Consider the following 57671-nt stretch of genomic DNA (forward strand, 5'->3'; position numbering starts at 1 on the left):
TGACTTTCTCTGTGAGTGATAATACACTCAAAATCAGGTGGCCAGAACCACTATGCCACTACAAAGAGTCGGTTTTCTCCATCCTCATGGGCCATTTGCACCGATGTCAGTTACCATCTAGCGAAACATTATCTGATTGACCAAACTAACGAGAAAACGTGAACAATGTACGTCCCCCAACACTTTAAGGAAGACGACAAGCCGAAGCTCCAGCAGTATATCCGTGACTATGGGTTTGGAATGCTGGTCGTTTCCGATGAGACTGGCATTGAGGTGAACCACCTTCCTTTTTATCTAAGCGGTACGGGACCGAAGTCCCTTGGTATTTTGCAATGTCATGTGACGCGTAAGAACCCGGTATGGCAACGGTTGGCCCAAGGTGTGCGGGTGCTGGCAGTGTTCCAAGGGCCTAGCGCTTATGTATCTCCCTCCTGGTATCCCACGAAGACGGAAGACGGCCGCGTTGTGCCTACCTGGAACTATCTGGCCGTTCACGCCGAGGGCCACGCCCGGGTCGTTGAAGATCCAGCTTGGTTACGCCAGCATCTGGGGCGACTGACCGATCAGCACGAGTCAGGGAGAGTTGAACCCTGGGCGGTGGAGGATGCTCCCACCGACTTCACCGAGCGTTTGGCGCAAGCTATTGTAGGCATAGAGATCGAAGTCGAGACTCTGACCGGCAAGCTGAAAGCGAGCCAGAACTTGTCTGAGAGAAACCGTGCCGGGGTGAAGGCTGGCCTTGAGGCGGAGGGCGACACGCATAGCCACGCCATGTCCCGGTTTATTCGCTAACCGACCAGTTATTATGCTGCAATTTTAGCACAAAAACCATTAAAATATTGGTTTTTGCTGCATTTTTGCAGCACAGTTGTCGTCGGGATGTGGCGTTTTGGGTATCGTTGGTGTATTATTGCAACAATAACCCTATTTGTTCCTGGTAAGGGTGTATTTTTACTGCATTAATGTGAGCTTGAGATGACTAAAATCCGCTACTCACTCACCGATGATGCCATTGCTGGCGAGCTTGGGCGCAGGCTGGCGCGCCTGCGACTAAACGCCAATATCTCTCAGGACCAGCTCGCCGACTCTATTGGCATTGATCGCGGCCGCATCGGGCGACTGGAACACTCTGGAACCGGAAAGCTTTCGACCTTGATTGCGGTACTTCGCCATCTGGACAAGCTGGAGCTGCTGGAGGAATTTCTGCCTGAGGCGGACATTGTCAGCCCGCTCGAGGTGGCCGAGTCTCAATTAAAGTCATACAAAGGTGTGCGGCAACGGGCACGAACCACCCCTAGCCGCAAGCGCAACGCCAAGGAGAGCAAGGAGGACCTGGGGTGGTAGCTCAGTCGGCTTTCGTATCACTGTGGGGCAATACCGTAGGGGCCCTGGCCGTGCAACCAGACGGCTCTATTGCGTTTGAGTACGCGCCGGACTGGTTGGCCACCGGTGTAGAGATCGCCCCTATTAAGATGCCATTGCAGGCGGGGTACTTTCAGTTCTCTCGCCTGAACGACGACACCTTCAAAGGCTTGCCCGGGGCCTTTGCCGATACGCTGCCCGATGATTTCGGCAACGCCGTGATCGATGCCTGGCTGGCTCGTGAAAGCATTCCTAAAGAAGACTTCGGGCCAATTGATCGGCTGCTCTACACCGGTACCCGGGGCGTGGGCGCCCTGGAGTATTGGCCGGCGAAGGATCTGCCGAATGGAGCCGACAGCCCGATCGAGCTTGAATCCCTTTTGGAGGTCGCACAACAGGTCCTTGACCAACGGGGGAACCTGGATGTGGACCTGAGCGAGGGTCACGCAATGAAAAGCCTTCTCCAAGTGAGCACTTCCGCCGGCGGCGCTCGCCCAAAGGCTCTGCTCGCGGTGAATGAGGCTCGCACAGAGATTCGGTCCGGCCAAGTCGACGCTCCGGAGGGGTTTACTCACTACCTGTTGAAGTTTGATGGGGTGGCGGAACATCACTCGAGCAAGGAAACCTTTGGCGACCCTCGGGGTTTCGGGCGAATGGAATATGCCTACTACAAAATGGCAACCGCCGCCGGGGTTATTATGGAGCCTTGTGAGCTTCTGGAAGAGAAGGGGCGTGCGCACTTTATGACCCGCCGTTTTGACCGGGACGGTAACCACAAGCGCCATTACCAGTCCTTGTGCGCGATGGACCACGCCGACTACAAAAGACCGGGCCACTACAGTTATGAAGAGCTGTTTACGACGGCCAGGCGGCTACGGCTGACGCGTAAGGAGGCCATACAGCTCTACCGGCGGATGGTGTTCAATGTCGTGGCGAGAAACCATGACGACCATACCAAGAACTTCGGCTTTCTCTTGGACGGCCCCGAAGCCAAGTGGCGCTTGGCGCCCGCCTTCGATATCGCTTACAGCTACAAACCCGGCTCCGAATGGGTGAACCGCCACCAGATGTCGCTCAATGGAAAGCGGGATGATTTCACGCAGGAGGACCTGTTGGCGGTGGCGAGCCAAATTGGCGAGTTTACCCGCGAGGCCAAAAGAATCATTGAAGAGGTTTGCGATATCGTGGCCGACTGGCCCCGATATGCAGCCGAGGTCGACGTGCCCACGCCTCTTGCAAAGGAAATCCAGGGAAACCTTCGCTTGTTCCTGAACTAATAGCGCCGGGTAGGGCCGTGGGGCTTCCGAGGCATGACCGGTGATGAGGCACGCGACCTCAAGTACGAGGTCAACGTTTAATCAGCGATATCAATAGCCGCGGATTGCCCCGTTCGGCCGTGGAGTTAACTTATCTGAAGCGGGTCCGGCATCTGTTGAATGGGACATCGGCGCAAAGGCCCGGCACAATGACTGTGCCGGGCCGTCCCATCAAGGACCTTTACGCACTCTTCTCCATCAAAGCATTGTCCAGGCTATCGGCGCGTCTGGCTGCCTCTCTCTTCTCACAGCGTTCCACGTATCGGGCAAACACCGGGTTTGGCTCCAGTACTTTCATCATCGTGTGCCAGCCGATATAGCTCGACATCAGAAGGTCGGCGGTTGTGAATTGATCGCCGCACAGGTAGGGCTGTTTGGCCAGGGTTTGTTCGACGGTATTCAAAGTGTCTTGGATATGGCCGCATCCGATTGCTTCAGCGCTTTCATCCGTAATTTCCCAGCTATAGGCTTTGGCCGTTAAAGCCATTTCGTAGGGGCCCGCCACAAAAAACAGCCAGCGGTGATAACTTCCACGCTCCGGGCTATCCAACGCCGGCGCCAGCCCCGCCTCGGGGAATTGCTCCGCCAGGTAGGCGCATATGGCCGCCACCTCGGTAATGACGGTACCGTTGTGAGTCAGTGTTGGCACCTTGCCCATGGGGTTGAGTTTGAGGTACTCCGGGGATTTGATGTCGCCACCGAAGGTCATGACTTTCACATCGTAAGGCTGGCCGATTTCTTCCAGCATCCAGCGAACGACCCGGCCTCGGGATTGTGGGTTGGTGTACAGAGTCATCGTGTTCATGGGGTTTGCTCCTTGGCTTGGATTAGTCATACATTACATTCAGGTTGAATTATGGGCCGCTGCAGCGCCAACAGAGCCATCTTATTGGCTTAATAGGCTAGATCCCGTCCTATTAATGCGAGATCATTGGTTTTTATTGTATGGAGCAACCCTATGGCTGGGCCGACGACTCGGGTGCTGGCATTGCTGGAGTTACTTCAGGCCCGAGGCCAGCTCTCGGGTGCGGAAATCGCGGAGCGCTTGGGCGTCGACCGGCGTACGGTCAGGCGCTATATCTCTGTGCTGGAGGACCTGGGTATTCCGGTCACCACCGAGCAGGGGCGCTATGGCGGTTATAGGTTGGTGCCGGGCTTTAAGCTTCCGCCGTTGATGTTTACTGAACCGGAAGTGCGGGTGATCACGCTCGCGCTATTGGCGGTACGCGAGCATAACCTTCTGGAAGATGACGTGGCGCTGGCGAGCGTTCAGGCAAAGCTGGAGCGCGTAATGCCTGACCACCTTAAAACCCAGGTACAGGCGATGGACAGTACCATTCAGTTGATTCCTTCGCGCCGTTCATCCGGCCATCAGCAGTTGCTGGAGCTAACTCAGGCGGCCCAGGCCTGTCAGGTTGTCAGCATGTCTTACCATCCGCCGCAGGGGGAGACCATGCAGCGCCGGTTTGACCCCTACGGGTTGGTGTTTCGGGCGGGCTATTGGTATGTAGGCGGCTTTTGCCACCTGCGCCAAGCCTTGCGCTCCTTTCGCCTGGATCGGCTGTCCGACATCACTCGGGAGAGCGAACACTTTGTGCGACCGGCCAATTTTGACGCCGCTCGTCACCTGCAAGACAGTTTGTATAACGCTGAGCGTCGTTATCCTGTGAGTGTCTTATTTCACACCGATATGAAGTCGGTGACGACTTATCTTTGTACAGAGACTGTCTGCACGAACGATATGGAGGGCATGTTTGAGCAGCAGGAAAACGGCGTACTGCTAACCACCAGTACGGACAATCATTACTGGTTCGCTTGGTGGCTGGCACAGCTGCCTTTTGGGTTTGTGATTCTATCTCCGGATGAGTTGAAGTCGGCACTCAACGAGCGTATTCAGCGGTTGCTTGCGGCGGTTTAGCGCTGTGTATCTCTTTTTCGTAACGAGAGCGGTCATGGACAGGCCGGCCGATGGCGATAGGCTGGCGGAAAATGAAAGCGAGAAGTGGCGTTAGAAAATACATGCAGGCAAATATTGGCGCCATTTGTCTCAATTTTCGTCAAAAGGGGTTGATTCTGGTTCCACAACTGAATAATCTCAGCGTCGTGTAAACGGTTTCATTGCGTTCTACACACCGCCAACAACCAAAAAGTGAGCGAAGGCGGCGCTCTGTAGTGTGTCGGCATAGCTTCGGTATTCGGTCGCGTATAAAAAGCCAATAATGGCGAATTTCAGCTGTACCGGTAGCTATTGTTCGGGGGTGGTTTACCTGGGCAGATAGCTCATCGCCAAAACATTGTGCAAGCGGCTGGGAAGCCTTGTCGGAATATTAATAAGTAAAAAGTGTGGTTTTCAATGGTTCCGCCTGAGGGTGAGCTTCAAGAAAACCCATTCTGACTAATATGGAGAGTTCAGCATGACCCAAACACATTCTGCGTTTCATAAACGTATTCTCTCGTCAGTGGTTGCCTCGCTTGTCGCCGGTGGTATCGGTGCGCCGGCAATTGCTCAACAACCCACTAATGGCCCGATCGAAGAGGTCGTTGTGCGGGGTATCAAGAGCTCGCTGGAGCAGTCCATTGACCTCAAGCGGGAATCCAATCAGATGATGGAGGCGGTGACGGCGGATGACATCGGTAAGATGCCCGACCAGAATATCGCCGAATCACTCCAGCGCCTACCCGGCGTGCAAATCGATCGTCGCGGGGGCGAGGGCACCAAGGTCCGTATTCGCGGGCTGGACCAGAACATTACCCTTCTTAATGGCGAAAACTTTGTTTCCGGCATGGAGTATTACCAGCTCGGCGAGTGGCGGCAGAACTATGATGGTTCGCTGGAGGGTATTCCCTCCGAATTGCTCGGCGGTGTGGAGGTGTACAAAACGCCCGTTGCCTCAATGGTTGAGGGCGGCATGGGCGGCGTGGTCAACTTGAAGACTCGCAGCGCACTGGACCTTTCCGAACCTTTGCTGGCGGCCAATTTAAAGATGGACCAGGGCTTGGATGCGGAGGAGGCCAAACCCTCAGCGTTTATTGTGGCCGGCAATAACTGGGGTGATTTTGGGGCGATTGTCTCACTGACCATGAACCAGAAAACCGTTCATAACGACATGATTCAGAACTTCTCTCGGGAGAATACCGGCGTGCTGTGTACCGAGGGGGGCGAATTCGACAGCGATTCGCTGACGTGTTCGGACGGCCGATCTTACTTGGCGCCGGGGATGTTTTATGTCATGGACACCGAACAAGAACGCGAGCGGCTAGGGGCCTCGGTCAATCTGAGCTGGCAGGCGACCGATGCGCTAGAGTTTGGGTTCGACTGGTTTCACTCGACGCTGGATATCGAAACTCGCTCTTATACTGTTAAGCACCCTATGGCGACCGACGACGCCACCGGGGTCAACGAAGACTTTGATTACGGCATTAATAGTGCCAATGACGTGGGTATTCTGACCTACGGAACTGTGGATGTGCCCGGTGGTGAGACCAATACCTCTGGGGAAGTGATGGAAGGTGATGCCAACAACTTGGCGCTTCGGGCCGATTTTGACAACGGTGGAGCGTTCCGTGTGAGTTCCGCTCTGACCTATGCCGAAGCCTCCCATGAGCGCCGTGCCGGGATGGTCGACAGTCGGTTTACGCCCTATACCTTCCGCGGTTACGTCGGTACTGATGAGTCACCCAACGGCTGGGGAGACGTGGTTCCGAACCCCCGCGACAGCGAGACACGGTACGAGTATCGGGCCGGGTCCCAGCCCTCCCTGGCCTACACCGATCCGAGCATTCTGACCAACCCGGATTACCACACCTATAAGTCTCATTGGGCCTTGGGCTCGGATGTGGATCAGGAGTCCTACAGTGTTCGGCTCGATACCGAGTACGATGTTGAGCTTGGGGACTTGAAGACACTGAGTTTTGGCGTGCGTCGCGCTGAAGAAGAAGTGGACTTCAGAGAGCTGCGCTGGATGACCGACTTCAGCCAGACCGAGGGCGCGATGACGCCCAACCTCTATGATGAAGACGGAAATATCTCAACCCCCACCGACTTTGATCCGAGCACAGAGCCGGGGCCGTTGAACGATGGCGTTCGCGAGGCGATGTATTATGATCTTTGTGGTAACGGAGGCATCCCCGCCAAAAAGACTTGTGACATCGACGGTGATGGCCTGGACGATAATCGTCCCTTCGGCCCTTGGGGTTACTTTATTGATGCGGCGATTGGTTTGAAAGCCTTCGAACTGGAAACCTCCAGTGGTATGAACATGGCCGAAGCGCTTTACGGGCCGGACGTTATGCTGGGCGATGCGGGCCGCTGGAGCGGTGGACCGGGCTACTTGCCCTGGGAAAGCTTTACCGATAATCCCGACCGTTACATCGAACTCAACAACTTCTTTCCCTCCGGTGGCTACCAGTCCAACGTGCTGATGCACGGTGCGGCACCCATTGTGGACGACGTTGAGGGTTGGATTGACGGTGTGGCCCCCAACTCGCCCGGGCGTTGGTTTGAAGTACCGCTGAATTCCTGGGTGGTAACCGAAACGAGCACCGCCCTGTATGGTGAAGCCGACTTCTCCGGCGACCGGGTGCCTTACACCCTGAATGTGGGTGTGCGAGTCGTTAATACCGAGGTGGATATTCAGTACGCCACCCGTGAACCCCAGGCTGTTGGCGAAGGCTGGACTCAAGCGACTGACGGCTGGAACAGCCAGGGCGTACTGCTGGTGTGGGAGAACGAAACGGCGACGGAAGATTACTGGGACGTGTTGCCCAGCTTGAACTTCGTTCTGGATACAACGGATGCCACCAAGCTGCGCTTCTCCGCCGCCAAGGTGATTGCCCGTCCTAACCTGCAGGATCTGGGCCGTGGGCAACAGTACAATTATACCCGGGTTAACGAACCGGGCTTCGGAGACTACTTCCAGTTTACCGGTGGTAGCTCGGGTAACCCGTCTCTGGAGCCGTACCGTGCAACCCAGGCCGATGTGGCGTTTGAGTGGTACTTTGATGACCTCGGGTTGGTTTCGGCCGGTGCCTTTACCAAAGCGGTGGAATCGTTTATTGCCAGTGAAACGCGACTGGAGTTTGGGTCCGATGAGGGGCCCGACGGCGGTAGCTGGGGCGGTGTTAACCGTCCGCAAAACGGCTCGGGTGGTAGCGTTTCAGGCGTAGAGCTTGCTTTTCAGCAGTCTTTTGACAACGGGCTCGGCCTCAGTGCCAACTACACGTTCTCCGACAGTAAAACCGACACGGACTCCACGTTGAACAGCAACCTGGGCTTGCCCGGCGTGTCCGAACATGCCTTTAACGTGATGGGCTTCTACGAAAACGAGCACCTGAGTACTCGCCTGGCCTACACGTGGCGTGACGAGTACCTGTCGCCGCACCGGTCGGTGTTTGATGTGGGTGGTTTGGAGAATGGCGCCTCGGAGTTCTACGACGCCTACGGCCAGTGGGATGCCAACCTGACCTGGGATATTAGCGATAACTTCTCGTTCACCGCGGAAGCGATCAATATCACCGGTGAAGAGCAGACCAGTTACCTGGGCTATTCCTCTCACCCGATGACGTACACCTCTCAAGAGCCGCGCCTGGTTCTGGGGGTTAGCTACCGGATGTAGCGTATTGAGTACTTTGTGAGACCAACGCTTGGCGCCCCTCGGGGCGCCATTTTTTTGGTTTTCAGTCAGTCTTCACCGGTGCCTGCTCCCAAACCCGCAGCCGCTCCGCCGTTGCCTCATCCACCACTTCCAGGGCGATGCGCTGGCGCTCTTTGTCCACGCCCTGTATCACCACATGAACGGTCTGGTCCAGTTGGTACTGCTGCGCCTCGAGGGAAATTTTGAGCCGGCGGGAATCGAACGCTGGCTTGGTGTCGCCATCCGCAAGGCGGACAAAGCCCTCAATGCCCCAGTCATCTAGGCGCACGCCGAAGCCCATGGAGTTCACCAGGGTCACCTTGCCGGTATGAATGCTGCCAATTTTATCGCTGACAAAGTCGCAGGCCAGCCATTGCTCCAACTGTCGGCAGGCCTGACGGGAGCGCTGCAGTCGGCCTTGCAGGTGTTCCAGCAGCGCTTTGCTCGGAGGGGTGGCGGGCTCTTCGCGCAATATGCTTTTTACTGCCCGGTGGTTGTAAAAGTCATGGTAGCGGCGAATGGGCGAGGTCACCGTGGCGTAGTGAGGGAAGCCCAGGCCGAAGTGCTCGCTGGCATCGCCCGAGAGCGAGGCGGCCTGCAACATGCGCTGAATCAGGGGCAGGAGCGTTTCAAACGCGGGCGCCTGCTCTGGGTTTTGCCGCAGGTCGCGCAGCAGTTTTTGGAAGTGGGGCAGCTCCCGCAGGTCTCCCACTTCGTATTCCGGTGCGTCTTCTTTCAGCAGGCTGAGGGCATCCTCCAACCGCTCGGGGCGAAAACCGACGTGGTGGGAGAAAATGCCGTGGCCCGGATGACGGGTGAACAACTCGCCGGCGCAAATATTGGTGGCGAGCATGGCCTCTTCGACGATTCGGTGCGCCTTGGTTCGCTCGCGCTTTTCGATACGCTCGATTTTCTTCTGGTCGTTCAGCACAAAGTAGTAGTCGGGCCGGGCTTCCATCAGCAGGGCGTGCTCTTGGCGATGCTCGCTGCGGGCGGTGGCGCACTCGTACAGTTGGCGCAGCAGCTCCAGTCGCTCGGCGGGCAGCTCGGTGCTTTCGAGGTTGCCGTCGAGAACCTCGCTCACGCCGTTGTAGCTCAGCTTGTGGTGTGAGCGAATCAAGGCTTCGCTAAAGCGGTAATCCGTAATGCTTCCATCGCGCTGGATATGCATGCGGCAGACCAGGGCCGGGCGGCGCTGCTCGGGTACCAGGGAGAAAGTGTCGTGAGACAGTTCCGAGGGCAGCATGGTGATGCTTTGGCCCAGCAGGTAGACCGTGCTCGCTCGGTCGCTGGCGGCTTTGTCCAGGGGGGTGTCGGGGGCAATAAAGCGGCTCGGGTCCGCGATGGCGACCCAGAGCTCCCAGCCCTCTTCACGGCTTTCCACATAGACGGCATCGTCCATATCCCGAGTGGCTTCGGCGTCGATGGTCACAAAGGGCAGGGCAGTCAGGTCTTCCTGCTCGGGGTCAGCGGTGATTGGGGTCAGGTTAATCGCCTGCGCCTGATCCTGAGCCTTGTCGGACCACTCATTGGGCAGTTGAAATTTCGCGCTCACGTAGCGCGCTTCCACGCCCGGCTCGCCGGGCTTGCCCAGGCTCGCGGTAATCGTGATCTGGGCCTTGCCTTCGTGGTGAAAGGGGTGCCGGCTGAGGCGGCACTCAATCAGGTCCCCTTCTTCAAACCCCTTGCGTTGATTTGGCGGAACAAACAACCAGCGGGTAAACTGTGGGACGTCTGGTTCCACAAAATGCGCTTTTCCCTTGATTCGGTAACGGCCCACAAAGCTTGAAAACTCACTGTCGATCAGGCGCTCCAGCTGCGCTTCCAACTGGCCCTTGCGGTTGGTGGTAAGGGCCACTTCCACTCGGTCTCCGGGAACCACGCGCATGGTTTCCTCCGGGGGCAGGAAGGCCTCTCGGCCGTCGTCAAGATTGACGAACGCAAAGCGGCGAGTCGTGGTTCGGACCACCCCCGGAGCGAGGTCTTTTTGTGAGCGCAGGTTGGACTTGAGTGTGGATAGCTGTTGCAGCGCGTTCGGATCAAACATGAATGACAACTTTATGTGTGGCGTAACGGGTTCGGGTAAGGCGCGATCATAACAGGAAACCGCCCCTGGCGTTACCGGTAGGGGCGCTAAACAGGGGCGTCAAACAAAGCACCGTGGTTTCTCTGAGGGCGGGGGTAGCCCGCGCCATTAATGTAGTACTATTGGTTCCTTATGGATACGTTGAATCAACTGATTTTCTTTGGGGGGATGCTGTTTGTCATCAGCATCCTCGCCAGTACCCTCTCGCCCCGCATGGGGATGCCGTTGTTGCTGGTGTTTCTCATTATCGGAATGCTGGCCGGAGAAGATGGGCTAGGGGGCGTTCAGTACGACGACGTTGAATCCGCCTATTTTATGGCGACGTTGGCGTTGGCGGTCATTCTGTTTGACGGTGGCCTGCGTACCGACCGCAATAACTTCCGGGTTGGGTTGCGCCCGGCGCTGTTGCTGGCCACCGTGGGCGTGGTGGTCACGGCCGCCCTGACCGGGGCCTTCGCGGCCTGGATTCTGGGCGTGGGCTGGGTTGAAGGCTTTCTGATCGGCGCGATTGTCGGCTCCACCGATGCCGCCGCGGTCTTCTCCGTGCTCAATATGCAAGGGTTGGCGCTTAAAACACGGGTTGGTGCCACCCTGGAGATTGAGTCCGGCTTGAACGACCCCATGGCCATCTTCCTGACGCTTCTTCTGGTGGAGTTCATGCTGCGGGGCGATGGCGGTTTCAGCATGATGATGCTCGGCCAGTTCCTCTGGCAAATGGGGCTGGGCGCGGCCATTGGGCTGCTTGGGGGGCGTGTTCTTGCCTGGGGCGTGGCCAAGCTGGCTCTGAGTCCGGGCCTCTATCCATTGCTTGCGCTGTTTGGAGGCATTTCCACCTTCGGGCTGGCCGCTTCGTTGCAGGCCAGTGGTTTCCTGGCGGTGTACCTGGCGGGGTTGGTGGTCGGCAACCGTCTCTCCCGAGGGCTCTACAATATTCAGCGCTTTCACGATGGTATCGCCTGGCTGGCGCAAATCAGTTTGTTCCTGATGCTGGGGCTGCTGGTCTCTCCCAAAGAGCTGTTGGTCTATGCGCCCAGCGCCGTTCTGGTGGGCTTGTTTCTGATATTGCTCGGCCGGCCTCTGGCCGTGTGGTTGTGCCTGATTCCATTTCAGTTTGATTGGCGTGAAAAGTTGTTTATCAGCTGGGTCGGCCTTCGCGGGGCGGTGCCGATTGTATTAGCCATGTTCCCTTGGCTGGCGGGGTTCGATAATTGGCCCTTCTTTTTCAATGTGGCCTTTTTCATTGTGCTGGTATCCCTGGTGCTTCAGGGGTGGACCGTGGCGCCGCTTGCACGCAAACTCAACCTGGAAGTGCCCACCAGCTCCACGCGAGTACAACGGGTGGAGCTGGGCGTGCCCGGCCAGGTGGGCTATGAGTTCGTGGGCTATAAGTTGGCCGAGGGTAGCCCGGCTTTGCGCTCGCCCACGGATAAGCTGCCACTGCCTCAGGGGGCCAGCCTGCTATGTGTTCTGAGGGCGGACCAGCCGCTATCGTTGAAGCAAAGCCACCGCCTGGAGCCGGGGGACCATGTGTACCTTCTCGCATCCGCTACGGACTTGCCCGCCTTGGATAAGTTGCTGGTGGGGGTCGACGAGCCGGACCGGCTGTCGGTTCAGGCGTTTTTCGGGGAGTTTGTGGTCACCCCCCGGGCGAAGCTGGCGGACCTTGGCATGCTTTACGGTTTTGAGGTGCCTGAGGATAAAGCCAACTGGAGCATCGCCCGCTACATTTACAGCCAGTACCGCCACCCGGTTGTGGGTGATCGCGTGCGCTTGGGTGAAGTGGAATTTGTGGTGCTTGATATGCGCGATTCACGCCTGACGCAGGTAAGCTTGAAGCTCCATCAATAAGCGCGTTTACTTCCCTCGTTTTCTAAAACTCTGCCGCCGTTATCGATAACACGATAGCGGGCGTGACGTTTGTGTTTGAACTACACTTTTTAAGTCTATGTTGGCGGAGGCGCCTCGCTCAGTGATGTGTTGACTTGACCTTTCAAGTGCAGGCTGCCAGGGAACACTACGTCTTTCGTCTCAGAGGGCTTGCTATGTTTAGCTGGTACAACAACATGGGTTTCCGCTGGAAACTGACACTTCCTTTAATGTTACTGGTTATTATTTTTATCGGGGTCAGCGTTTATGCCGTCCGCGCGACTACAGCGTTAGGTGAGAACTCTAACACGATCGCCACTGTTAACTTGCCGGAAATACAGTTGCTGTTGGAAGCTGACCGGGACTTGTATCAGGCCTTGACGGCCGAGCGAGCCATGTTGGTGGCTGGCTCCGTGGACCGCGAGGCACTGTTGCGGGAACACCAGGAAAACGCCCAGCAAACCTATGATCGTGCCATGCAGTCGTTTGACCTCTCCCAGATCGTCACCCAGCAAGAGCGACAACGGTTTGAAAGCCTCTATGATCGCTGGTTTGAGTCCAGTACCGCTGTAATAGAGGAAGCTCGCACGGCGGGCCCCTTGGCGCTGGAGCCCCTGGCCTCGCGCTCTTTCGGGGAGGTTTCCGAGGCCTTTAGTGAGCTCCGTAATCATCTTGATGTGGTCTCCGAACGTCGCCTGCAACAGGTGGATTCCCTGAATCAGCAAATTAATGAGGATAAGCGATACATGATTTCGGCGCTCAGCCTGTCCGGCATTCTGGGAACGCTGATTTCACTTGGCGCCGCCGCCTTCCTGCCTATGTTGGTCACGCGGCCCTTAAACCAGATCAGTGCCCGAATCCAGGACATTGCGGAAGGGGACGGGGATCTGACCTTGCGGGTCAATCTGGACCGGACAGATGAACTGGGGCAGTTAGCGGAACAGGTCAACCGGTTTATGGCGCGGCTACAGCGGCTGATTGGCGATGTTCGAAACACGACGGAAGAGGTTTCGACTTCCACAGAGCAGGTATTGCAGGCTTCCACCAGCAGCCAGAAGGCGGCGGACGAACAGGGGCAGGCCATCAACATGGTGGTGGCCGCCGTGAATGAATTGACTGCGGCCATCGGTGAGGTCGCACAGAACACGAATGAGACCGCCGAGAGCGCCAAAAATGCCAACCAAACCACCGAGGACGGCCGTAACCGCCTGGAGCGCGCCGTCAGGCGGGTAGACAGCTTGGCCTCCCACATTGGTGAGACCGCCGAAAGTATGCGCCGGCTGGAGGAGGAGGCGCAGAACGTTACCTCGGTGATTGATGTAATTCGCGGTGTAGCGGAGCAGACCAATCTGCTGGCTCTTAACGCGGCCATTGAAGCGGCGCGGGCCGGAGAACAGGGCCGGGGCTTTGCGGTTGTGGCGGATGAAGTTCGCACCCTGGCCAGTCGAACGCAGCAGTCCACCGAGGATATCCGCAATATGCTGACCCGCTTGCAAGGGGGCGTGCAGGAAGCCGTGGAAGCGATGTCGTCCAGCCGTGAATTGACTGATGAAGCCGTCTCGGCCGCCGGCGAGGCGGGGGAGTCTCTGGTGGACATCGCCGAGGCCGTCCAGCGCATTACCAACATGGCCATTCAGATAGCCAGCGCCGCTGAGGAACAGAGCACGGTGACGGGGGATATCGACAAGAATATGGTGGAAATTAATGAGTTGGCGTCGCGAACGTCCGATGACGCAGCCACCACGGCGGTGGCTAGTGAGCGTTTGATGCAGTTGGCTTCCAGCCTCAGGGAACTGGTGGTAAGGTTTAAGGTGTAACGTTCATTCCCTTGGGCCAACAAGTGAGGAGTTTTCTGTGGTTGAACCAGTTGGTAATAGTCTCGTTCTTGTGGGAATGCCCGGAGCGGGCAAAAGTACAGTCGGCTTGCTGTTGGCAAAGGAATTGGTGAAAGCCTTTGTCGATACGGACATTCTCATTCAGACGCGCGAAGGCAAGACCCTGCAGGATATCGTTCACGACCACGGCTTTCAGCACCTTCGGGAGCGTGAAGAAGAAGTGCTGCTGGAGTGCCAGTACCTGAACCATGTGATCGCCACTGGTGGCAGCGTGGTGTATAGCGAACGCGGTATGAACCACCTGAAACGATCAGGGCGGGTGGTATTTTTGGATGTACCGTTGGAGGAGCTTGAGCGCCGGGTTCAAAACTTTTCAAGCCGTGGCATTGCCTGCCCGCCGGGGCAAAGCCTGGCGGATGTGTTTGAAGAGCGCCGGGCGCTCTATCAGCGCTATGCGGATATCGTCGTGGACTGTGGCCGGAAAAATCAGGACCAGGTCGTTTCCGAGATCATTTACAGCGAAGGCGAGCAGTTCGCCGATGTTGACGCTTGAGAGCGGCTTTGTGGTTACAGAGGTAGCTCCGTGGTGTATTTCACCTGTTTCAACGCAAAGTTCGAGCGAATAGAGGCTACATGCGGCAGGGCTCTCAGCTGTTCATTGAGGAGGCGCTCGTAGTGCCCAATGCTGTTGACCACCATCTTTAGCAGGTAGTCGCAGTCGCCCGTGCTGGCATAGCACTCCAATACCTCGGGAATTTGCTGTACGCCCTCTTCAAAGGCCAGAAGGGTCTCGACTTGGTGGCCGGTCAGCCGAACCGCGCCGTGCACGACCACATTCATGCCAACCTTTGACGCGTCAAGCAGCGTCACCTTACCCCGAATAATGCCCTCGGACTCCAGCCGTTTGAGGCGGCGCCAACAGGGGGTGTGGGAGAGCCCAATCAAATTACCCAGGTCGGCCATGGAGTAATCGGCACTGGCCTGGAGCGCACGGAGGATTTTTCGATCGTAGTCATCCAGATCGATAGATCTCAGGGGGGAGGTTGATGCTGACATAGTTGTTATCCTGATTATGAGTTTCTCTCACTAACCATTTTAGGGGCCGTTGGCGGTGCAATCAATTCTGTCATCGCGGGAGGGCCCCATTCCCGCCGGCGCTTGGGGGAACGGGATAGGGGACGATTGCTTGAACAGGGCGTAAGGACCGGCTTAGCGGGCCCCGGGACCTCGGCCGCGCCGGCCCGCCGAAATTGGGGTGGCGGGCTCGCTCTCGGTTGCCGGAAGGTCCGGCTCCTCCGCGAAAAGGGGTGGTTCTGGCGCGGGGGTGGGTGCGGGAGAGGGGGCCGAGGAGGGGCGGGCATGTTCGAACCGTTCTTTGATACGGGTTAGTTCCTCCAGGGTCTGAGCCCGCTCGGCCAACTCCGTCTGTTTTTTGTCGATTTGTTTCTGCAGGTTCTGAATGTCTTGTTCAATCCCCTGATGTTCCCGCTGTATGCGTTGCTCTTTCTGGCGGGCGTCCTGCAAGACATCTTCCAGTCGTATGTGAGCGGATTCGAGGGTTTTGCAAATGACCGCCATCAGCTCATCGCTCGGTGGTTCGGACAGGTCGCGCATCAAGCCGATGGCGTCGTCGAAGCTGTAACGGCCAGCGGGGCGGGTTTTGGCGTCGTCCACCAGGGGTTGGTGGAAATCGTCCCGAGTGGGAAGCTCTAAGCTCTCATCCTCGGGGTGAGTGTCGTTGTCGTGCTTGCTGAACAGTCCCATCGTCGTGTCCTCCAGTCAAAGACCCAAAGGGAAGGCCCGCCCTCCGCTACTCGGTGGGAAGGAGGCGGGCAGTGCCACTACCTGAGTGTTCAGCTTAGTTCATTTTTGCGCGGTCGGCCGAATCACGCCGGCTCGCCCTTGAGTTTATGCAGGTGTTTCTGGCTGAGGGAAAGAAAACGGGGGGTGGGCCCCTCGTCCCCGTAAATCGGGTCACCTTCCTCATCTTCCGCCACAACGGTGGAGCCCTTAATGTAGGGCATGCCGGACTCAAGCTCTCCCAATGCGGCCGAGAGCAGGTCGGTAATCAGCCGCTCCGGGGTCGTTTTGGGGTACATTTCGCGCAGCGCCTCAAGGCGAGCGGCGTCTTCCAGCGGCAGGTGGACTTCGTAGGTTTGCTCGGTGATCCGGCCGCTGGCGGTTTTTTCCCAGTGCCTCATGAGTTCGCTTACTTTCATCGATAAAACCTCATCTCTGGTCGGGGTGGGCGGGCCCCAGCGGGCCGCGCCCTTCATTCTCAGTATAGAATAGCCTCTGGCTTACAGCTATTCGACGACAAACTTCGCACGTCGTTCAGCTCTTTATGGTTATGCGGGCGAAGCGCGTCCAAATCAAGGTGGGGCTTGGGGGTAGGGGAAGGTTGGACCACCGCTCTTGACGCCGCTATGCCCCTATATTGTGCTCTGGGGGCGGGCCGTGTATCGTATGCGGTTTTTCATTGGCCGTCAGTCCGCCAACCCTTACTGCACTGCTTTTAAGGAGCAACCCCATGAATATAATCCTGCTCGGTGCCCCGGGAGCCGGTAAAGGTACCCAGGCACAATTGATCATGGATAAGTTTGGTATTCCCCAGATTTCAACGGGGGATATGCTACGTGCCGCTGTTAAGGCGGGAACTCCACTCGGTATGAAAGCGAAAGACATTATGGCTTCGGGCGGGCTGGTGCCGGATGATTTGATCATCGCGCTGGTTAAAGAGCGCATCAAGGCCCCCGATTGCGCCAACGGCTTTCTCTTTGATGGCTTCCCCCGCACCATTCCCCAGGCTCAGGCATTGTTGGACGAGGACATCAAGATTGACCACGTCATCGAAATTGATGTGGATGATGAGGAAATCGTCTCTCGTTTGGCCGGTCGTCGTGTCCATGAACCCTCGGGCCGGGTTTACCACATCGACCATCAGCCGCCCAAAGAAGAGGGTGTGGATGATATTACCGGCGAGCCCTTGATACAGCGGGAAGATGACCGGGAAGAAACCGTCCGTAAGCGTCTGTCGGTTTACCACGAGCAGACCAAGCCGCTGGTTAACTTCTATCGTGACCTTGAAGCCACCGGAAAGCCCGAAGCTCCAAAGTACACTCGGGTTTCCGGTGTGGGTAGCATTGACGACATTCGTCAGCAGCTTGAGGAGGTGCTGAAATAACGGGTTATTCATTCACTGAGTACAAAGTGTTTTTCGATGGGGCTCGCATTTGCGGGCCCCATTTTATTCCAGTCAGAGAAAATGGTTGGGCGTTGCTTTTAGGCAACAAATAAGCAATAAAAAACGTGTTTACCCTTCGAATCCGTGAATTTTTCAAAAAAAGCGCAAAAAAAACCCAAAATATTTGCTAAAAACTCGCAATGTGACTAATTTTTACATAGTATTTGTGGTGGATTGGATGCACATAGACTGTGCTCTATTTTGTTAATCAACTGATGTGTAGACAACGATACAAAGTTGAGGAGAAACGTTTATGGCCAGAGTAGCTAAAAAGCGCAAGGCAACTGCCAAACGCGCTACAGCAAAGCGTACCGCCACACCGGTAACAGCGGCTGATCCGGCGGTAGTAAAAGCGGAAGCCAAAATCGAAAAACTGCAGAAAGACGTCGACGCCCACGCCAAGAAAGTAGAAGCGGCGCGGAAGAAGGCGGCGGCGGCTAAAGCCAAAGCGGCGGGTTCGACCCGGGCGACCGACAAGCGCGCTGCCAAAAACGCGAGTGCAGCGGTCAGCAAGGCGAATGAGCGGGTGAAGGCCGCACGGGCCAAAGTGTCTGAAGCGCGTGTGGAATTGACCAAAGCCAAAGCAATGGCGGCCGCCAAGGCGGCAGCTGATGCGGCGGATGCAAAAATTGCCGAATTGCGTGAGCGCCTGGCCGATAAAGCGGAAAGTGATCTCGAAAAAGCGAGAGAAGCGTTTGAAGAGCGTTGGCGCAAATCTCGCGCCAGGGCTGACGAGCGCAAGGTAAAGGCCGCTAAGAAGAAAGCCGCCGCCAAAGCCAAAGCTGCCGAGAAGAAGGCCAAAACCAAAATTGTCCAGGTGGACCGCAAGGCGGCCGCCAAGGCAAAGGCCAAAACTCGCAAGAAAACCAGCAAAAAACGCGCGACCACCAAGCGTTCAACCACTGCGGCTCCCGGTAAAACCCGTGCCCGCAAGGCGAGCGCCAAGCGTCGTGGCCGTCCGGCCAAGAAAGCGTAAGAACGTTTAGCCGGGCACCGGCCCTGAAGCGTTCAAACCCGAAGGGTGTCGGCTGCGGCCGCCGCCCCTCGGGTTTTTTGCTTTTATGGCTCCTGTCATGCACTCGCGGAGGAAATCTGGCAAAATGCGGGCCCTCAGAGTTCGAGAGTCTGGTGATATGCCCCGAATACTAGCCCTGGATACCTCCTCCGATGCCTGCTCTGTTGCCTTGCAGGAGGCAGAGCGCACGGTGGGCCGCTTTGAAATGGCGGCTAAAAGTCATACCCAACGATTGTTGCCCATGGTGGATGAGGTTCTGGCCGAAGCGGGCTGGAGCTTGTCGAGCTTGGACGCCGTGGCGTTTGGCCGTGGGCCGGGCTCTTTCACCGGCCTTCGAATCGGTCTGGGTGTAGTGCAGGGGTTGGCCTTTGCCCGGGACTTGCCCGTTGTCGGCGTGTCCACGCTCGACGCTATGGCACTGGGTTACTATAAGACGCACCCCTCTTTTGAAGGGCAACCCGTCCTGGCGGCGATGGATGCCCGTATGCAAGAAGTCTACTGGACGCTTGTTTCGTGGACGGGTGAGCCCGACTGGCTTCATCGGCTGGAGAATGAAGCGGTGTCCCCCCCGGAGGAGGTGGCGGGGCACGGCGCTGTGCAAGCACTGGGTTCCGAGTTCGTAGCCATCGGCCCCGGCTGGCATTACCCCGAGCTCAACGCCCTTACGCCGGCGCACCGGGACCTTGATGTTTACCCTAACGCCTTGCACATGCTGCCCTTGGCTGAGCGCGCCCTGGCCAATGGTGAAGCGGTAGCCGCCGAACAGGCGCAGCCGGTGTACCTCAGAGATACAATCAGCTGGAAGAAACGCCAGCGCATTCGCTCCTGAATAAGCGTTTCGGCGTGTGATTGACGGAATGAACCATGGAAACCTTGCACATCGTTTTGCTCGCCCTGATTCAGGGGATTACCGAATTTCTTCCTATCTCCAGCTCGGGCCATTTGTTGTTGCCCAAAGCGCTGTTGGGCTGGCCCGATCAGGGGCTGGCTTTTGATGTGGCGGTTCACGTCGGCACCTTGACGGCGGTCGTGCTCTATTTTCGATCCAGCCTCTGGCAGATGGCCCGTGACTGGAGCCTTCAGCTAGTGGCCCGAGCACCCGCCACCGAGGACAGTCGACTGGCTTGGCTGTTAATACTGGCAACCCTGCCCGCTGCGGTGTGCGGATTGCTCTTTGATGCCGTAATAGAAGCCCACTTGAGAACCACGCTGGTCATTGCATTGACTACGTTGATCTTTGGTGTGGCCCTGGGGTGGGCCGATTGGCGGGGCGGCCGTGTTCGTACTCTCGCGGATATTACCTGGAAGGCCGCTCTGCTGATTGGTCTGGCCCAGGCCCTGGCGCTGATTCCCGGTACCTCGCGTTCGGGAATTACCATTACCGCCGCGTTGCTGTTGGGCTTTACCCGGACCGACTCGGCGCGCTTTTCTTTTTTAATGTCTGTTCCCGTAATTGCCTTAAGCGGAGGGTATAAAGCGCTGCAGTTGGTGGTGCAGCAAGAGCCGGCCCCATGGCTGGAGCTGTTGCTCGGCGCGGCGTTGGCGGGGGGCAGTGCATTTGTTTGCGTGCATTATTTCATGCAATATATCAACCGCCTGGGAATGTTGCCGTTTGTGGTTTATCGGCTGTTGTTGGGCAGTGTTCTGTTGTTGGTCGCGTTTTGAGCTCGCGCTACCCGCCAAGGGCTGATGTTATCGGCTCGGGGCGTTACCCTACGAGTCCACACTGAAATTCTGTGAGTGTTTATGACTTCCATGTCGTCTCAAACGTTTAATGAAGGCCTGCTGGATTTTCTGCAGGCCTCCCCCACGCCGTTTCACGCGGCCTCCAATATTGCCGCTGAGCTGACCCGCGCCGGTTTCCAGCCCCTGGCCGAAGGTGAGCCCTGGAAGCTGGAACCGGGTGGCAAATACTGGGTGATGCGCAACGGCTCTTCCGTTATCGGTTTTGTCTATGGAAAAGAGTCCCTTCCGGCCAGCGGTATTCGCATGGTGGGGGCTCATACCGATAGCCCCTGCCTGAAGGTTAAGCCTACCCCGGAGTTGTCCCGTCAGGGGTACGCCCAAGTGGGCGTTGAAGTGTACGGTGGCGCTCTGTTGGCGCCCTGGTTTGACCGGGACCTCTCCATGGCCGGTCGGGTCAGCTACCGGGACACCCACGGTCGGATCCGCAGTGCCCTGGTGGACTTCAAGGCGCCGGTGGCGGTGGTGCCCAGCCTCGCTATTCACCTGGACCGCGAGGCCAACCGTCAGCGCAGCATTAACCCTCAGAAGGAAATGGCGCCGCTGCTGTTGAGTGAAACTCCGGGGGCGGACCAGCCCGAATTCCGCGAGCGTTTGAAAACCCAACTGCTCAGCCAACATTCGGGGCTTGAGGTAGACCAGGTGTTGGATTTCGAAATCAGCCTATACGATACCCAGCCCCCGGCCATGATCGGCATGGCTCAGGACTTTTTGGCCAGTGCCCGGCTGGACAATCTGCTGAGCTGTTATGTGGGGCTGCAGAGCCTGATCGATGCGGATGATCGGTACAGCAGCCTGTTGGTGTGTAATGACCACGAGGAAGTGGGCAGCGCCTCGGCGTGCGGTGCCAAGGGGCCGATGCTACAACAGTTTTTGGAGCGGTTGCTGCCCGAGGTGGAAACCCGGATGCAAACCATCGACGCTTCCCTGATGGTTTCCGCCGACAACGCGCACGGGGTTCACCCGAATTTTTCGGACCGCCATGACGACAACCACGGCCCGCGGCTGAACTTCGGCCCGGTCATTAAAATAAACGCCAATCAGCGCTACGCCACCACCAGTGAAAGCAGTGCACTGTTTCGGGACTTGGCCGAGCGGGCGCAAGTGCCGGTTCAGACCTTTGTGTCGCGCACGGATATGGAGTGCGGCAGCACCATCGGCCCCATTACCTCCTCAGAAGTCGGCGTGAAGACGTTGGACGTGGGCGTGCCTACCTTTGCGATGCACTCGATTCGCGAGCTCGCTGGCCGGGAGGACGCTTGTTACCTCTACCGGGTACTGAACGAGTACTACCGCTACCCGCATCCCCCGGGACGGTCCTGAAATATGAGAGGAAGTGTCATGAGTCGAACAGCCGTCAGTGCTCTGTTTGTCGCGGGTCTGTCCATTTTCGCCGGTTACGCCGGTGCGAATGACGGCCACTTCATGGTGGACGATGCGAGTATCACCCCCCCGCAAAACTGTAAGTTTGAAACCTGGTACACCCATACGGACCCCGTCAGCCGAGCGGTGGCCTCACCCGCCTGTAACTTCACTGGGGGCTCGGACTGGACGCTGCCGGTCACCTATAACAACGAGACCAATGAGGTCTCGGATATCGGCTTGGAATACAAAACAGTGGTGTGGACTTCCCGTAGCGGCCCTGCCTTGGCCCTTTCCGGGGGTGCCAACTATCACCGCTCCGGCAGCGAGCTGGACCGCTACTTTGTCAATGTGCCACTGAGTTTTCAGCCGATGGACAGCCTGACGTTGCATCTGAACGGTGGGGTGGAGCACGATCGGCGCATCGACGAGACCTACGGCACCTGGGGGTTGGCGGCAACGTTCAAGCCGGTGGTGGGCCCTATCTGGATTCTGGAAATGGCCGACAATGATTGGCGCCGGGCCCCCATCTACGCTGCGGGCGCTCGGACCACCATCGGCAGCACTCGCTGGACCCTGGATGTGGGGTTGGCACACGATACTCAACTGGAAGAGACGGCCTACACAGTGGGGATTAACATTCCACACTTATTCTAAAAGCGAAGCCCGCTGGTTTTAATGAATGCTCGCTTGTTTCAATTAATGGTAGCCACGTAATGACTCTCCAGAGAGATAAGCTCCGCGCTTTTGCCCCTTTTGACCGCCTGTCGGACGAGTACCTGGACAAAGTTCTGGATAGAGCCGAGTACGCCGAGATGGCTCGGGGGACGTTGATTTTCAAGCGCGGTAAAACGCTTGAATCCCAATACTACTTGCTCTCCGGGCGGGTGGATCTAATCGACGCTCAGTTTGAGAAACGCCCACTGGAAGCCGACAGCGAGGAGGCCCGCTTCCCCTTGGCGGACCAGTCGCCCACGCAGGTCTCCGCCGTGGCCATGTCCGAGGTAGCGCTTATTGTGCTCGAACGGGACTTTCTGGATCTCGTCATGGCTTGGAGCCAGAGTGGCGACCACCCCGATAGCGAAGCCGGCGAGGGCGAACATGACTGGATGTCTCACCTGCTTGAATCGCCACTGTTCACCCGCATACCCCCCAGCCACATTCAACAGCTGTTCGTGCGCTTTGAGGAAGTGGAAGTGGAGGAGGGCGAACGAGTGGTTCGTGAAGGGGAGCAGGGGGATTTCTTTTACGTGTTGGAATCCGGCCGCGCTAAAGTCACCAACAAGGCCGGCAAGGTGCTGGCGGAATTGGGGGCCGGCTCATACTTTGGGGAAGAGGCGCTGGCAGGGGATACCACGCGAAACGCCAACGTCGAAATGCTTTCGGCCGGCCGGCTTATGCGGCTGGAAAAGGCCGATTTTAAAACCTTGCTGCAAGAGCCGGTCATCCAGACCATTTCGGCGGCCGAGTGGCCGCAGCGCCGCACCCAATTGAATGATCCGCAAGTGTTGGATGTGCGCCTCGCCGTGGAGCGCCGTTTTGGCAAACTCGAAGGCAGCCGCAACCTGCCACTGGCCCAACTGAGGGAGAGCCTCGAGCAGCTCGACAGCGACAAAACGTATGTGGTGACCGATGATGCCGGCCGGCGCAGCCACGTGGCGGTGCAACTGCTGGCCCAGACCGGGCTTGATGTGTATTTGCTGGAGGGGGCGGCCGAGCAGTACGGAACCGGCGGTTAATGCGAGTCCTGCTCCTCTCCGGTTACGACGCTCCCAGCCACCGGCGCTGGCGCGAGCAACTGGCCGCGCGTTTTCCCGACTGGCAGTGGACCCAGTTGGCCCTGCCGCCCCGGCACTTTAAATGGCGAATGCGTGGCAGCGGCTTTCTCTGGGCACACCAGGAGCGCGAGTGCTTGCTTGAGCCCTATGACCTGCTGATCGCCACCTCCATGGTGGATCTATCCTGTCTGCGCGGCTTTGTACCCCAGCTGTGCCGTATTCCCACCCTGGTCTATTTCCACGAGAACCAGTTTGCCTACCCCCAGAGCAAGCAGCAGCGGGCCAATGTGGAGCCGCAGTTGATCAACCTGTATACGGCCCTGTGTGCCGACCAGGTGGCGTTTAACTCGGAGTATAATCGTACCTCGTTTCTCGCCGGGGCGACCCGGTTGCTCAAGCGCCTGCCCGACGCCGTGCCCGAGACGGTGATGAGTGACTTGGAGGCGCGTTGTCGGCTCCTGCCCGTGCCCATTGAAGCCCCGTGCTTTGTAGCCAACGATGCCGAGCCCGATGGGCCGTTAACGCTCGTTTGGAACCACCGATGGGAGTACGACAAGGGGCCGGACCGGTTGCTCTTGGGGCTTCAGCGTTTTTTTGAACAACGGCCCGAGGCCCGGATACGGCTCCACGTGGTCGGCCAGCAGTTCCGGCAGCAGCCTCCCGCCTTTGCCGAGTTGAAGGCTCTGCTGGAGGCTCACAACGCTTTGGGCCACTGGGGCTATGAACCGAGCCGAGAGCGTTACCGGGCCCTGCTCGCCCAGAGCCACTGCGTGCTTTCCAATGCCCTCCATGACTTTCAGGGCTTGTCGGTGCTGGAGGCGGTCGCCGCTGGCTGTCGGCCGCTGCTGCCCGATCGGGAGGCCTATCCGGAATGGTTCCCGCGGGAGTGCCTATACAGCAGTGAGCGGGATAACCCGCTGAGCGAGGCGCACGCCTTCGCCGCGTTGCTGCACAGGGAGTACGCGGCCTTCACCGCCGGGCAGATGCCACGGGCGCCCTCGGTGGAGTTTTTACATGAAGGGCGCTGGCAACAACCCTACACCGAACTTCTGACCCGGGTTGCCCACACCGCCAAATTGTGAGCTCGAAGGTGCAAAAGCCAGTGGCCAACCTGTATCATTAGCGGCTTTTCACCTTCCAACCTTTTGGCAGCGACACGATAACGATATGAGCAAACAACGGGTTTTAACGGGCATTACCACCACCGGCACTCCTCACCTGGGCAACTACGTGGGCGCGATTCGCCCGGCGATTCGCTCAAGCGAGCGCGAGGACGCCGAGTCGTTCTACTTTCTGGCGGACTACCACGCGCTGATCAAGTGCCAGGACCCGGAGCAGGTGCATCAGTCCACCCGCGAGATCGCCGCCACTTGGTTGGCGCTGGGGCTTAATACCGACAAAGCCATTTTTTATCGTCAATCCGACGTGCCCGAAATTCCCGAACTGTGCTGGCTGCTCACCTGCATGGCCGCCAAAGGCCTGATGAACCGTGCTCACGCCTACAAAGCGGCGGTGGCTGCCAACCAGGAAGCCGGGGAAGATCCGGATTATGGCGTGACCATGGGGCTGTACAGTTATCCGGTGCTGATGGCGGCGGACATTCTGATGTTCAACGCCCACGAAGTGCCGGTGGGCAAAGACCAGATTCAGCACGTGGAAATGGCCCGGGACATCGCCGCCCGTTTTAACCACCATTATGGGGAACACTTTGTGCTGCCCGAGGCAAAGGTGGACGAGCACGTATCGGTGCTGCAGGGGCTGGATGGCCGTAAAATGAGCAAAAGCTACGGCAACACCATTCCGCTGTTTTTGCCTGAAAAGAAACTGAAGAAACACATCAATAAAATTAAGACCAACCTGCTTGAGCCCGGCGACCCGAAAGACACGGACGATTCCACCGTATTCCAAATTTGGCAGGCGTTCGCGACTCCGGAGCAGACCGAGGAAATGCGCAAGGCGTTTGCCGAAGGCATCGCTTGGGGCGAAGCCAAGAAGCAGTTGTTTGAATTGGTCAACGAACAGCTGGGCGAAGCGCGCGAGCGCTATGAAGCGCTGTTGGCGAACCCGAAACACATCGAAGAAGTCTTGCACGCCGGCGCCGAGAAAGCGCGCGAGCGCAGCCGGCCTTTGTTGCAGAAGTTGCGCGAGGCGGTGGGTATTCGGCCGCTTGGGTAGAGAGAAAATGTTATAGGGGGAATTGTGGCACGGAGGCCGGGGGTGGGGTGAACCCTTCCAAGACCGTGGAGCGGGGGACCCGCGATTCGAGCCCCCAGGGGCCGCTCCATGGCATCCATGCCATCGCGGCATTAGTGAATCCCTTCACGTCATGGGTTCACGGCGTGTCTTGGAAGGGTTTACCCCACCCCCGGCCGGACCACATGGGCCATCCATTACCCCAACTCGGAAACCACCTTGTAAATCCCCCCGGTCAACGTCCGCAACTCCTCCTCGGAGGTCACAAACGGCGGCATAATATAAATGAGCTTGCCAAAGGGCCGCACCCAAATACCTTCCTCCACAAACCGTGGCTGCACCGTCGCCATATCCACCGGCTCATGCAGCTCCACCACACCAATGGCCCCCAGCACGCGAACATCCGCCACGGCGCCCAGGGCTCGGCAGGGTTCCAGCTCGCGCTGGAGCTGCGTTTCAAGCGCTCCCACCGTTTGCTGCCAATCACTATCCAGCAGCAGGTCAATGCTGGCGCTGGCCACCGAACAGGCCAGTGGGTTACCCATAAAGGTCGGGCCATGCATAAACACTCCCGCCTCTCCGCGACAAATACCATCGCTCACCCGGTCGTTGCACAGCGTCGCCGCCAGCGTCATATAGCCGCCGGTCAAGCCTTTGCCCAGACTCAGAATATCCGGGCTGATACCAGCGTGCTCGCAAGCGAACAGCTTGCCGGTCCGGCCGAAGCCGGTGGCGATTTCATCGGCAATTAACAATACATCGTGCTCGTCGCACAGCTCCCGTACCCGCTTGAGATAATGCGGAGAGTAGAAGCGCATGCCGCCGGCGCCCTGGACAATGGGCTCCAGAATAACGGCGGCCAGCTCGTCTTTGTGATCGACCAAAAGCTGCTTGAACTCTTCGATGTAGTGCTCGTCCCACTCGGCGTCAAATTCGCACTCGGGCTGAGGAGCAAATACTTGTTGCGCCAGGGTGTGGCTGAACAGCTGGTGCATGCCGGTGACCGGATCGCAAACGGACATGGCGCCGAAGGTATCTCCGTGGTAGCCGCGCCGCAGGGCCAGAAAGCGGTGTTTTTCGGGCTTGCCCTGGGACTGCCAGAACTGCATGGCCATTTTCAGGGCCACCTCGATGGAAACCGAGCCCGAATCGGCCAGGAACACTTTGTTCAGCCCGGGCGGGGTCAGCTCGACCAGCTGTTGGGCGAGCCGAACCCCCGGCTCGTGGGTCAGGCCGCCAAACATAACGTGGGCCATTTTCCCCAGCTGCTCTTCAATGGCCTGATTGAGCGTGGGGTGGTTGTATCCGTGCAGTTGGCACCACCAGGAGGCCATGCCATCAATCAGCTTCCGGCCGTCGGCCAGGTGCAAGTACACCCCCTGTGCCCGCTCAACGGGGAATACCGGAGTCGGGTTCAGAAACGAGGAGTAGGGGTGCCATACGTGCTGACGGTCAATATCCAGGATCTGATCGGCGCTGAGGGGCTGAGAATGGGACATAACGGTTCTCTAACGGTTGGGACGGGTTGGCGGTGAATGCTCGGTTGACGGCTCGGGGGTTGGAGCTACCCTTTATTGAGGACGACAGATACAATTTGTTGGTAAAAGCGCCGAGCCTTAAAGGAGGGCCAAATTACCAGAAAAGCCTTTAAAAATCAGCCGCTTCGGCCTACCGTCCGGGATCGAGTTGTTTTGGCGCCTGAAATTTTATTTGTTTAGGTCTTGACCGGACCTTTCGGGTATCGTAACTTGTAGTCCTTCTGACCAAAAGCGAGTGGTCTGATCTGCCGGAAGACTGCCTGCGTAACTACGATCTATACCAGTCGCGGTCAATTGGCTATACTTCGGTAATCTCTATCGGAGTCAATTGTGTGACAACAATAACGGGGTTTTAATTATGAAGTTTTCAAAGCGTTGTCTGGCCAGCCTGACGTTGGCGCTGCCCTTGGCGATGGGCGCCACCGCACAAGACGAGGGCCCGCTGGCCGCCGGCCAGGATAAGTTTCTGGGGGGCGTATACTCTCCCAGTCAGCTCCCCGAATTTGAGCAGTATTTTAACCAGGTGGTTTCCGAGAACGCCGGCAAATGGGGCGTGATCACCAATAGCGAGACCCGGCCCGCCGCGTATGAAGATGAATGGTTTACCGCCGAAGGCGATAACAGCTGGGCCGGTGGGTTGGATGAGTCCGTGGCCTTTGCCGAAGAGAATGGCTTCCCGTACCGCTTTCACGTCATGCTGTGGGGCAACCAGCAGCCGCAGTGGATTGCGGACCTTGATGAAGCCGCGCAGATTGACGCCATTGGAGAATGGTTTACCGTGGTTTCTCAGCGGTATACAGACGCGGAAGGCAATACCCAGCTTGACTTCGTTGAAGTGATTAACGAGCCGGTTAACGATGCGCCCGATGCTCCGGATGATAACGGCCAGGGTGGTAACTACATCAATGCCCTGGGCGGCGACGGCGACACCGGCTGGGACTGGGTTATCGACGGCTTTACAATGGCGCGTGAACATTTCCCTAATTCCAAGCTGATGATCAACGAATACAACGTGCTGAGCAGCACTGAGGTTCGCTCTTCCTACATTGAAATCATCGAGTTGCTAAAAGAGCGGCAGTTGATCGACGCCGTGGGTATTCAGGCGCACGCTTTCTCGACCACGGGTACGGCGGGTGAGATTTCAGACGCGCTTGAAGAAGTGGCCGCTCTGGAATTGCCCATCTACATCACCGAGATGGAGCTGGATGGTCTGACCGACCAACAGCAATTGAACGACTACCGCCGTGTTTTCCCGATTTTCTGGGAGCATGAGATGGTTAAGGGTGTGACCCTCTGGGGTTTCCGTCCGGGTCTGTGGCGTGACGAGGAACGCGCTTACTTGGTGGATGAAGACGGTAATGAGCGTCCGGCCATGACCTGGTTGAAGTGCTACATGGACACCATGGCCTCCGGTGAGCCGGCCGTGCTGCCGAACCAGTCCATTCAGGTGGATGTTGAGCCTCGTTCGGGTCACTCTTTGGGGCAGGCGTTGGATTGTTACGGCGCCAACTCCAGCCAGACCGAATCCTGGAGCATTGCGGGTGGGTCCGGTGAAAACGTCCTGACCATTGACGATAACGGCGCAATCTTCCTGGCGGACGGTCAGAGCCTGAATGCTGGTGAAGAGCTGACGCTCGACCTGGTGGCTGCCAACGCTGAAGCGGACAGCGAGCCCACAACTGTTACCATTTCCGTCAGTGACAGCCTGGTAGTGCCGCCTTCGGCTGAGCTGCCCAAGGGTGCTGACCACGGTGGTTCCACCAACAGCCTGTTCCTGATGGTGCTGGCCCTGTTGGGCGGTGTGCGGGTTCTGCGCCGTCGCGCTTAATCAGCCACTGCGAGTCAAAAAAAAGAGCGGCCATTGGCCGCTCTTTTTTTATGTCTCGCATTTGAAGTGGGCTGTTAATAAGCCCCACGAATATGCTGTTGCACCTGGTGCTGGTAAAAGTCATACAGCTCTTCGTGGAGCTCGTCGGGAAGCGGTTTCAACCCACTGACAGCGGCGTTCTCGCGTACTTGTTGAGCAGAGCTGGCGCCCGGGATAATGCTAGTGACCGCCGGCTGGTCCAGCAACCAACGCATGGCCATTTGAGCCATGGTGTAGCCTTCCGGAACCTTCTTTTCCAGCTCGCGAACCAGCTTTACCCCGGTTTCGAACGGAATGCCCGCAAAGGTCTCTCCCACGTTAAAGGCATCGCCATCGCGGTTGAAATTGCGGTGGTCGCTTTCCGCGAACTGGGTTTTTTCGGTGAACTTGCCGCTAAGCATGCCGCTGGCCAGGGGCAGGCGGACGATCACGCCAATGTTCTTATCCTCGGCGCGAGGAAGCAGTTCATCCAGAAGCTTTTGGCGGAAGATATTGAAAATAACCTGTAGTGAGGTCAGGTCATCATGCTCGGCGCAAATCAGGCCTTCTTCCACGGTTTCCACGCTGGCGCCAAAGTAGCGTATGTGGCCTTCCTGCTGAATGGTCCGCAGCCAATCAAAGATTTCACCGCGACGCACCACTTCGGTGGGCACACAGTGCAGTTGAAGCAAGTCTAAAGCGTCGGTTTTCAAGCGGTCCTGAGCCCGCTTAACCGAATCCCGCATGTGGGTCAGGGAGTAGCCGTCCGGGTAGCTGCCATCACCGCGCCCATATTTGGTGGCGATGACCGGCTTCGGATCTCGATTGCCCAGATGCTCTCCCAAGTAGCGCTCGCTTTCCCCACCACCGTAAACATCGGCGGTATCGAAAAAGGTAATGCCTTCGGCCAGAGCCGTATCGACAATCTCGGCAACGGTGTCGGCGCTAATGGGACCGAAATCGCCGCCCAATTGCCAGCAGCCGAGGCCGACTTCGCTCAATGTTAAATCGCTTTTACCCAGTGGTTTGGTCTGCATAGGGGCTCCTGTTCGCTTGGTTTTGGTCAGTTTGACTATTTAACAGTCTAGCATTCTTTCCGGCCGCTGAGGCTCTCGCGCCAGTGCCTTTGTTAGTCCGTTAGGCAAGCGGGGTCAAAGGCATAGTGATGATCGAGCCAGTCCAATAACTCTTGGGCCAGATGGCTCTCGGCGCTGCGAGGCGCTCGAGTGGCGAAGGGCTCGTAGCGTGCTTTTAGGCTCGCCTTCTCGGCTTCGCTCAAGGCCGTCAGTCCGCGTTCCTGAAACAGTGGCAAGTCTTCCTCCAGGCACTCTCGCAACCCCGAGGGGCACCAGCACTGCAAGGCTTGTTGGAAGGCCTCGGCGGGGCGGTAATCGGGGCCCCGGGCGTAAGCCGTTGGCAAAGTCGCCAGTGGCAGGCGGGAGAGGTAGGCCTGGTTCATCGGGTTGACCGCATGGCCGGCGACCGAGCCGGCCAGTTGGGCGTGGCTTGTCGGGTAGGGCGCCAGGCGTAGAAAGTCGCAGAGTTTGGCGCTGTCGTTCACCGGGTAGTTATCCCACAGAAACGGGCGCCGCCCGAGCCACTGGGTGACCTCGGTCAGGTGTTCCCGAGGGTACTGGCCGGAGCAGACCTCCGGGCCGGTCCAGAAAATATCAATCGCGGAGTCAAGGCCGCGGCCCAGCTCCGGCCAATAGTGTTCAGGCCGGGCGCCAAAGACCTTTTCCAGAATCGGGTCCGGGCTGTAATAGGTGGGGCACAGGATTACCGAGCGTGCGGTGCTCACTTCGGCGGCGGTGTGGGCCAGCTCGATTTGCCGAGCCGCCAGCTCTGGCAGATCCCCGCGCATATCGTCAAACAGCAGGCACAGAATGTCGGGGTTCAATTGGTTCAGTCGGCGGATTTTGGCGCACAGGGCGGCTCGGCTCTCGGCCGGGGGTTCTCGGTAAAGCTCCAGCGGGCTCAGGCCCACTCCGAACCGGATGCCCTTATCCTGGCTGTGCTGGCGCAGCCGCTCAAGGTGCTGCCACTCGGCGTCTGGCCAGTGCCGGGTCCAGTGGCGACGCAAATAGGCGTCGGCCTTGGGGGCGTAAAGGTAAAAGTCATAACCCGCGGCGGCCATAAAATCGAGCGCCTCGGCCCGTGCGGGCCAGGACCAAGGGCGGCCGAAAAAGCCCTCAATCACGCCTAGGGGCGTCGCGGCGGAGGGGCCTGAGCGCTGGGGCTGGTGCAAAGCTGGGTGCCGGGGCATGGGTGTAAACTCGCGACAAGGCAAAGCGGTCAGCTTACCGCCTGACTGGCCGTCTGGAAAGCCCGTGAAATTGACTTTTGCGCCCTAAGTGCTTATTATGCCTGCCCTTTTAAAGCACGCTCAATCTCTCGCCAAGCCAGAGGTGGCGGGGTGCCGGGCCCAATAGCCGGTCTGTGAGGACGGCTTGAGCGGCACCCAAACGCAACCGCGCTACCTTCGCTTTATACCTACGCTGACCTGCGCGTCGGTCAACCGAAGCGACGGTTGGGCCAACGGCTGGCTGGTGTTGAGCCGGGCGACGGGTCTCGCCAGTGACGAGACGCTTCCAACCCAAGTGACCCGCTCTGCGGAAATATGAGGTCGATACATGGCAAGTCCTACCCAGTTACCGAGTTGGCAATCCTTGACCCGGCATGCCGAGAGCCTGCGTCAGCGGGAGCTCAAATCCCTGTTCGCCGAAGACCAGACCCGGTTTGATAGCTTCTCCATCAAAGCGCCTCACCTTCTGCTCGATTACTCCAAAAACCTGATTACCGAAGAGACTCGCAAAGGCCTGCTGGCCCTGGCGGAAGAGTCCAAGGTGGCCGACTGGCGCGACCGCATGTTCGCGGGCGAGCACATCAACCGCACCGAAGACCGTGCCGTTATGCACGTGGCGCTGCGGGACAAATCCGGTGAGCCGATCATGGTCGACGGCAAGGACGTTCGCCCACAGGTGGAGCGCGAGCTGAACCATATGCGGGAGCTGACCGAGAGCGTGCGCTCCGGTGAGTGGACCGGCTTCTCCGGCAAGCGCATTACCGACGTGGTCGGCATTGGCATCGGTGGCTCCAACCTCGGTCCGTTGATGGTAACCGAAGCGCTGGACGCCTACAGCGATGACACGCTGAGCATGCACTATGTTTCCAACGTGGATGGCTTCCAGATCGCGCAGGTGCTCAAGCGCGTCAACCCCGAAACCACGTTGTTTATTGTCGCCTCCAAGACGTTTACCACGCTGGAGACCATTACCAACGCCAACACGGCGCGGGACTGGTTTCTCAAAGGGGGCGGCTCGGAAGAGACTACCCGCCAGCACTTTGTCGCCGTGTCCTCCAATGTGGAAAAGGCCGTTGAGTTCGGCGTGGCTGAAGAAAATATTTTTGAAATGTGGGACTGGGTGGGCGGTCGCTTCTCCCTTTGGTCCACCATCGGTTTGCCCATCGCGTTGCAGCTGGGTTTCGATCAGTTTGAAGAGCTGCTTCAGGGCGCCTTTGAAATGGATCGTCACTTTAAGGAAGCGCCTCTTGCCGAGAATGCGCCGGTCATGCTGGCCTTGGTCGGTGTTTGGAACCGCAACTTCCTCGGCTATCCCGCCCATGCGCTTCTGCCTTACGACCAGTGCTTGCACCGTTTCCCGGCCTACATGCAGCAGGCGGAAATGGAAAGTAACGGCAAGTCCGTCAATTGGGAAGGGGAGACCCTGACCTATGGCAGCGTGCCGCTAATCTGGGGTGAGGTTGGCATTAACGGCCAACACGCCTTCTATCAGTTTCTGCACCAGGGCACCGATATTATTCCCGCCGACTTCATTGGCTCGGTGAAGCCGACCATCGAGGTGGAAGGGCACCACGATGCGTTGATGGCGAATATGTTTGCCCAGACTGAAGCGATGATGAAGGGCATCGATATCGATGAGGTGCGGGCGGATTTGAAAGCCAAAGGCATGGACGATGCTCGCATTGAGGAAATTGCCGCCCATAAGGTCCATCGCGGTAATCGCCCCACCAACACTTTGCTAATGGAAAAAGTCACGGCCCGCTCACTGGGCGCGCTGATTGCCCTCTACGAGCACAAAATCTTCACTCAGGGCATCATTTGGCAAATCCACTCTTTTGATCAGTGGGGTGTGGAGCTGGGCAAAGTTCTGGCCAAGGGTATTCAGCCGGAATTGGCCCCCGGGGCGCCGGTAAGCGACAAACATGATGCCTCCACCCGCAGTCTGATAAACTACTACAAAGAATCAAAGTAACAGCGGACGACCATAAGCCGCCAGTGGTGTACACCTCTGGCGGCAAAATCATTTTAAAGCCGCTGTACGAACACATATGCACGGGGACATGTGAGAGAACCGAACGGTACTGGGTGACAATGAATCACCCGGACCTGCAGGAGCATTAGACCGTGAATGAGTCAGCCAGGCAGGGTGGTACAACCGTGGAAGCGCGGCTGATTAGAGCCCCCCGGGAGCGAGCGCCCAGGTGCTCCATCGGTGCGCTGCACCGGCTCAACCCACCCGCACGCGGGTGTGAGGTTGCCCGTGGCCAGCTCTGAGGCGCGCGTCCCCTTGGCTAGAGCGAACGTCACTGGCTGGAAGTCTGGCTGGAAGTAAAGTTATCAATGGTGCTGAAATGACTCACAAAAGACTCTCCGAAATTACCCAGCGGATTATTGACCGCAGTCGCGACACCCGAGCCGCCTATTTGGAGCGGGTGGACCGGATGAGGTCCGATGGCCCGCACCGTCAGCGCCTGTCCTGCGGCAACCTGGCCCATGGCTTTGCTTCCGCAGGGGGAGAAGACAAACAAATGCTGGCCCACGGGGATACGCCTAACCTGGGGATTGTAAACGCCTTCAACGACATGTTGTCGGCCCATCAGCCCTACGGCGAGTACCCGGACAAAATTAAAGCTGCCGCCCACGCCAACGGCGTTACCGCCCAGGTGGCCGGCGGTGTGCCCGCCATGTGCGACGGCGTGACCCAAGGGCGCGACGGCATGGATCTGTCCCTGTTCAGCCGCGATGTGATTGCCATGTCCACCGCCGTGGCGTTGTCTCACGATATGTTCGATGGCGCCTTGTGCCTGGGCATTTGCGACAAAATCGTGCCGGGGTTGATGATTGGCTCCCTCTCATTCGGTCAGTTGCCCATCGTGTTTGTTCCCGCCGGGCCCATGACGCCGGGGTTGCCTAACTCGGAAAAAGTGAAGGTTCGCCAGTTGTTTGCCGAAGGCAAAGTGGGCCGCGACGAGTTGCTCAAGGCCGAGAGCGAGTCCTACCACAGCCCGGGCACCTGCACCTTCTACGGCACGGCCAACAGCAACCAGATGCTCATGGAAATGATGGGCATGCAACTGCCTGGTAGCTCCTTTGTGAACCCCGGTACCGGCATGCGCGACGCGCTGACCACCGAAGCGGTGAATCAATTGGTCAAACTGACCCGTCGCGGCGATCAGTATATGCCCATGGCCGATATCGTTGATGAGAAGGCCGTTATCAACGGCATTATCGGCCTGCTGGCCACCGGCGGCTCCACTAACCATGCCATTCACCTGGTGGCCATTGCTCGTGCCGCAGGCGTAATTATCAACTGGCAGGATATGGCGGATTTATCCGAGATTATCCCCCTAATGTGTCGCATCTACCCCAATGGCCTCGCGGATGTAAACCGCTTTCAGGCCGTGGGTGGCATGGGCTTTTTGATTCGCAGTCTCCGCGCCGAAGGCCTGATGCACGATGACGTCAAAACTATCATGGGTGAGGGCGGCATGGCCCCCTACGCCAAAGAACCCTTTATGGAAAACGGCAAAATCGAGTGGTGCGATGCCCCCGAGAAGAGCCTGGATGAGGATGTTCTGCGCCCGGCCGGTAGCGCTTTCAGCCCCACCGGTGGCATGGCGCTGCTCAAGGGAAACCTGGGCCGTTGCGTAATCAAAGTGTCCGCTGTTAAGCCGGAGAATCGCAAGGTTAAAGCCCCGGCGCGCGTGTTCTATCGCCAGGAAGACCTGCAAGCGGCCTTTAAGGCCGGCGAGCTGGACCAGGATTTTATCGCCGTGGTCCGCTTCCAGGGGCCCAAGGCCAACGGTATGCCGGAACTGCACAAACTCACTCCGCCCCTGGGCGTGCTCCAGGACCGGGGATACAAGGTGGCCCTGGTCACCGATGGCAGGATGTCCGGTGCCTCTGGTAAAATCCCCGCCGCCATTCACCTGACCCCCGAGGCCCTGGATGGTGGCCCCATTGCGCAGGTACGCGATGGCGACATTATCGAGCTGGATGCCGACGCGGGCAAATTGGAGTTATTGGTGTCCGAGGAAGAGCTCAACAGCCGCACTCCGGACCAGACGGATATCTCCGCGAGCCACTATGGAATGGGCCGAGAGCTGTTCGCTCCCCTGCGTGCCGAAGTCGGCCTCGCCGAAGAGGGTGCCACCGTCTTCCGCTGGTAGCGAGCGCGCTTGAGTCCGGCGCTGGCCGGGCTCCACACAAACCGCCAATACAGAACACAAGGTTTTAAATCCATGCTGAAAGCATTTGATTTCGTTATTTTCGGTGGTGCTGGTGATCTGGCACTGCGCAAATTGATCCCCGGGCTGTATCGCGCCTATTGCAACGGCGAGCTGCCCGAAGGCACCCGCATTTTCGGCACCTGTCGTCGTCAGGAGGCCGTGGATGAGTATCAGGACAAAGTGCGCGGTGCGGCTGAAAAGCATTTGCGTCAAGGCGAGTTCGTGGCGGAGACGTGGGATCGCTTTGCCAAAATGATTCACCCCTTGTTTCTGGATATCAGCTCCCTGGATGAACACTGGGAGAAGATGGCGGAGATTCTCAAGTCGGGTAACGATCAGCGGGTGTTTTATCTTTCCACCCCGCCCAGTGTATTCGGCACCTGCTGTAAGCACATCTCTGAAAGCGGCTTGATCAGCGACACCACGCGCGTGGTGGTGGAAAAGCCCCTGGGCTATGACGCCAAGTCCGCGGACGATATCAACACCGAGATCGGCGAGTACTTTGAAGAGAAAGCGATCTACCGCATCGACCACTACCTGGGTAAGGAAACCGTTCAAAACCTGCTGACCTTGCGCTTCGCCAACGCCATTTTCGAGCACCTGTGGGATGCCAAAACCATTGACCATGTGCAGATCAGCATCGCCGAGGAAGTGGGCCTTGAGGGTCGGGCCAGCTTCTACGATGACGCCGGCGCGCTGCGCGATATGGTCCAAAACCACTTGCTGCAACTGCTTTGCCTGGTGGCTATGGAATCCCCCAACAAGTTGACCGCCGACAGTATCCGCTCCGAAAAAATCAAAGTGCTGGAGTGTCTGCGCCCGCTCACCGGGGATGCCGTCAAGTGGCACACCGTGCGCGGCCAATACGTGGCCGGCGAAATGGATGGGGAAAAGGTTCCGGGGTACCTGGATGAGCTGGGCAAGGACAGTAATACCGAGACCTTCGTCGCCATTCGTGCACACATTGATAACTGGCGCTGGGCCAAGGTGCCGTTTTATCTGCGCACCGGCAAGCGGATGACCGACCGCTTTGCGGAAATTGTCATTCAGTACAAAGATGTTTCGCACGAGGTTTACCCGGAAAGTGCCGGCCGTGCCATTCCCAACCGGTTGGTGATTCGCCTGCAACCGGAAGAGAGCATCCAAATGGTGCTTATGTCCAAGAACTTGGAAAAGCATGAAACCGAGCTGGCGCCGGTGGTGCTCAACTTGAATCTGGCCGAAAAGTACAAGCACTTTGTCAGTGATGCCTACAAGCGTCTGATGCTCGATGCCGCCGCCGGCGATCCGAGCCTGTTTATTCACCGCGCCGAAGTGGACGCCGCCTGGGCCTGGATTGATCCGATTGTCGAGGCCTGGAAACGCCCCGAGAACAAACCCATGGCTTACCAGGCGGGAAGCTGGGGGCCCGACGCCTCCGAAGAGCTGCTCAGCGGTGATGGCCGCAGCTGGTTCAACATTGATGAATTTTTAGGAGAAGGGCAGGACTGATGCTGCAGGAAAAGATGTTTGACAGCCGCGAAGCGTTGCTCGCGGCCCTTCAGGAAGACTGTGTTGATGCGCTTGAGTCCGCGTTGAAAGAGCGGGACCAGGCGAGCTTTTTGGTCTCAGGGGGCAGTTCTCCGGCGCCGCTGTATCAGCGCCTGAGCCAAATTGCTCTGGACTGGAAGCGTATTCAGGTGGCCTTGGTGGACGAGCGCTGGGTCGAGCCCGGCCATGCCAAGAGCAACGAGAGTTTTGTACAGAAGAACCTGCTCCAGCACGCCGCCGGCCAGGCGCCGTTCCTGGGCATGAAAAACTCAGCCGCTTCTGCCGCCGAAGGCCTCTCTGCTTGTGAGCAGGCCTATCAAAAGCTGCCGCAACCGTTTGATCTCACCATCCTGGGCATGGGCCCGGACGGTCACACCGCCTCTTTGTTTCCGAACGCCGAAGGGCTGGAAGAGGCCCTGACCACCGACAACGTCTGCTCGGCGATTACCGCGCACCAGAGCGAGGTAACGGGGGAGTATACCGAACGTATGACTCTGAGCCTGACCGGCATCTTGAATTCCCGCCGGTTGGTATTGCTGATCACGGGCGAAGATAAGCTGCAGGCACTGAGAGCGGCCCAGGCGGGGGACACCCTCAGCGACATGCCGGTGCGTGCGGTGCTGCAACAAGACAAAGTGCCCGTGACCCTATATTGGGCACCCTGATTAGGGCGGTCCAACCGAACCAACTGATCCATCGAATAGCGAGGAAAGCATAGTGGCGTTAAGTATCGAGAAAATTGTTCAGGTCGCTCCCGTTGTCCCGGTCATGGTGGTAGAGCGCCTGGAAGACGCCGTTCCCCTGGCGAAGGCCCTGTACAATGGTGGCCTTAAAGTGCTCGAAATTACCCTCCGCACCCCCGTGGCGCTCGATGCCATTCGCGCCATGGTCGATGCGCTCCCGGACGACGCCGTGATCGGCGCCGGCACCATCGTGACCCCGGACGACCTGAAAAAGGCGGTGGAGGCCGGCTCCACTTTCTTGGTCAGCCCCGGCACCACGCCGGAACTGATTGAAGCGGCCAAGGCGAGCGATGTGCCGCTGTTGCCGGGTATCGCGACACCCAGCGAAGCGATGAACCTGCTGGCGCACGGCTTTACCCATATGAAGTTTTTCCCGGCCGAAGCCGCCGGCGGCGTGCCCATGATGAAATCCATCGGCGGGCCCTTGCCGCAGATCACCTTTTGCCCCACCGGTGGTATCAACCTGGCTAAGGCGCCGGAGTATCTAAGCCTGCCCAATGTTGCCTGCGTGGGCGGCACTTGGATGGCTCCGAAAAACCTGATCGCTGAGAAGCGTTGGGATGAAATTGAAACGCTGGCTCGCGAAGCGGCCCAGTTGGAGCGCTAAGACGCGCCTCGCTTTGTTCTCATAGAGTTTGACCGAATTGTAACCAGGAGATGAGTAATGACCATTAAAGTAGCAATTAACGGCTATGGCCGTATTGGACGCAACGTGCTGCGTGCCCTGTATGAATCCAACTATCGTGATCGCATCCAGGTGGTCGGTATTAACGACCTGGGCGACGCCAACATGAACGCGCATCTGACCAAGTACGATTCGGTCCACGGCCGCTTCCCCGGTGAAGTATCCGTTGACGGGGAAAACATGATCGTCAATGGCGACTCCATTCGCATCACCTCCGAGCGTGACCCGAGCAAGTTGCCCTGGGGCGAGCTGGGTGTAGATGTGGTCTACGAGTGTACCGGTATTTTCACCAGCGGTGACAAGGCCAAGGCCCACCTGGAAGCCGGCGCCAAGAAAGTGATCATCTCCGCTCCGGGCACCGACATTGACGGTACCGCCGTGTATGGCGTGAACCACAAAACCCTGAAGGCGAGCGACCAGATCATTTCCAACGCTTCCTGCACCACCAACTGCTTGGCGCCGGTCGCCAAGGTACTGAACGACAAGTTCGGTATCGAGCAGGGTTCCATGACCACGATTCACGCCTACACCAACGACCAGAACCTGAGCGATGTGTACCACAAAGACATCTATCGCGCCCGTTCGGCCACCCAGTCCATGATCCCCACCAAGACCGGCGCTGCCCGTGCCGTGGCCCTGGTGCTGCCGGAGCTGGAAGGCAAGATCGATGGCATGGCCGTTCGCGTTCCGACCATTAACGTGTCCTTGGTTGATTTGAACGTGCTGGTTTCCCGCGATGTGACGGTGGAAGAAGTGAATGCCGCGATGAAAGAGGCGTCCGAAGGTGAGATGGCGGGCGTACTTGAGTATTGCGATGAGCCGTTGGTCTCCATCGACTTCAACCACCACCCGGCCTCTTCCAACTTTGACTCCATTCAGACTAAGGTGTTTAACGGTCGGTGGATCAAGGTCATGTCCTGGTATGACAACGAGTGGGGCTTCTCCAACCGTATGCTGGATAACACCCTGGCGCTGATGCAAGCCAAGTAACCGTCGTGCAGGCCAAGTAAGCAAATAGAACCGAGAGAGAGTTATGTTGAGACGTACCAAAATCGTCAGCACGCTGGGGCCCGCTTCCGAGTCGCCGGAGATGCTGGAGAAACTCATTCTGGCGGGTGTGAATGTGTTCCGCCTGAATTTTTCCCACGGCTCTCCGGAAGAGCACAAACAGCGCGCGGAGAACGTGCGCTCGCTGGCGGCCAAGCATGACCGCTTCGTGGCTGTGCTGGGCGACCTGCAGGGGCCCAAGATCCGGATCTCCCGCTTCAAAAACGGCAAAATCCAACTCAAGTTGGGTGACAAGTTCGTTTTGGACGCTGAGCTTGGTCGTGATGAAGGTGATCAAGATCAGGTCGGCATCGATTACAAGGAACTGCCGGACGACTGTAAGCCGGGCGACAACCTGTTGCTCGACGACGGTCGTGTTGTGTTGGAAGTGGAAAAGGTCGAAGGCCGGCGTGTTCACTGCGTGACTCGCATTGCCGGACCCTTGTCCAACAACAAGGGTATCAATCGCCAGGGCGGTGGTCTGTCCGCCCCGGCGTTGACCGAAAAAGACCTGGCGGATATTAAAACCGCGGCTGAAATCGACGTGGATTACCTGGCCGTGTCCTTTCCCCGCAGTGCCGACGATATGAATCGCGCTCGACAACTGTTGAACGAGGCGGGTAACAACCGTGCTGGCCTGGTCTCCAAGATCGAGCGTGCCGAGGCAGTGGCCGACGACGAAACGCTGGATTCGATCATCGTAGCCAGTGACGCCGTGATGGTCGCCCGTGGCGATCTGGGTGTGGAGATTGGTGATGAATCCCTGATCGGTGTTCAGAAACGCATTATTGAACGCTCCCGCGCGTTGAACAAGGTGGTGATCACTGCGACTCAAATGATGGAGTCCATGATCAGTAGCCCCATGCCCACGCGCGCCGAAGTGTTCGACGTGGCCAACGCCGTACTGGATGGCACCGATGCGGTGATGCTCTCGGCCGAAACGGCGGCGGGGGACTTTCCGGAGGAAACCGTCAAGGCCATGGTGCGGGTAATTCTGGGTGCTGAAAAGCACCCCAGCGCCAGCCAGAGCACCTACCGGGTAGACCAAGAGTTCTCAACGATCGACGAGTCCATCGCCATGGCGGCCATGTACACGGCCAACCACTTGAGTGGCGTGAAGGCGATCATCTCGCTGACTCAGTCCGGGGCGACGCCGCGGCTGATGTCCCGTATTGGGTCTCAACTGCCAATTTTCGCGTTTTCCGGTCGCATCGACACCCAGCGTCGTGTGGCGTTGTATCGCGGTGTACAGCCCGTGCCGTTCGATACGGACCGGATCCCGGGCCCCGAGGAGCACACCCGTGCCCTGGATATCCTTAAGGGCAAGGGCATACTGAGCGACGGTGACCTCGTGATCGTCACCAACGGCGACACCAACGAGCTCGGTGGCACCAATACCCTGAAGGTGCTGTGCGTGGGTGGTTAACATCATCGCACACTGTCTTGAGGGATAGCCTCAAGGGCGTACAAAAACGGCAGCCTAGGGCTGCCGTTTTTGTAGGCGCGCCGGAACGGCCCGGTTCGTGCTAACCTTGCCCTTTCAGGTTTAAACGATGCTCAACGAGGAATTTATGACGCTTCGGTTTCCCTACATCGCACTGCTGCTGGCTCTGTTGGCCGGCTCCGTCCAGGCTCTGGAGATTCACAGCGGCGACTGGCGGCAAGGTGCCATTATCCGGGGCTCTGTCCCGCCCGGCTCCGAGCTGACCGTGGACGACAAACCCGTTCAAGTCTCGGATAAAGGGCTATTCGTATTCGGGCTCGACCGGGATGCCGCCCCCTCGTTGACCTTGACCGTGAACCCGCCCGAGGCCGAGCCCGAGGTGAAGCAGTTCGAGGTTAAAGCCAGGGATTACCGCATTCAGCGAATCGAGGGGGTACCCCAGAGCACCGTGACACCCAACCCCGAACAGGTCGCCCGAGCCCGAAAAGAGGCGGCCATGGCCTGGAAGGCTCGACAGAAAGTGCTCGAGCGCACCGACTTCATGACGGATTTTCAATGGCCGCTCACCGGCATCATTACCGGTGTTTACGGCAGTCAGCGCTACTACAACGGCGAGCCTCGCCGGCCGCATTATGGCGTCGACATCGCCGCCCCGAAGGGCTCGGAGGTAGTGGCACCGGCGCCGGGGGTGGTGACCCTGGTTCATGACGATATGTTCTTCTCCGGCGGCACTCTGATTGTGGACCACGGGCAGGGCCTGTCCTCGACGTTTATCCACCTTCACAAGATTCTGGTGGAGGAGGGCGACGAAGTCGCTCAGGGGCAGACCATCGCCCAGGTGGGCGCCACTGGCCGGGCGACCGGTCCGCACCTGGACTGGCGGATGAACTGGTTTGACCGCCGTGTGGACCCGACCACGCTGGTAGGGCCGATGCCAGAAACGGATGCCGGCACCGAAGACGGCGAAGGGAAGGCGCCCAAGGGCTCCTAAACGGCCCGTCAGGGCACCCCCGCTACACTCAAGCCGCGCCCCGGTGTAAGATAGCGGCTTTTACCTCATCCCCAGAGGGCATTATGATCGACAAGAAATTGCTCAGCCTGCTGGTCTGCCCGGTCAGCAAAGCGCCGCTTGAGTACGACGCCGACAGACAGGAACTGGTGTGCCGGGCGAGCGGTCTGGTGTACCCGGTACGAGACGGCATACCGGTTATGCTTGAGAGCGAAGCGCGTCAGTTGACCCTGGAAGAGCGCGAGCGGCTCGACCGTGACTAACGGTCCCGCTTCTTCGATCCCCATACTTGTTTCTATCAGTTTCTCAACCACGGATACAGCATGAAAAGCGCAGACATTCGCGACGCCTTTTTACAATATTTCGAGCGTCAGGGGCACACCATCGTCCCCAGCAGCTCCCTGATTCCCGGCAATGACCCGACTCTACTGTTTACCAATGCCGGGATGAACCAATTCAAGGACGTGTTTCTCGGCGAAGAGAAGCGCGACTACTCCCGTGCGACCAGCTCCCAGCGTTGCGTGCGCGCCGGCGGCAAACACAATGACCTGGAAAACGTCGGTTACACCGCTCGCCACCACACCTTTTTTGAAATGCTGGGTAATTTCAGCTTTGGCGACTACTTTAAGCGTGACGCCATCCGCTTCGCGTGGGAATTCCTGACCCAGGTATTGGAGCTGCCTCCCGAACGCCTGTGGATTACCGTACACATCAGCGACGACGAAGCCGCCGATATCTGGCAGAAGGAAATCGGCGTGAGCCCCGAGCGCTTTTCCCGGCTGGATGAGGACAACTTCTGGCAAATGGGCGACACCGGCCCCTGCGGCCCCAGCTCGGAAATTTTCTACGATCACGGCTCGGATATTCCCGGCGGTCCGCCGGGTAGCGAAGGCGACGATCTGGATCGGTATATCGAAATCTGGAACCTGGTGTTCATGCAGTACGAACGCCAAAGCAACGGCGAGCTAAAACCGCTGCCGAACCCCTCCATCGACACCGGCATGGGGTTGGAGCGTATCGCCGCCGTGATGCAAGGGGTGCACAACAACTACGACATCGATCTGTTCCAACATCTGCTGAAGGCCGCCGCCAAGGCGACCGAAACCGATGATCTGGAGAACAAATCCCTGCGCGTGATCGCCGACCACATTCGCTCCTGTTCCTTCCTGATCGGCGATGGCGTGCTGCCTTCCAACGAAGGCCGTGGCTATGTACTGCGCCGGATTATTCGCCGCGCTGTACGCCACGGTCATCAACTGGGCCAGACACAAGCATTCTTCCATACCCTGGTAGCGGCGCTCGCTGAAGTGATGGGCGATGCCTATCCCGAGTTGCGGCAACAGCAGGCGCAAATCGAGAAAGTCCTGTTGCTCGAAGAAGAGCAGTTCGCCAAAACCCTGGACAAGGGCATGGCCGTGCTTGAGGACGCGTTGGAGGATCTCGAGGGGCGGGAGCTTCCGGGAGATTTGGTCTTTACCCTTTACGATACCTATGGCTTCCCCGTGGACCTGACCGCCGATATCGCGCGCGAGCGCGACCTGAGCGTGGACATGGCCGGCTACCAGCAGGCCATGGAGGCCCAGCGCGCCCGCGCCCGCGCCGCCGGCAGTTTCAAGGTGGATTACACCGCGGCCGGGCTCGACTTGCCCGCCACCGAATTTCTGGGTTACACGCAACTCGCCGAATCCGGTACGGTCCAGGCGCTGCTCAAAGACGGCCAACTGGTGGATCACCTGGAAGAGGGTGATGAGGGCGCCGTGGTTCTTGATCGCACGCCGTTTTACGCCGAATCCGGTGGTCAGGTGGGCGATACCGGCTACCTGGAAGCCGATTCGGGTATGCGCTTTGAAGTGCGCGACTGCGCCAAAGAAGGCAGTAGCCATGTGCACGTCGGACGGCTGCTCCACGGTGGCCTCGCCGTAGGGGATGAACTGTCCGCCCGGGTCGATGGCACGGTCCGTCAGGCCACGGCGCTGAACCACTCCGCTACCCACCTGATGCATGCCGCTTTGCGCCACGTACTGGGCGAGCACGTCAGTCAGAAAGGGTCGCTGGTGGACTCCGAGCGCCTGCGCTTTGACTTCTCTCATTTTGAACCCGTCAAGCCCGAGGAACTTAAAGCCATTGAAACGATGGTGAACGAGCAGGTTCGCGCGAACACCGAAGTGCAAACCGAGCACATGGATATTGAGAGCGCCAAAACCAAGGGTGCCATGATGTTGTTCGGAGAAAAGTACGGTGATGAAGTGCGAGTGCTCACCATGGGCGATGGTTTTTCCGTGGAGCTTTGCGGTGGCACCCATGTGCGCCGCACCGGGGACATCGGCCTGTTTCGCATTACTTCCGAATCCGGCGTGGCCGCGGGTGTGCGCCGAATTGAAGCGGTCACCGGCGCCGGGGCCCTTGCCCTGTTTGACGAGTTGGAAGACCTCGCCGACGGTGCGGCTCAGGCCCTGAAAACTCGCCGGGCCCAGGTGCCGGAGAAAGTCCAGCAACTGCTCAGCCAGAACCGCAAGCTGGAAAAAGAAGTGACGGCCCTTAAAGCCAAGCTGGCCACGGCCGGCGGCGGCAACCTGTTGGACCAAGCGAAAGAAGTGGCCGGTGTTAAAGTACTGGCCGTTAAGCTCGAAGGTGCCGACAGCAAATCCCTGCGCGACAGTGCGGACCAGCTTAAAAACAAACTCGGAAGCGGGGTGGTATTGCTGGCTGCGGTGGAAGGTGAAAAGGTGTCGTTGGTTGCGGGTGTGACCAAAGACCTTACCGGCAAGCTCAAAGCCGGAGACCTCATGCGAGAGGTTGCGGCCAAAGTTGGTGGCAAGGGTGGTGGCCGCCCCGATATGGCGCAGGGCGGTGGTACCGACCCGGCCGGGGTCTCCGCGGCGCTGGCGTCTGTTCCATCCTGGGTTGAGCAACAGCTTGGTTAATGGGTAATAGCGCACATTTGAGTGCTACGGTCTATAAAACTATTTCGCATTCTTGTGAATTAGGCTTTAATAGCGGGCCGCGCCTTGTGCGATAATTGACAGCTAAATCACGTGGTCCCTTATTCAGGGCCTGTGCCGGTATGGGTTTGAAACCGGCACCGCTTTGGGGCAACCCGTGATTTGGAAAGAGTTCGGAGGAAGAGCTCGAGAATGAGTTTGTTGGTTCAGAAATACGGCGGCACTTCGGTGGGAACCGTCGAACGGATTGAGGCGGTCGCCGACAAAGTGGCGGCCTGCCGCGCCGAAGGCCATGACATGGTCGTTGTACTCTCCGCCATGAGTGGCGAGACCAACCGCTTGATTGCCTTGGCCCAGAGCATTCAGGATAGCCCCGAGCCGCGCGAGCTGGATGTTTTGGTGTCCACCGGTGAACAGGTTACGATTGCGCTGCTGTGCATGGCACTGAAGAAGCGTGGGTGTGATGCCCGCTCCTACACCGGCGGCCAAGCCGGCATTCTGACCGACAGTGCGCACACGAAAGCTCGAATTCAGGCGATTGATGAAACCCGGATGCGAGCCGACCTCAAGGCCGGCCGCGTAGTGGTGGTGGCGGGCTTCCAGGGCCTCGACGACAGTGGCAACATTACCACGCTCGGGCGCGGTGGGTCGGACACCACGGGCGTGGCCTTGGCGGCCGCGCTAAAGGCAGACGAATGCCAGATCTATACCGACGTGGACGGCGTATACACCACTGACCCGCGTGTGGTCGAAAGGGCGCGCCGGCTGGATAAGATCACCTTTGAAGAAATGCTGGAAATGGCCAGCCAGGGTTCCAAGGTGCTGCAAATCCGGTCGGTCGAATTTGCCGGTAAATATAAGGTTCCCCTGCGGGTGCTCTCCAGCTTTAAAGACGGGCCGGGCACCCTGATCACACTCGACGAGGAAGACGATACTATGGAACAACCGGTTGTCTCGGGCATTGCTTTCAATCGCGATGAAGCCAAGGTAACGCTGGCTGGCATTCCGGACACACCAGGGGTGGCGGCCCGAATCCTGGGCCCGGTGGGCGCCGCCAACATTGAAGTGGACGTCATTGTGCAAAACGTCGGGGCGGATAACACCACCGACCTGACCTTTACCGTCAACAAAGGCGACCTCAAGAAGACTCTGGGAATTTTGGAGGGGGTGGCCAAGAGCATTGATGCTCGCGAAGTGCGTGGGGATGACCGCGTCGCCAAAATCTCCATCGTCGGGGTCGGTATGCGTTCGCATGCGGGCGTTGCGTCCACCATGTTTAATGCCCTGGCGGAGGAAAACATCAATATTCAGATGATCACCACCTCTGAAATCAAGATATCGGTGATCATTGAAGAGCGCTATCTGGAGCTGGCAGTACGTTGCTTGCACAGTGCTTTTGGGCTTGATAGTGAGCCCGAAGAAAACCGCAATCGCGGTTGAGATTGGAGACAGCTCACAGGGAGGCGTTTCAAGTGGCATAAAAATCGTTGTTTGGTTGAATAGCGGCCGCTGTACAAATCTGTTACAGTTAGCGCCGTGTAGTGTAATCAAGGATAAAAAAGCAACAATAGGATGAAAAATGTTTGTCCAATTCGCCGGCTTTGGTCGATAATTGCAAGGGGGTTTGCAATATGACTTCCTTTCGGCAATTGGGGTTAGCCGAGAAGCGGCAGAGGACGATGGAGTCTACAAGCCGTTTTCTTACAGGATGAGTGAAGGAGATTTATTATGTTGATTTTGACCCGCCGTATTGGCGAAACTCTGATGGTAGGTGACGAAGTTACCGTTACCGTTCTGGGCGTAAAAGGCAACCAAGTCCGTATCGGCGTAAATGCGCCCAAGGATATTGCTGTCCACCGCGAAGAAATCTATCAGCGTATCCAGCGTGAGAAGCAGAGTCAGGACGAACAACCGGAGTAAACCCCGGTTAAGTCCAGTGGTCTCGGGAGGGTGTTGATCCACCTCCCGAGTCGCTTCCTGGGGGAGCGTTGGTCGCCCTGCAGGTGCGTCCTGCCCAGACGCTTCTTGATAGAACCTGAAACACACTTTTTTGCATTCATTCCATCTCAACCCTTTGATTTTCCGTGAGATATGGTATGATGCGCCGCACTTGTCGAGAGGCACTCCCGGCAGGTCGGAAACGCCAAGCCAGGCGCCGAGCGTTTCCAGAACAATTTGAATACGGAGAGGTGGCCGAGTGGCTGAAGGCGCTCCCCTGCTAAGGGAGTATACCCTAATCCGGTATCGAGGGTTCGAATCCCTCCCTCTCCGCCATACACAAAAAAGCCCGGCCTAACCGCCGGGCTTTTTTGTGTATGGCGGAGAGGGAGGGTAGGAACCCTCGCCGGGTTCGACCAATTTGACGGGATCAAATTGGGACGGCGAAGCCGCCCGCAGGGAAAGCCTCAGGAAGAGGCGAATCACAAAACGGCAGGACAGCCGTTTTGCACGGCCGAAGGCCGCCCGAAGGGCGAGGGGCATGGATGGCCCGAGTGACCAATCGTCAGGAACGATCGGTACCGCCGCTAGGCGCCCCGAAGGGGCAGAGCACAAGGAAGTGCTCTGGTATATCCCTCCCCGGCCAGGTCACCATCAACCCCCTCTCCCCCAAAACTCCCCTAAAATCTCCTCAACCTCCTCATCCGACACCTGATCAAACGACACATACCATTGCCCTATGCCCCGAAAGTTCGAGGGTGTCTCCAGGCACACCACCTCATCGGCACGCTTGCGAAGCTCAATCAAAGGCTCCTCTGGCGCTACCGGAACTGCCACCACTGTTTCCCTTGGCTTATACGGTTTTAATCCCTTAAGCGCGGCCCGCATGGTGGCGCCGGTGGCAAGCCCGTCATCCACCAGTATCACCGTGGCTCCGGCCAAGTCCGGCCAGGGGTGAGACCCCCGATAGACCTGCTCGCGCCGCTCTAGCTCACGCTGCTCGGCTTCGGTGACCTCCTCCAAGGCTTTTTCCGTTATGAGGTCGGAGCCAAGCATTTGTTCGTTAAGGACCCTGGCGCCGCCACTGGCAATGGCGCCCATGGCGACCTCCTTCTGACCGGGCATGCCCAGCTTTCTTACGGTCATCAAATCCAGCTCACCTCCGAGCTCTCGGGCAATTTCCGCAGCCACGGGCAGCCCGCCGCGTGGGAGGGCGAGCACCACAAGCTTTTCGCGTTCACGGTAAGCCGCCAGGGCCTTGGCAAGCTCACGCCCGGCGGTTTCTCGGTCGGGGATTGGTAGTTGCATCGCACACCTCCTCTGAGGGGAAACTATCTCCAGTCTAGCCAACGATGACTCTAGGGGAAAATCGCGGTGGTAGGGCCGGGAATTTGACCCCGGTCGCAATAATGCGAGGGTCTGTCACCCATCTCCACGAAAGCCTTGGTTAAGCCTACGCTGTTGGTTATTCTTGCGTTTCAATGTCCAAGGAGTGGAGTTTCCCATGTCGAGCTACCGACGCAATTTTCTTCCGGGTGGTACTTTCTTTTTTACGGTGACGTTGGCTGACCGGCGGGCGGATTGGCTGGTTCGCCATGTTGATGTATTGCGCGAAGTGGTTAAAGCGGTCAGGCAACGAAGCCCCTTCTTAATCGACGCCTGGGTGGTTTTACCGGAACACATTCATGCCGTCTGGACGTTACCCCATCTCGATACCGATTACCCTGGCCGCTGGCGAGAAATAAAAAAGCAATTCTCAAAAATGGTGCGCGCCCTCGAGGGGCCTGACCAGGTACCCGATGCGGGGGCATTGTGGCAGCGGCGTTATTGGGAGCATACGATCAGAAGCGAGGGCGATTATCGTGCCCATATTGACTATGCGCATTTTAACCCCGTGAAGCATGGTTGGGTGGATCGTGTGGTGGACTGGCCTTATTCCACCTTTCACCGGGCGGTGAGGGCGGGATTGTATCCCGAGGATTGGGGTGGAAAGGGAGTGGTGAATTTGCAGGCGGGGGAGTGAGTGGTTGTGTGGGGCAATGGTAGGTGGCGCTTGCGCTTACCTACCCTACGTGGTGGCGGAGTCCAATCCGGGCGTAGGGTAGGTAAGCGCAAGCGCCACCTACCATCAAACGTTAAACGCTCTATAAACTCTCAATTCGCCGCAACTGCTCCTGCAATTTACCCAACGCGGACTTCAAACCCTCCAACCGGTCGCGCTCCTTATCGACCACCTCTTTGGGTGCCTTGTCCACGAAATTGGCGTTGCCAAGCTTGCCTTCGGTTTTCTGAATATCCTTCTCCAGCTTGGCCACTTCTTTGTTCAACCGCTCCAGCTCTGCTTCTTTGTCGATCAACCCCGCCATGGGGACCAGCAGCTCAAGATCACCGGCCAGGGCGGTGGCGGACACCGGGGCCTCATCCCCCGGGTTCAACCAAGTAACGTCTTCCAGCGCGGCGATTTTGATCAGCGACTGGCGGTTTTCCTTCAGTCGGCGCTGATCTTCGCCCGAACCGTTATAGAAGAACAGCGGCAGCTTCTTTGCCGGGGAGATATTCATCTCCCCGCGAATGTTGCGCACACCCAGAATCACCGCTTTGAGCCATTCGATATCCGCCGAGGCGGCATCATCGATTTTGGTGTCGTCCGCCACCGGGTAGGGCGCCAGCATAATGGTTTCGCCGGAGGCGCCGGCCAGGGTTTTGATCTTCTGCCAGATTTCTTCGGTGATAAACGGCATCAATGGGTGGGCCAGGCGCAAGGTCGCCTCCAGCACCCGAATCAAGGTACGGCGCGTGCCACGCTTTTGTTCTGCACTGGCGTTTTCGTCCCACAGGGTGGGCTTGGAGAGCTCCAGGTACCAGTCGCAGTATTCGTTCCAGACGAACTCGTAGAGCGCCTGAGCGGCCAAGTCCAGGCGGTAGCTCTCCAGCGCCTCGGTGACCGCCTTTTCCGCCACCTGCAGGCGGGAGACGATCCACCGGTCCGCCAGGGACAGGGCGACTTCACCGCCGTTTTCACCGCAGTCCTCGCTCTCGCACTGCATCAGGACATAACGGGTGGCGTTCCAGATTTTGTTACAGAAGTTGCGGTAGCCTTCCACCCGGCCCATATCGAACTTGATGTCCCGGCCGGTGGAAGCCAGGGAGCAGAAGGTAAAGCGCAACGCATCGGTGCCGTAGGCGGCGATGCCCTCCGGGAACTCCTTGCGGGTTTGTTTTTCGATCTTTTTCGCGTCCTTCGGACGCATCAGCCCCTGGGTGCGCTTGGCCACCAGGCTTTCCAAGTCGATACCGTCGATGATGTCCAGAGGGTCCAACACATTCCCTTTGGACTTGGACATCTTCTGGCCGTAACTATCGCGCACCAAACCGTGAACATAAACGGTCTCGAAAGGCACATGGGGCTTGCCGTTTTCGTCTTTGATCAGGTGCATGGTCAGCATGATCATCCGGGCGACCCAGAAGAAAATGATATCAAAACCGGTCACCAGCAGATCCGTGGGGTGGAACTTCTTTAGGAAGTCGGTCTGCTCGGGCCACCCCAGGGTGGAGAAGGTCCAGAGCCCGGAGCTGAACCAGGTGTCGAGTACATCTTCGTCCTGGTGCAGCTTCGTGCTTTGGTCCAGTTTGTACTTGCTGCGAACTTCCGCTTCGTTGCGGCCCACATAGACCTTGCCATCGGCATCGTACCAGGCGGGAATGCGGTGGCCCCACCAGAGCTGCCGGCTGATGCACCAGTCTTGAATGTCACGCATCCAGGAGAAGTACATGTTTTCGTATTGCTTGGGGACGAACTGAATTCGGCCGTCTGCCACCGCCTCAATGGCCGGCTCGGCCAGGGGTTTGGTACTGACATACCACTGGTCGGTGAGCCAGGGCTCGACAACAACGCCGGAGCGGTCGCCCCGGGGCTGCTTGAGCGCGTGGTCCTCAATTTGCTCCATTAGCTCGGAGGATTCCAGCGCCTCGACAATCGCCTCGCGCGCGGCGTAGCGGTCCTTGCCGGCGAGCTCCGAGGGCAGGGCGGTGTCAATATCCGTGCGGGTTTCACCGGCATAGTTGAATACCTGAGCGGTGCCCAGGATCGCCGCGTCTTTATCCAGTACATTAATGAGCGGCAAGTCGTGGCGCTTGCCTACTTCATAGTCGTTAAAGTCATGGGCCGGGGTAATCTTCACACAGCCGGTGCCGAAATCGCGGTCGACATAATCGTCGGCGATAATCGGGATGCGACGGCCCACCAGGGGCAGCTCGATAAACTTGCCAACCAGGGAGGCATAGCGCTCGTCTTCCGGGTGCACGGCCACGGCGGAATCGCCCAGCATGGTCTCGGGGCGGGTGGTGGCGACCACCAGATAAGGCTTGCCTTCGGCCGTTTTCTCGCCATCGGCGAGCCGGTAGCGCATGTGCCAGAAGAAGCCTTTCTCATCGTGGTTTTCCACCTCCAGGTCGGAGATGGCGGTGTGAAGCTTCGGGTCCCAGTTGACCAGGCGCTTGCCGCGGTAAATCAGGCCATCTTCGTACAGGCGGACAAAGGCTTCCTGAACCGCCGTAGACAGGCCCTCGTCCATGGTGAAACGCTCGCGGCTCCAGTCCAGAGACGAGCCCAGCCGGCGCAACTGACGGGTAATGTTGCCGCCGGACTCGCCTTTCCACTCCCAGACCTTCTCCAGAAACTTCTCCCGGCCCAGGTCGTGGCGGTCCTGCCCCTCGGCGGCCAGCTGCCGCTCGACCACCATCTGGGTGGCGATACCGGCATGGTCAGTGCCCATTTGCCACAGGGTGTCATCGCCCTTCATGCGGTGGTAGCGAATCATCGCGTCCATCACGGCGTTGTTGAAGCCGTGCCCCATGTGCAGGCTGCCGGTCACGTTCGGCGGTGGGATCATGATGCAGTAGGGGTCACCCTCACCGCGGGGTTTGAAGTAACCTTTCTCTTCCCAGGTCTGGTACCACTCGCGCTCAATGGCGTGGGGGTTGTACGTTTTTTCCAAAGACATTCGGCAACCTGTACTAAGCTTGGAGGGAATCTTTTCCGGCACTCAAGGTACTAATTACTTGAGTTGACGAGGTTCGAGATTCCCTGCGGACTGGCGTGAAACCCGCGATTATACAGCTTCAGGCCCCACCGGCCTACCGGGAGGTGACTATGGCACATCAAGGCTCTGACGATTGGCACAAAGGTCTGGCGGCGGAGACCCACGAAGTCTTCAATGTACCGCCCGCGCTGGAAGACTATGACGCTTACAGCGAGGATATCGCGTTACAGGAGGCGGTAAAGGCCGGCGGCGCCTGCGGCTCGGAATCAGAGCTTCATCGGGAGGGGCGTGACCTGGGCTCCTCAGAATGGATTCAGTGCGGCTTCGAGGCCAACGCCCATCCGCCCGAGCTGCAAAGTCACGACCGTTGGGGCCACCGGCTGGATCGGGTGAGCTACCACCCCAGTTATCACCGGTTGATGGCTAAAGCTATTGGCTTGGGACTGCATTCCGCCCCCTGGCGAGTGCCCGGAGAGGGTGCCCACGTGCGGCGCGCGGCCCTGGTTTATTTGCAAACCCAGCTCGAACAGGGCCACGGCTGCCCCATTACCATGACCTTTGCCTGCGTGCCGGTGCTGCAGGCCCACTCGACACTCCCCCCGGCTTGGCTGAGCGGCGTCCTTTCCCAGGAATACGATAGCAGCGACCGTCCCTATTGGGAGAAGAGCGGCCTGACCGTGGGCATGGCCATGACCGAAAAGCAGGGCGGCTCGGACGTGCGGGCCAATACCACACGGGCAAAACGACAGGGCGATGGCTACTACCTGACCGGCCACAAGTTCTTTATGTCCGCCCCCAACTCCGATGCGTTTCTCACCCTGGCTCAGACCGAGGCGGGGCTTTCTTGCTTCTTGGTGCCCCGCTGGCGCGAGAGCGGGGACCGAAACGCGCTGTTGCTGCAGCGACTGAAAAACAAAATGGGCAACCTGTCGAATGCGTCCAGCGAAGTGGAGCTGCGCGGGGCCGAGGGCTATTTGCTCGGAGAAGAGGGCCGAGGGGTAGCGACGATCATTGAAATGGTGGCCCTGACCCGCTTTGATTGCACGCTGGCCTCCGCGGCGGCCATGCGCCAAGCGGTGGTGCAGGCCATTCATCACTGCGTTCACCGACGCGCGTTTGGCCAGGCGCTGATCCACCAACCGCTAATGCAAAACGTATTGGCCGACTTGGTGGTGGAGAGTGACGCGGCGCTCGCCCTGGCCATGCGCTTGGCGCGGGCGCTGGACCGCCCCGATGACCCCGAGGAGCGGGCACTGCTTCGAATCGCCACGGCCCTGGGGAAATACTGGGTGTGTAAGCGAGTGGCGGGGCACAATGCGGAAGCCATGGAATGCCTGGGCGGCAGCGGGGTAATGAATGAATTTATGACCGCCCGGCTGTACCGCGAAGCGCCCATTAACGCGATTTGGGAGGGCAGCGGCAATATTCAGTGCTTGGATATACTGCGCGCGTTTGAAAAGCAGCCGGAAGTACGCCCGGTGCTGATGGCGGAGCTGCGCCGCACCAAAGGGGTGGATGCCCGGCTGGACCGCTATGTTCAGCAACTGGAAGCCGCGCTGGATGATCGTGCGGCCTTGGAGTACCGGGCGCGCCACTTGGCCGAATCCATGGCGCTGGCGCTACAGGCCTCGCTCTTGTTGCGCCACGGGGATTCGCGGGTGGCGGAAGCCTTTATTGCCAGCCGGATTGAAAGCCCCCACGGGCTCTACGGCAACCTGCCCAAGGGAACGCCCACGCGGGAGATTATCGCCCGGGCGTTGCCGATGTATGGCTGAGTATTACCGATTATGCGGCGCGTCCAAGTTCAACTGTGGCCCCACGGGGACAATCCGCGTCGGGTTAATGGTGTCATGGCTGTAGTAGTAATGGTGCTTGATATGGTCCAAATGCACCGTGCCGGCCACGCCCGGTATTTGGTAAAGCTGGCGCAGGTAATTCGATAAGTTCGGGAAGTCCGCAATGCGGTTGCGATTGCATTTAAAGTGACTGGCATAGACCGCATCGAACCGGACCAAGGTGGTAAACAAACGCCAGTCCGCTTCGGTGAGCGCCTCTCCGGCCAGAAACGCCTGCTTGTCCAGAATGGCCTCTACCTCATCCAATGCGCCAAACAGGGCGTCGTAGGCTTTTTCATATTTGTCCTGACGGGTGGCGAAGCCCGCCCGATAGACCCCGTTGTTGATGTTGTGGTACACGGTTTCGTTTACCGCGTCGATCTCGGGGCGCAACGCTTCGGGGTAAAAGTCCCGTGGGGTTTTGGCCAAGTCCCAAAAGCCACTGACCAGCATGCGAATGATTTCCGCCGACTCATTGTTGACGATAGTTTCCCGCTGTTTGTCCCACAGCACCGGTATGGTCACCCGCCCGGAATAGTCGGACTGGGCCTTGGTGTAGACTTGGTGCATGCAGTCAAACCCGTAGAGCGGCTCGGGCCCTTCCGTGCCAAAGGCTTCGTCCTGGCGGAACTCCCAGCCGTTCTCAAGCATGTGCGGGTGAACCACCGACACGCCAATGACCTCTTCCAGCCCCAGTAGCGCGCGAAAAACAAGGGAGCGGTGAGCCCAGGGGCAGGCGTAGGAAACGTACAAGTGGTAGCGCCCGGCCTCGGCCTTAAAGCCCCCTTCGCCGCTGGGCCCGGCGCTGCCATCGGGCGTAACCCAGTTGCGAAACTGGGCATCTTCGCGAATGAATTCGCCGCCGGTTTTTTTGGTGTCGTACCACTGGTCGTGCCATTTGCCGTTGACTAACAGGCCCATGGGTTGCTCTCCTTTTCAAGGGTTAGGTCAATGATCTGTTCGGTTAAGCCTAAAGACGTTTGCGCAATATATCCACGGGACTGTTAAGGGGGCTAACCAATCTTTACATTTACTGCCGAGGCGGGCCCGGCGTCTGTCTCGTCATTTGTATGATTTTAGCGTAGCCTTTATGACCTTGGCTGGATGGGCGTAGTGATCGGCCTCCCGCTCCAAGCAGTAATCATTCGCACCGTGTTAACAACAATTTTACACGAGAGAGACTGAGACCCTTCCACTATGGTGTTTTATAAAACGTTATGGCCTTTCATGAGAGCTGTCCTGGCGATAGGCGCGGCGGTGTTGGCGGGCTGTTCCGAATCGCCTGAGCAGGCCAACGGTGGCGCGGAAGGTGAAGAAGGGCGCCAGCAACCCGTACTCACTGAAGGGGTCAGCTACCACTATGAGCAGACCTTCGTGGAAGCGGTGGGAACCTCTCGAGCGCTTAAATCCGTTGATTTACGCCCGGCCGTGGCCGGAGAGGTGACCGAGGTCAACTTCAAGGCCGGTGAAGTCGTCCAGAAGGGCCAGGTTCTGCTCCGCCTGGATGACCGGGACGAGCGCTTGGCGGTGGAGCTGGCGCAGGTTGCCTTGAAGGACGCCCAGCGCCAGTTGGACCGCTACCAGCGTTCCCGGGAAGCCGGCGGCGTGACCCAAAGCATGATGGATGAGGCCACCAGCGCCGTCGACCGGGCCCGTATTGCGCTGCGACGGGCAGAAGTGGAGCTGGACCACCACACCATTGAGGCGCCTTTTGACGGCCATGTGGGGATGACGGACGTGGACCCCGGAGCCTGGGTCTCCACGGAGGATGTCATCGCCACCCTGGATAACCGGGATACGCTGCTGGTCAGTTTCCAGTTGCCCGAGCTGTTGTTGGGACAGCTTGAGCTCGGCCAAAGCCTTCAGCTCAGCACTTGGAGCGACCGCTTCACCTTGGCGGAAGGAGAAATCGTCGAGATCGGTTCTCGAGTGGATGAAACCCGAAGAACCTTTACTCTTCGGGCCCACGTCAGCAATGACAATGATTATTTGCGCCCGGGTATGAGCTTTCGCATTCAGCTGAATTTGCAGGGCAACCGGTACCCGCGCGTGCCTGAACTTTCTCTGCAGTGGGGCGGGGAAGGCGCCTACGTATGGGCGGTGGAAGATGGCAAGGCCAAGCGGGTCACGGTCAATGTGGTACAGCGCACCGATGAAGGCGTACTGGTTGAGGCGGAACTGCCCGAAGGCACCCCGATTGTGACCGAAGGAGTTCACATTGTCCGGGGTGGAATGGACGTTCGTGTGTTGAATGAACAGCTTGGCGAGAGCTCCAGCTCCGCGCCCCCCGCGCAGAGCAACGTCGGAGAAGAGTCGTGAGCGAAGAGAAGTCTGTGCGCAAGGCTCCGGAAGTGAACGATCTCCCCAGCCTGAGCATTCGCCGGCCCATTCTGGTGTTGGTTATCAACCTGCTGATCGCCATTGCCGGTGTGGCCGCGATTCTTGCCGTGGAAGTACGGGAATTGCCGAATATCGACTACCCCTTTGTATCGGTAAACGGGAACTACCCCGGCGCTTCTCCGGAAACCATGGATGCGGAAGTCACCAGCATTGTCGAAGGGGCGGTCGCCCGAGTGGAGGGGTTGCGCAACATCCGCTCCGACAGCGAGGAAGGCAACTTCCGCATGAACCTGGAGTTTAATCCGGGCGTCGACTTGAACGATGCCGCCTCCGAAGTGCGCGAAGCGGTCAGCCGTGTGCAGCGCGAACTGCCCGAAGATGTTGAGCAACTGGCGGTCACCAAGGCGGACCCGGATGCTCAGGCCATCATCAACATTGCCGCCATCAGTGATGTGCTCTCCGGCACGGAACTGACCCGACTGATCGAGCAGGACGTGGTCCCTGAACTTATTTCGGTGGAAGGGGTGGCGGATGTTCAGATATTCGGCGGCACCGACCGTGTGCTCCGCGTGGTAATGGACCCGACCCGGCTGGCCAGTGTGGGGCTGGGCGTTTCGGACGTGGCCGACGCACTGCGTAACGCCCCCTACGATGTGCCCAGTGGCAGCTTCCGCTCCAATGACCAGGAGTTATTGGTTCGCGCCGACGCCACGGCGATCTCTGAGGAAAAAATACGAAGTATCGTGGTCGAAGGCAATACCCAGGTGAGGGATGTGGCCCGCGTCTTTTTCTCCCCCCAGGATGCCAGCTCTCTGGTGCGCTTCAATGGCCAGCCGGTGGTGGCTATGGGGGTTATTCGCCAGGCCCAGTCCAACACCCTGGAAATATCCAATGGCATTCATGAAGCGCTCGGGCCCCTGGACGAACGTTTAACCGAAGTCGAGCTGATGGTGACCGAGGACAACGCCACGTTCATTAAGGGTTCCGTTAAAGAGGTCATTATCAGCCTGTTGCTGACCGTCACGGTTGTGGTCGCCATTATCTGGCTGTTTATTGGCTCCTTCCGAATTACGCTGGTGCCGAGCCTGGCCATCCCCGTCGCGCTGGTGGGGACGGTAGCGGCGATATGGGCCATGGGGTTTTCCATCAACATCCTGACCCTGCTCGCCCTGGTATTGTCAACCGGCCTGGTGGTGGATGATGCGATTGTTGTATTGGAAAACATCCAGCGCCGCCGTGCTCAAGGCCTGGGGGCGCGGGCCGCCGCGGTACTGGGAACGCGCCAGGTTTTTTTTGCGGTGGTGGCCACAACGGCCGTATTGATTTCGGTGTTTGTACCCATTGCCATTTTGCCCAGCACGGCGGGCCGACTGTTTCGTGAATTCGGGTTTGTTCTGGCGGTGGCGGTGGCGATTTCCTCCTTTGTGGCACTGTCCCTGGTGCCTGCCGCCGCCGCGCGTATTTCGCCGGAGCCGGCCGGCTCGCCCCATCCGATCCGGGATCGGCTGCAACGGATTGGCTCCCGCCTGGAGACGCTTTACGCTTGGCTCATTGACGCCGCGTTGCGCCGCGCCTGGCTTACCTTCGGCATTGCGGTGCTGGTCGCCGTCGGCGCCGGGCTTTCGTATCAGTTTGTGCCCAAGGAATTATTGCCAGAGGAAGACCGGGGGGTCATCTACATTGGCTCCGATGGGCCCGAAGGGGTAGGGCTCGCCTACACGGAGCGACAAATGCACGAAGTCAGTGATGTGGTTCAGCCGCTTCT

Annotated in this window: 46 protein-coding genes and 1 tRNA gene (1 of these 47 running past the window's edge); 36 read left to right on the plus strand and 11 right to left on the minus strand. The window is 58.5% G+C overall.

Going from position 1 to position 57671, the window contains the following annotated elements:
- Window positions 1-165 precede the first annotated feature (165 nt).
- The 3 genes from AAE514_RS15575 to AAE514_RS15585 all read left to right on the plus strand — a co-directional run bounded on the left by AAE514_RS15575 (window position 166) and on the right by AAE514_RS15585 (window position 2639).
- Window positions 166-792 (plus strand): FMN-binding negative transcriptional regulator, encoded by a 627-nt coding sequence (locus AAE514_RS15575; protein WP_347332479.1) that lies wholly within the window; start codon window positions 166-168, stop codon window positions 790-792.
- Window positions 793-975: 183 nt separating this feature from the next.
- A complete protein-coding gene (locus tag AAE514_RS15580; RefSeq protein ID WP_347332480.1) occupies window positions 976-1344 on the plus strand; it encodes a helix-turn-helix domain-containing protein in 369 nt (122 codons plus the stop codon).
- On the plus strand, window positions 1338-2639 hold the full coding sequence (locus tag AAE514_RS15585; RefSeq protein WP_347332481.1) for a type II toxin-antitoxin system HipA family toxin: 1302 nt from the start codon (window positions 1338-1340) through the stop codon (window positions 2637-2639). Before AAE514_RS15580 ends, AAE514_RS15585 begins: the two co-directional genes overlap by 7 nt.
- A gap of 220 nt (window positions 2640-2859) precedes the next feature.
- On the opposite strand, the gene AAE514_RS15590 is transcribed toward AAE514_RS15585, so the two are convergent.
- Entirely contained in the window at window positions 2860-3483 is a 624-nt protein-coding gene (locus AAE514_RS15590) for a glutathione S-transferase family protein (RefSeq protein ID WP_347332482.1), read from the minus strand.
- Window positions 3484-3636: 153 nt separating this feature from the next.
- Between AAE514_RS15590 and AAE514_RS15595 the strand changes: the two genes are divergently transcribed.
- The gene (locus tag AAE514_RS15595; protein WP_347332483.1) at window positions 3637-4596 is read left to right on the plus strand and encodes a helix-turn-helix transcriptional regulator; all 960 of its coding nucleotides are present in this window, start codon (window positions 3637-3639) and stop codon (window positions 4594-4596) included.
- A gap of 496 nt (window positions 4597-5092) precedes the next feature.
- Window positions 5093-8293 carry a TonB-dependent receptor domain-containing protein gene (locus tag AAE514_RS15600; RefSeq protein WP_347332484.1) on the plus strand — a complete coding sequence of 1067 codons (3201 nt, stop codon included), beginning with the start codon at window positions 5093-5095 and terminating at the stop codon, window positions 8291-8293.
- Between the two features lie 61 nt (window positions 8294-8354).
- Here the strand turns inward: AAE514_RS15600 and AAE514_RS15605 are convergent, their stop codons facing one another.
- Entirely contained in the window at window positions 8355-10358 is a 2004-nt protein-coding gene (locus AAE514_RS15605) for a VacB/RNase II family 3'-5' exoribonuclease (RefSeq protein ID WP_347332485.1), read from the minus strand.
- A 171-nt stretch (window positions 10359-10529) separates the two neighbouring features.
- On the opposite strand from AAE514_RS15605, the gene AAE514_RS15610 reads away from it, so the two are divergent.
- The 3 genes from AAE514_RS15610 to AAE514_RS15620 all read left to right on the plus strand — a co-directional run bounded on the left by AAE514_RS15610 (window position 10530) and on the right by AAE514_RS15620 (window position 14651).
- Entirely contained in the window at window positions 10530-12245 is a 1716-nt protein-coding gene (locus tag AAE514_RS15610; protein ID WP_347332486.1) for a potassium/proton antiporter, read from the plus strand.
- Between the two features lie 194 nt (window positions 12246-12439).
- Window positions 12440-14080, plus strand: coding sequence for a methyl-accepting chemotaxis protein (locus tag AAE514_RS15615; RefSeq protein WP_347332487.1), 1641 nt, complete (start codon window positions 12440-12442; stop codon window positions 14078-14080).
- A 37-nt stretch (window positions 14081-14117) separates the two neighbouring features.
- A complete protein-coding gene (locus tag AAE514_RS15620) occupies window positions 14118-14651 on the plus strand; it encodes a shikimate kinase (RefSeq protein WP_347332488.1) in 534 nt (177 codons plus the stop codon).
- 14 nt (window positions 14652-14665) lie between these two features.
- Here the strand turns inward: AAE514_RS15620 and AAE514_RS15625 are convergent, their stop codons facing one another.
- The 3 genes from AAE514_RS15625 to AAE514_RS15635 form a co-directional block, all read right to left on the minus strand.
- Window positions 14666-15154, minus strand: a complete 489-nt coding sequence (locus AAE514_RS15625; protein ID WP_347332489.1) for an Lrp/AsnC family transcriptional regulator — start codon at window positions 15152-15154, stop codon at window positions 14666-14668.
- Between the two features lie 153 nt (window positions 15155-15307).
- On the minus strand, window positions 15308-15862 hold the full coding sequence (locus tag AAE514_RS15630; RefSeq protein ID WP_347332490.1) for a hypothetical protein: 555 nt from the start codon (window positions 15860-15862) through the stop codon (window positions 15308-15310).
- A gap of 122 nt (window positions 15863-15984) precedes the next feature.
- The gene (locus AAE514_RS15635; RefSeq protein ID WP_347332491.1) at window positions 15985-16317 is read right to left on the minus strand and encodes a type 1 pili tip component; all 333 of its coding nucleotides are present in this window, start codon (window positions 16315-16317) and stop codon (window positions 15985-15987) included.
- 311 nt (window positions 16318-16628) lie between these two features.
- Here AAE514_RS15635 and adk point away from each other — a divergent pair, with 311 nt between their 5' ends.
- The 9 genes from adk to AAE514_RS15680 all read left to right on the plus strand — a co-directional run bounded on the left by adk (window position 16629) and on the right by AAE514_RS15680 (window position 25415).
- Window positions 16629-17282, plus strand: coding sequence for an adenylate kinase (gene adk / locus AAE514_RS15640; protein WP_347332492.1), 654 nt, complete (start codon window positions 16629-16631; stop codon window positions 17280-17282).
- A gap of 313 nt (window positions 17283-17595) precedes the next feature.
- Complete coding sequence (locus AAE514_RS15645; protein WP_347332493.1) at window positions 17596-18318, plus strand: hypothetical protein; 723 nt, start codon at window positions 17596-17598, stop codon at window positions 18316-18318.
- Between the two features lie 157 nt (window positions 18319-18475).
- On the plus strand, window positions 18476-19186 hold the full coding sequence (gene tsaB, locus AAE514_RS15650; protein ID WP_347332494.1) for a tRNA (adenosine(37)-N6)-threonylcarbamoyltransferase complex dimerization subunit type 1 TsaB: 711 nt from the start codon (window positions 18476-18478) through the stop codon (window positions 19184-19186).
- Between the two features lie 35 nt (window positions 19187-19221).
- Window positions 19222-20022: an undecaprenyl-diphosphate phosphatase gene (locus AAE514_RS15655; protein ID WP_347332495.1), complete on the plus strand. Its 801-nt coding sequence runs from the start codon at window positions 19222-19224 to the stop codon at window positions 20020-20022.
- 90 nt (window positions 20023-20112) lie between these two features.
- Window positions 20113-21423, plus strand: coding sequence for a M18 family aminopeptidase (locus AAE514_RS15660; RefSeq protein ID WP_430623909.1), 1311 nt, complete (start codon window positions 20113-20115; stop codon window positions 21421-21423).
- An 18-nt stretch (window positions 21424-21441) separates the two neighbouring features.
- A complete protein-coding gene (locus AAE514_RS15665) occupies window positions 21442-22119 on the plus strand; it encodes a hypothetical protein (protein WP_347332497.1) in 678 nt (225 codons plus the stop codon).
- Between the two features lie 59 nt (window positions 22120-22178).
- The gene (locus AAE514_RS15670) at window positions 22179-23201 is read left to right on the plus strand and encodes a cyclic nucleotide-binding domain-containing protein (RefSeq protein WP_347332498.1); all 1023 of its coding nucleotides are present in this window, start codon (window positions 22179-22181) and stop codon (window positions 23199-23201) included.
- On the plus strand, window positions 23201-24322 hold the full coding sequence (locus tag AAE514_RS15675; RefSeq protein WP_347332499.1) for a tRNA-queuosine alpha-mannosyltransferase domain-containing protein: 1122 nt from the start codon (window positions 23201-23203) through the stop codon (window positions 24320-24322). Before AAE514_RS15670 ends, AAE514_RS15675 begins: the two co-directional genes overlap by 1 nt.
- 85 nt (window positions 24323-24407) lie before the next feature.
- Window positions 24408-25415 (plus strand): tryptophan--tRNA ligase, encoded by a 1008-nt coding sequence (locus tag AAE514_RS15680; RefSeq protein ID WP_347332500.1) that lies wholly within the window; start codon window positions 24408-24410, stop codon window positions 25413-25415.
- Window positions 25416-25630: 215 nt separating this feature from the next.
- Here AAE514_RS15680 and bioA read toward each other — a convergent pair whose 3' ends face one another.
- A complete protein-coding gene (bioA, locus tag AAE514_RS15685; RefSeq protein ID WP_347332501.1) occupies window positions 25631-26932 on the minus strand; it encodes an adenosylmethionine--8-amino-7-oxononanoate transaminase in 1302 nt (433 codons plus the stop codon).
- A gap of 397 nt (window positions 26933-27329) precedes the next feature.
- Here bioA and AAE514_RS15690 point away from each other — a divergent pair, with 397 nt between their 5' ends.
- Entirely contained in the window at window positions 27330-28799 is a 1470-nt protein-coding gene (locus AAE514_RS15690) for an endo-1,4-beta-xylanase (protein WP_347332502.1), read from the plus strand.
- A 74-nt stretch (window positions 28800-28873) separates the two neighbouring features.
- On the opposite strand, the gene AAE514_RS15695 is transcribed toward AAE514_RS15690, so the two are convergent.
- Window positions 28874-29854 carry an aldo/keto reductase gene (locus tag AAE514_RS15695; RefSeq protein ID WP_347332503.1) on the minus strand — a complete coding sequence of 327 codons (981 nt, stop codon included), beginning with the start codon at window positions 29852-29854 and terminating at the stop codon, window positions 28874-28876.
- Window positions 29855-29946: 92 nt separating this feature from the next.
- Window positions 29947-31083, minus strand: a complete 1137-nt coding sequence (locus tag AAE514_RS15700) for a beta-N-acetylglucosaminidase domain-containing protein (protein WP_347332504.1) — start codon at window positions 31081-31083, stop codon at window positions 29947-29949.
- A 184-nt stretch (window positions 31084-31267) separates the two neighbouring features.
- On the opposite strand from AAE514_RS15700, the gene AAE514_RS15705 reads away from it, so the two are divergent.
- The 14 genes from AAE514_RS15705 to AAE514_RS15770 all read left to right on the plus strand — a co-directional run bounded on the left by AAE514_RS15705 (window position 31268) and on the right by AAE514_RS15770 (window position 47025).
- The gene (locus AAE514_RS15705) at window positions 31268-31441 is read left to right on the plus strand and encodes a hypothetical protein (RefSeq protein ID WP_347332505.1); all 174 of its coding nucleotides are present in this window, start codon (window positions 31268-31270) and stop codon (window positions 31439-31441) included.
- Between the two features lie 9 nt (window positions 31442-31450).
- The gene (gene pgi / locus AAE514_RS15710) at window positions 31451-33094 is read left to right on the plus strand and encodes a glucose-6-phosphate isomerase (RefSeq protein ID WP_347332506.1); all 1644 of its coding nucleotides are present in this window, start codon (window positions 31451-31453) and stop codon (window positions 33092-33094) included.
- A gap of 379 nt (window positions 33095-33473) precedes the next feature.
- Window positions 33474-35291, plus strand: coding sequence for a phosphogluconate dehydratase (gene edd, locus AAE514_RS15715; RefSeq protein ID WP_347332507.1), 1818 nt, complete (start codon window positions 33474-33476; stop codon window positions 35289-35291).
- A 72-nt stretch (window positions 35292-35363) separates the two neighbouring features.
- On the plus strand, window positions 35364-36842 hold the full coding sequence (gene zwf / locus AAE514_RS15720; protein ID WP_347332508.1) for a glucose-6-phosphate dehydrogenase: 1479 nt from the start codon (window positions 35364-35366) through the stop codon (window positions 36840-36842).
- The gene (gene pgl, locus AAE514_RS15725; RefSeq protein WP_347332509.1) at window positions 36842-37546 is read left to right on the plus strand and encodes a 6-phosphogluconolactonase; all 705 of its coding nucleotides are present in this window, start codon (window positions 36842-36844) and stop codon (window positions 37544-37546) included. Before zwf ends, pgl begins: the two co-directional genes overlap by 1 nt.
- Window positions 37547-37598: 52 nt before the next feature.
- Entirely contained in the window at window positions 37599-38231 is a 633-nt protein-coding gene (locus tag AAE514_RS15730; RefSeq protein ID WP_347332510.1) for a bifunctional 4-hydroxy-2-oxoglutarate aldolase/2-dehydro-3-deoxy-phosphogluconate aldolase, read from the plus strand.
- A 57-nt stretch (window positions 38232-38288) separates the two neighbouring features.
- On the plus strand, window positions 38289-39299 hold the full coding sequence (gap, locus tag AAE514_RS15735) for a type I glyceraldehyde-3-phosphate dehydrogenase (RefSeq protein WP_347332511.1): 1011 nt from the start codon (window positions 38289-38291) through the stop codon (window positions 39297-39299).
- A gap of 43 nt (window positions 39300-39342) precedes the next feature.
- Window positions 39343-40782, plus strand: coding sequence for a pyruvate kinase (pyk, locus tag AAE514_RS15740; RefSeq protein ID WP_347332512.1), 1440 nt, complete (start codon window positions 39343-39345; stop codon window positions 40780-40782).
- Window positions 40783-40927: 145 nt separating this feature from the next.
- Window positions 40928-41791 (plus strand): M23 family metallopeptidase, encoded by an 864-nt coding sequence (locus AAE514_RS15745; protein WP_347332513.1) that lies wholly within the window; start codon window positions 40928-40930, stop codon window positions 41789-41791.
- 83 nt (window positions 41792-41874) lie between these two features.
- Window positions 41875-42072, plus strand: coding sequence for a Trm112 family protein (locus AAE514_RS15750; RefSeq protein WP_347332514.1), 198 nt, complete (start codon window positions 41875-41877; stop codon window positions 42070-42072).
- A 60-nt stretch (window positions 42073-42132) separates the two neighbouring features.
- On the plus strand, window positions 42133-44733 hold the full coding sequence (gene alaS, locus AAE514_RS15755; RefSeq protein ID WP_347332515.1) for an alanine--tRNA ligase: 2601 nt from the start codon (window positions 42133-42135) through the stop codon (window positions 44731-44733).
- A 210-nt stretch (window positions 44734-44943) separates the two neighbouring features.
- On the plus strand, window positions 44944-46191 hold the full coding sequence (locus tag AAE514_RS15760) for an aspartate kinase (RefSeq protein ID WP_347332516.1): 1248 nt from the start codon (window positions 44944-44946) through the stop codon (window positions 46189-46191).
- 288 nt (window positions 46192-46479) lie between these two features.
- Window positions 46480-46671 carry a carbon storage regulator CsrA gene (csrA, locus tag AAE514_RS15765; protein ID WP_027328976.1) on the plus strand — a complete coding sequence of 64 codons (192 nt, stop codon included), beginning with the start codon at window positions 46480-46482 and terminating at the stop codon, window positions 46669-46671.
- Window positions 46672-46934: 263 nt separating this feature from the next.
- Window positions 46935-47025, plus strand: a tRNA-Ser gene (locus AAE514_RS15770).
- Between the two features lie 318 nt (window positions 47026-47343).
- Here the strand turns inward: AAE514_RS15770 and AAE514_RS15775 are convergent.
- Complete coding sequence (locus tag AAE514_RS15775) at window positions 47344-47997, minus strand: phosphoribosyltransferase (protein ID WP_347332517.1); 654 nt, start codon at window positions 47995-47997, stop codon at window positions 47344-47346.
- 196 nt (window positions 47998-48193) lie between these two features.
- Between AAE514_RS15775 and AAE514_RS15780 the strand changes: the two genes are divergently transcribed.
- Window positions 48194-48712 (plus strand): REP-associated tyrosine transposase, encoded by a 519-nt coding sequence (locus tag AAE514_RS15780; RefSeq protein ID WP_347332518.1) that lies wholly within the window; start codon window positions 48194-48196, stop codon window positions 48710-48712.
- Window positions 48713-48833: 121 nt separating this feature from the next.
- On the opposite strand, the gene AAE514_RS15785 is transcribed toward AAE514_RS15780, so the two are convergent.
- On the minus strand, window positions 48834-51686 hold the full coding sequence (locus AAE514_RS15785) for a valine--tRNA ligase (protein ID WP_347332536.1): 2853 nt from the start codon (window positions 51684-51686) through the stop codon (window positions 48834-48836).
- A 155-nt stretch (window positions 51687-51841) separates the two neighbouring features.
- Here AAE514_RS15785 and AAE514_RS15790 point away from each other — a divergent pair, with 155 nt between their 5' ends.
- Window positions 51842-53506 (plus strand): acyl-CoA dehydrogenase family protein, encoded by a 1665-nt coding sequence (locus AAE514_RS15790; protein WP_347332519.1) that lies wholly within the window; start codon window positions 51842-51844, stop codon window positions 53504-53506.
- Window positions 53507-53509: 3 nt separating this feature from the next.
- On the opposite strand, the gene AAE514_RS15795 is transcribed toward AAE514_RS15790, so the two are convergent.
- A complete protein-coding gene (locus tag AAE514_RS15795) occupies window positions 53510-54487 on the minus strand; it encodes a glutathione S-transferase family protein (RefSeq protein ID WP_347332520.1) in 978 nt (325 codons plus the stop codon).
- A 306-nt stretch (window positions 54488-54793) separates the two neighbouring features.
- Between AAE514_RS15795 and AAE514_RS15800 the strand changes: the two genes are divergently transcribed.
- Together AAE514_RS15800 and AAE514_RS15805 are read left to right on the plus strand one after the other, a co-directional pair.
- Window positions 54794-55885 (plus strand): efflux RND transporter periplasmic adaptor subunit, encoded by a 1092-nt coding sequence (locus AAE514_RS15800; protein ID WP_347332521.1) that lies wholly within the window; start codon window positions 54794-54796, stop codon window positions 55883-55885.
- Window positions 55882-57671: the 5' portion of an efflux RND transporter permease subunit gene (locus AAE514_RS15805; RefSeq protein WP_347332522.1), read on the plus strand. 1366 nt of this gene lie beyond the right edge of the window; the window shows 1790 of its 3156 coding nt (coding positions 1-1790); its start codon is at window positions 55882-55884; its stop codon lies off the right edge, out of view. Before AAE514_RS15800 ends, AAE514_RS15805 begins: the two co-directional genes overlap by 4 nt.

This window comes from Marinimicrobium locisalis, from assembly GCF_039822625.1.
GTDB classification, from domain to species: domain Bacteria; phylum Pseudomonadota; class Gammaproteobacteria; order Pseudomonadales; family Cellvibrionaceae; genus Marinimicrobium; species Marinimicrobium locisalis.

Bases quoted from the DNA above. Each gene is read 5' to 3' on its own strand.
- AAE514_RS15700 (WP_347332504.1), bottom strand. From the start codon at position 31,083: ATGCCCCGGCACCCAGCTTTGCACCAGCCCCAGCGCTCAGGCCCCTCC.
- AAE514_RS15630 (WP_347332490.1), bottom strand. From the start codon at position 15,862: ATGGGACTGTTCAGCAAGCACGACAACGACACTCACCCCGAGGATGAG.
- alaS (WP_347332515.1), top strand. From the start codon at position 42,133: ATGAAAAGCGCAGACATTCGCGACGCCTTTTTACAATATTTCGAGCGT.
- AAE514_RS15695 (WP_347332503.1), bottom strand. From the start codon at position 29,854: ATGCAGACCAAACCACTGGGTAAAAGCGATTTAACATTGAGCGAAGTC.
- AAE514_RS15750 (WP_347332514.1), top strand. From the start codon at position 41,875: ATGATCGACAAGAAATTGCTCAGCCTGCTGGTCTGCCCGGTCAGCAAA.
- AAE514_RS15665 (WP_347332497.1), top strand. From the start codon at position 21,442: ATGAGTCGAACAGCCGTCAGTGCTCTGTTTGTCGCGGGTCTGTCCATT.
- csrA (WP_027328976.1), top strand. From the start codon at position 46,480: ATGTTGATTTTGACCCGCCGTATTGGCGAAACTCTGATGGTAGGTGAC.
- edd (WP_347332507.1), top strand. From the start codon at position 33,474: ATGACTCACAAAAGACTCTCCGAAATTACCCAGCGGATTATTGACCGC.
- AAE514_RS15600 (WP_347332484.1), top strand. From the start codon at position 5,093: ATGACCCAAACACATTCTGCGTTTCATAAACGTATTCTCTCGTCAGTG.
- AAE514_RS15605 (WP_347332485.1), bottom strand. From the start codon at position 10,358: ATGTTTGATCCGAACGCGCTGCAACAGCTATCCACACTCAAGTCCAAC.
- AAE514_RS15760 (WP_347332516.1), top strand. From the start codon at position 44,944: ATGAGTTTGTTGGTTCAGAAATACGGCGGCACTTCGGTGGGAACCGTC.
- adk (WP_347332492.1), top strand. From the start codon at position 16,629: ATGAATATAATCCTGCTCGGTGCCCCGGGAGCCGGTAAAGGTACCCAG.
- AAE514_RS15655 (WP_347332495.1), top strand. From the start codon at position 19,222: ATGGAAACCTTGCACATCGTTTTGCTCGCCCTGATTCAGGGGATTACC.
- AAE514_RS15595 (WP_347332483.1), top strand. From the start codon at position 3,637: ATGGCTGGGCCGACGACTCGGGTGCTGGCATTGCTGGAGTTACTTCAG.
- AAE514_RS15690 (WP_347332502.1), top strand. From the start codon at position 27,330: ATGAAGTTTTCAAAGCGTTGTCTGGCCAGCCTGACGTTGGCGCTGCCC.
- AAE514_RS15795 (WP_347332520.1), bottom strand. From the start codon at position 54,487: ATGGGCCTGTTAGTCAACGGCAAATGGCACGACCAGTGGTACGACACC.
- AAE514_RS15645 (WP_347332493.1), top strand. From the start codon at position 17,596: ATGGCCAGAGTAGCTAAAAAGCGCAAGGCAACTGCCAAACGCGCTACA.
- AAE514_RS15615 (WP_347332487.1), top strand. From the start codon at position 12,440: ATGTTTAGCTGGTACAACAACATGGGTTTCCGCTGGAAACTGACACTT.
- AAE514_RS15625 (WP_347332489.1), bottom strand. From the start codon at position 15,154: ATGTCAGCATCAACCTCCCCCCTGAGATCTATCGATCTGGATGACTAC.
- AAE514_RS15790 (WP_347332519.1), top strand. From the start codon at position 51,842: ATGGCACATCAAGGCTCTGACGATTGGCACAAAGGTCTGGCGGCGGAG.
- AAE514_RS15800 (WP_347332521.1), top strand. From the start codon at position 54,794: ATGAGAGCTGTCCTGGCGATAGGCGCGGCGGTGTTGGCGGGCTGTTCC.
- tsaB (WP_347332494.1), top strand. From the start codon at position 18,476: ATGCCCCGAATACTAGCCCTGGATACCTCCTCCGATGCCTGCTCTGTT.
- AAE514_RS15775 (WP_347332517.1), bottom strand. From the start codon at position 47,997: ATGCAACTACCAATCCCCGACCGAGAAACCGCCGGGCGTGAGCTTGCC.
- AAE514_RS15745 (WP_347332513.1), top strand. From the start codon at position 40,928: ATGACGCTTCGGTTTCCCTACATCGCACTGCTGCTGGCTCTGTTGGCC.
- AAE514_RS15590 (WP_347332482.1), bottom strand. From the start codon at position 3,483: ATGAACACGATGACTCTGTACACCAACCCACAATCCCGAGGCCGGGTC.
- AAE514_RS15670 (WP_347332498.1), top strand. From the start codon at position 22,179: ATGACTCTCCAGAGAGATAAGCTCCGCGCTTTTGCCCCTTTTGACCGC.
- AAE514_RS15660 (WP_430623909.1), top strand. From the start codon at position 20,113: ATGTCGTCTCAAACGTTTAATGAAGGCCTGCTGGATTTTCTGCAGGCC.
- pgl (WP_347332509.1), top strand. From the start codon at position 36,842: ATGCTGCAGGAAAAGATGTTTGACAGCCGCGAAGCGTTGCTCGCGGCC.
- AAE514_RS15635 (WP_347332491.1), bottom strand. From the start codon at position 16,317: ATGAAAGTAAGCGAACTCATGAGGCACTGGGAAAAAACCGCCAGCGGC.
- gap (WP_347332511.1), top strand. From the start codon at position 38,289: ATGACCATTAAAGTAGCAATTAACGGCTATGGCCGTATTGGACGCAAC.
- AAE514_RS15610 (WP_347332486.1), top strand. From the start codon at position 10,530: ATGGATACGTTGAATCAACTGATTTTCTTTGGGGGGATGCTGTTTGTC.
- AAE514_RS15580 (WP_347332480.1), top strand. From the start codon at position 976: ATGACTAAAATCCGCTACTCACTCACCGATGATGCCATTGCTGGCGAG.
- AAE514_RS15575 (WP_347332479.1), top strand. From the start codon at position 166: ATGTACGTCCCCCAACACTTTAAGGAAGACGACAAGCCGAAGCTCCAG.
- bioA (WP_347332501.1), bottom strand. From the start codon at position 26,932: ATGTCCCATTCTCAGCCCCTCAGCGCCGATCAGATCCTGGATATTGAC.
- AAE514_RS15780 (WP_347332518.1), top strand. From the start codon at position 48,194: ATGTCGAGCTACCGACGCAATTTTCTTCCGGGTGGTACTTTCTTTTTT.
- pgi (WP_347332506.1), top strand. From the start codon at position 31,451: ATGGCAAGTCCTACCCAGTTACCGAGTTGGCAATCCTTGACCCGGCAT.
- zwf (WP_347332508.1), top strand. From the start codon at position 35,364: ATGCTGAAAGCATTTGATTTCGTTATTTTCGGTGGTGCTGGTGATCTG.
- pyk (WP_347332512.1), top strand. From the start codon at position 39,343: ATGTTGAGACGTACCAAAATCGTCAGCACGCTGGGGCCCGCTTCCGAG.
- AAE514_RS15675 (WP_347332499.1), top strand. From the start codon at position 23,201: ATGCGAGTCCTGCTCCTCTCCGGTTACGACGCTCCCAGCCACCGGCGC.
- AAE514_RS15680 (WP_347332500.1), top strand. From the start codon at position 24,408: ATGAGCAAACAACGGGTTTTAACGGGCATTACCACCACCGGCACTCCT.